Source organism: Streptomyces sp. NPDC051940 (genome assembly GCF_040680895.1).
GTDB lineage: Bacteria > Actinomycetota > Actinomycetes > Streptomycetales > Streptomycetaceae > Streptomyces.
Genome location: NZ_JBFAXR010000003.1, coordinates 1 through 56,719, shown reverse-complemented (window position 1 = coordinate 56,719; position 56,719 = coordinate 1). Strand labels below are relative to the sequence as shown.

Here is a 56,719-nt window from a genome sequence, read left to right as displayed (position 1 = left end):
CCGTCACCCGGCGACCGCGCATCCGCCACCAGGCGAGCCCGAGCCCGACCAGCAGCGCACCGCCCGCGCCGGCGGCCGCGGAGGCGACCAGCAGCGTGGAGTCGTCGTCACTGCCGGAGGCGGCGGTCGCCGCCCCGCCGTCGAGCTGCGTGCTGCTCTTGCCCGCCTGCGTACCGCCCTTGTCGGCGGACGAGGAGGTCGAGGAGCCGCCCCGGACGTCCGAGCCGGAGGTCGGCACCGCCACGTACGGGAACGCCTGGCCGAACTTCAGGTCGTTGGCGTTCACGGCGTCGCCGAGGTCGTTCGGGTTGCCGGTCAGCTCGCCCTCGACGACCTGCAGCTCGATGTCGACGATGTCGTCGGTGAGCCGCCGCCCGTTCGGGAAGCCGGCCTTGTCGCCCTCGAGCACGCCGAGCCGCTTGGGCGAGGCGGTGGGCGGGATGGAGGTGTTGAGCCGCAGCATCTCCGCGGGGCGGACGTTCGGCGGCTTGTTCAGCCCGTCGACACCGGTGAGGAACGCCGCGACCAGGTCGTTGCGCGGGGTGGCCGGCGCCTTGATGCCGTAGATCTTCTCGATCAGCTTCGGCAGCTCGGGGTTGGTGACGTACGGCAGGAACTGGGCGTCGTTCCAGGGCGAGGACGCGTTGAACTTGTCCTTGTCCTTGCGCGGGACGACGACCTCGTTCACCAGCGGGCTGCCCAGGCGCGAGACCTGGGTCCAGCTGCCGGAGGCGTTGCGGCGCTGGGTGGTCGACCAGATGCCGACGATCGGCTGCTGCGAGGAGCGGCGGATGGAGGCGGTGGGCACCTGCAGGGCGACGGTGTTGACGTTGTAGCCCTTCAGCGTGTCGTTGCCGACCTCGGAGAGGTCACCGCCGTACAGCAGGTCGAAGACCCGCAGGTCCAGGAAGAACGGGTCGTCGGCCTGGCCGACGTAGGACTTCCCGCCGCCGCGTACGGTCTTCACGGCCTGGTCGCGCAGCTTCTTGTAGTCCGGCATCGAGGCCTTGCCCACGTTGGACGGGGCTATCGGCAGATCGTCGGCGACCTTCGTCTTGGAGACGACGCGCTGCTTGTCCAGCTTGATCAGGTCGATGTCGTACGTCTGGTTGAAGTTGAGGTCGGGGTCGTCGAGGCTGGTCACCGGTCCCGTGTTGTACAGGAAGGTGTTGCCGTTGCGGACCTTGCTCTTGAACGTCCAGCGGTAGAGCAGGTCGCCCTGCGAGTCGCCGTCGTTGTCGATGTGGATGTCGTACTGCGCGTCCGTGGGGAAGCGGTAGAAGTTGGGACCGCCGGCGGGCTCCTCGAAGGGCACCCAGTTGGCGATCAGCGTGGTCGTGTCGGGCTTGTCGGGGCTGACGAACGCGTACACGTCCGTGTTGTCGTACTCGGGCTGGCCGGCGATCAGCGGCGCCTCGCGGTGGCTGGAGGCGGCCGCGTCCCCGGGCTCGAGCACTGTCACACCGCCGGCGGCGAGCCCCCCGGCCGCCAGGGCGCCGCAGGTCAGTGCGGCAAGGGTCTTGATCCGTGTGGACATCGCGTCCGTCCTTCGCTCGGAAAGCGGCTTGGCACGGGGTCATTCGGGACGGGGGGCGGGGCGGATTGGTGGGCTTCCCGGAAAGTTTCCGGAGCCGCGCCCTCCGCCGTACCGGCCCACTTCCGGAGCCGCGCCCTCCGCCGTACCGGCCCACTTCCGGAGCCGCGCCCTCCGCCGTACCAATCCGATCCCGGCCCTCGCCACGAATGCCTGGTGACGGGACAATGGCCGCCGATGCGGTGGCCGTAGGGGAGGCGGCGTGGTCGAGGACCAGGAGGGGAAGCTGCTGGCGCTGGTCGCCCGCGGCGACCAAGGGGCGTTCGAGGAGCTGTACGGGCTGGTCTCCGGACCGGTGTACGGGCTGGTCCGGCGCGTGCTGCGCGATCCCGCCCAGTCGGAGGAGGTGGCGCAGGAGGTGCTCCTGGAGCTGTGGCGCGGTGCGCCCCGTTTCGACGCGGCGAAGGGCAGCGGTCTGTCCTGGGTGCTGACGCTGGCCCACCGGCGGGCCGTCGACCGTGTCCGTTCCGCGCGCGCCGCACGCGAGCGGGAGGAGCGCGTCGGCCGCCGCGCGGAGGAGCCCGCCTTCGACCAGGTGGTGGAGACCGTGGAGAGCCGGCTGGAGCGCGAGTCGGTACGGCGCTGCCTGGACGCCCTCACCGATCTGCAGCGGCAGTCGGTGACCCTGGCGTACTACGACGGCTTCACCTACCGGGAGGTCGCGAAGCGGCTGTCGCTGCCGCTGGGCACCGTCAAGACCCGGATGCGCGACGGCCTGCTGCGGCTGCGCGCCTGCCTGGACGGGGGTGTCGCGTGAACCCCCTGCGCGGGCGCGCCCACGCGCTCGCCGCCCCGTACGCCCTGTCGGCCCTCTCTCCGCGCGAGGAACGGAAGTTCGAGCGCCATCTCGGACGGTGCCCCGCTTGTACGGCGGAGGTTCGCGCGCTCCGTCAGGACACCGTGCGGCTCGCCCGCGCGGTCGCGCTGCCTGCGCCCGACGCGATGCGCGCGCGGGTGCTCGCCGCGATCCGCACCACGGAGCAGGAGGCGCCCGCCCGTCCGGTGACGGCTCCCCGGGGCCCGTCCGTTCGTCCGGCGCCGGTCCCCCGGCCCGCGTGGGGCGTGCGCCTGGCCGCGGCGGGGGCCGCGTGCGCGCTGGCCGTTGCGGCCGTGTTCGGTGTGCTGTGGACCCGGGCGGCGCAGGACCTGGACGACGAGCGCGCGCAGGCCGCCGCGGTCCGCCAGGTGCTGGCGGCGCCGGACGCCGTCGCCCTCTCCTCGCGGGAGGACGGCGGCGGGCTGAACGCCGTGGTGTCCGAGGACCTCGGCCGCGCGGTGGTGACGCTCACCGGCCTGCCCGAGCCCGGGGCGGGCCGCACGTACCAGCTGTGGGCCATGGACCAGCAGCCGGGCCCCATCCGCCCGGCGGGACTGCTGGATCTCGCGGACCCGTCGGTGGCCTCCCTCGGTGCCTCGGTGCGCACACTCGCGGTAACGGAGGAGCCCGCGGGGGGATCGAAACAACCGACGAGCGCCCCCCTCGTACAACTCGCCCTGGGCGGTGCCTGATTGACGTTTCCGCGTCAACGCCCTTGAATCATGGGTGAATCCGGTACGGGGGATGCGCACGTGACGCCGCGGGACGATAGGGTTACCCTGCCCGGGCCGGGAGCCCTCGTATGGGTGGGGAGTGTCATGGAACAGATAGCAATGCGCAGCAGGGCCCGAGTCCCTGCGATCGACTGCGGTAACACCGCCTCCAGAGCGCGGGTCGACCGCCATCTGGCGATACTGGCCGGCCCCGCCGTGCCTGCGGCGGAGGCGGAGGGCGCGACCCTGCTCATGCAGGAGCTCACCTCGCGGAAGCCGAAGCCGGAGCGCGGCCAGCCGAGCAAGACGGAGCGCCTGTCTCTCTTCGCGCCGCTGCGGCGGCTGCGTCGCACGCTTTTCGGCAACCGTCACCACTGAACGTCCCGGTTCCACAGGACGGACACGCCATACCCGGCATTGGCGTGTCCGTCCGTCTTTTTTCTGTGGCCATAAGTCGATAAAGCGAATTCCCGTGCGGCGGAAGTGCCGTGCGGCTCACGTATTCGCGGACGTCCGCGCGTAACGGCGTACCGCCAGCGGCACGAACACCGCCAGCAGGACGGCGGACCAGCCGAGGGACGCGGCGACCGGATGCGTCATCGGCCAGGCCGCGCCCGCCGCGTCGTCCAGCCCCGGGACCGCGGAGCCGAACAGCTCGCGGGCGGCGGTGTTGAAGGCGCTCAGCGGGTTCCACTCGACGACCGGCCGCAGCCAGCCCGGCAGTCCGGCGGCCGGCACATAGGCGTTGGACAGCAGCTGCAGCATGAACGTCATGCTCGCCAGCTGCCCCGCGGCCTCCTCCTTGCCGACGACCATGCCGAGATGGAAGCCGATCCAGGCGCTGGTGAAGCGCAGGAGCAGCAGCAGCGCGAAGCCCGCGGCGGCCTCGTCGGGGCCGCTCTCGATCCGCCAGCCCACGGCGTACCCCACCGCGACGAGCGGCACCAGGCCCACCGCCGTGATCAGCACGTCGGCGGCGGCCTGCCCCAGCGGCACGGCGGTGCGGCTCATGGGGAGCGTCCGGAAGCGGTCCAGCACCCCGCGCTGTGCGTCGGCCGCGGCCGTCAGCATGCCGGTGACCAGGCCGCCCGCGGCGGCGGTGGCGAGCAGGCCGGGGACGATGTACGTGCGGTAGTCGGCGCCGCCCGGGAGGGCGACCGTGCTGCCGAAGACGTACCCGAAGAAGAGCAGCAGGGTCAGCGGCATCGCCTGCGTGATGACGAACAGGCCGGGGTTGTGCCGGACCCGGTTCAGCTGCCGCCCGGCCATGGCGCGGGTGTCGTACAGCAGGTCGGCGCTCGCGGAGGTCGTGACGGTGCTCATACGGCGGGCTCCTTGGCGGTCAGGGCGAGGAAGACCTCGTCGAGGGTGGGCGGGCGCAGTCCGGCGTCGACGACGGGGATCCCGGCGGCGTCGAGTTCGCGGACGATACGGGGCAGGGTGAGACCGGGGCCGACGGCGACGGCCCCGACGGCGAGGCGCTCCTCGTCCAGCACGGGTTCGCCCCCGGTCAGCGAGGCCAGCACCACGGCGGCGCCGGACAGCGCGGCGGGCTCGGCGACGACGGCCTCCGCCCAGGACCCGATCCGGGACTTCAGCTCGGCGGGCGTGCCGGTGGCCGCGGCGCGGCCGTGGTCGATCAGCACGATGTCGTCGGCCAGCTGGTCGGCCTCCTCCAGATACTGGGTGGTGAGCAGCACGGTCGTCCCCTGGGCGGCCAGCGCGCGCACGCGCTCCCAGATCTGGCCGCGGCTGGCGGGGTCGAGACCGGTGGTCGGCTCGTCGAGGAAGAGGACCTCGGGCCGCCCGATCAGGCTCGCGGCGAGATCGAGCCGCCGCCGCATGCCGCCGGAGTACGTCCGCACGGCCCGCCCCGCGGCGTCCTCGAGCCCGAACTCCTCGATGAGTGCGTCGGCCCGCCGCCGCCCCTCGCTCCCCCGCAGGCGCTGCAGGGTGGCGAAGAGCCGCAGGTTCTCCCTCCCGGACAGGTCCTCGTCCAGCGAGGCCTGCTGCCCGGTCACCCCGATGGCCCGCCGCACGTCCGCCCCCTCCCGGACGACGTCGTACCCGCCCACGCACACGCGCCCCTCATCGGGCGCCAGCAACGTGGTCATGACCCGCACCGCGGTGGTCTTCCCGGCCCCGTTGCTCCCGAGCACCCCGCACACGCTCCCGACGGGAACAGCAAGCTCAAGCCCACGCAGGGCATGCACGTCACCGAAGCGCTTGTGGAGCCCTTCACTAAGTACAGCGTACGTAGTATCCATACCCTCAGGTTAGCACGACGACTACGTACGCCGTACGGTGTGCCATCCGATCACCAGGGCGAGGGGGCCACCCCCAGCCCGTCCGGCACCTGAGGACTGAGGCGCAAAGCGCCGAACCGCGCCGCAGGCGCCGACGGAACCGCACCCGTCAGCACGACCGACACCCACCCAGCCCGTCCGGCGCTTGAGGACTGAGGCGCGAAGCGCCGAACCGCGCCGCAGGCGCCGACGGAACCGCACCCGTCAGCCCGACCGACGCCCACCCAGCCCGTCCGGCGTCTGAGGACTGAGGCGCGCAGCGCCGAATCGCGCCAGCCGGCGCAACGCGACATGAAGCCCGTCCGGCGTCTGAGGACGAGCGCCGCAGGCGCGAAACGCGGCCGCAGGCCGCAACGGGGACCCGGGGGCGAAGCCCCCGCAGCGGAACCGCACCGAGACCCCGCGCCGTACGCCGTACGTAGCATGGGACCCACAGGAGGTGACCCCTTGCCGAAAACAGAACCGGGCGTGATCTGGACACGCCCGAACCGCACGGGCCGAGGCCCCCGCCCCGCCCACACAAGAACCGAAATCGCCGCGACAGCAACCCGCATCGCGGACACCGACGGCCTGGACGCAGTCTCCATGCGACGCCTGGCCGCAGAAATCGGCTGCGGCACGATGTCGCTCTACAACTACATCCCCCGCAAGGAGGACCTCCACGAACTGATGGTCGACGCCGCCAGCGCCGAGTACGACCTGACCACCCCCCTCACAGGCAACTGGCGCGACGACGCCCTGCAGCTGGCGACCCAGAGCCGCGACCTCCTGCGCCGCCACCCCTGGCTGCTACGCCTGGTGGACAGCGCCGCCTACGGCTTCACCCCGCACACGATGCGCTTCATCGACCGCTTCCTGGCGGCCCTCGAGCCGATGCGCATCCCACCCGGCACCAAGATGGAACTGCTGGCGATGGTGAACGCCACGGTCATGGCGTACGTCACCAACGAACACGCCGTGGCGGAACGCGCCCGCTCCCTCCCCTGGACTCCGCAGGAGGAACAGGAGATCCGCACCGCCTACCTGACGGGCGAACTGGCCACCGGCGCCTACCCGCACCTCGCGGCGGCCCTGACGGCCACCGCCGCCGAGACGCTGGACTACGACGCGTTCTTCACCCGCAGCGTCGTCCGCGTGCTGGACGCCTTCGCACTGGAGGAGGCACGGGAACAACCGGCCAGCGCGGCGGACGAACCCACGGCCACCCCGTAACGCCTACTCCACCAACTCCTTGGCCCACCCGTCCTCCCGGAAGGTGTACATCGCCCGCCCCTCCGCACTACTGGTGCGGAAAGGCACCCCCCGGTCGTCGATCGTCACGACCCCCTGCTCCTCGCCACGGCTCCACTCGATCTCGAGCGTCCACGTCGCGTCGTACTGCTGCGTGCTCGCCTCGATGCGCACGGACAGCGGATCGCCCTTGCTGATCTCGTACGGGAGTTTCGCGACGGGGAGGACGTTCTCGCCGTCGAAGCCGTCCTGCGGCCGCGGATCGGGCCGCTCCGCGTCGAGGTTCACGGTGTACGTCGCCTCCGTGAGCGCGCCGCCGCAGCCGTCGGACATGCCGAAGGCGTTCCAGGCCACCGGGTCGGTGCGCCCGGCGATCCGGATGTGGACGTCGCGGATGACGACCGGCTGCCCGTCACGGGACTCGAGCACCGCCTCGACGATGGTCCGGCCGCCGTGCACCGCGTTCTGGGTGCGCGCCCAGGACTCGGCGTACTGCTCGACGGGCGGCGGCGGAACCTCGGCGGGCGTCTTGTCGACGAGGTACGTGTGGGCGCAGCCGGCGTCCCAGATGTGGGAACGCGCCGTCCAGGCGATGGGGTTGGCGGTGGTGCCGCCGCGCGGCTCGACCGTGGCGCGCGGGCTGCCCTTGTCCTCGCCCGGCGGCGAGGCCGAGGTGGAGGCGCCGGAGGGGGACTCCGACGGCGACGGGGCCTTCGAGGACGGAGCGGTCGACTGCGGGCTCTGCGGTGCGGCGATGTTCCCGCCGCCGTGTTCGGGCCGCCCGCCGGGGTTGTCGTCGGAGTTGACGGCGGAGGCCGCGAGCAGCAGGACGAGGGACGCCCCGATGGCGGAGGGAAGCAACAGCGGCCTCCGCGACCGCCACAAGCGCCGGGCCGGGGAGCCGGACGCCTCGACCTCGAGCCTGTCGGCCCCGGCGGCCGGGACCGGCGCGGGCGGCGCCGCCCGCGCGTCCTGCGGCTGCGGTACAGAGGGCAGCCGGCGCAGCGCGTCGGCGCGCAGCCAGCGGCGGTGGAGCTCGACGAGTTCGTCGGGCGTCGCCCCGCACAGCCGGGCGAGGCGCTCCACCGGGGCGTAGTCGGTCGGGACGGCGTCGCCGTTGCAGTAGCGGTGCAGGGTGGAGGTGCTCACGTGCAGCCGGGCCGCGAGTGCCCCGTAGCTGCGTCCGGAGCGGTCCTTGAGTTCGCGGAGTAAGGCCGCGAACTCCTCCCTGCCGGTGCCCGTCACGTGTCCCACCCCTCTTCCGCCGTCCCACCGGAGCATTCCATGGAGGTGACATCCCCGCTGGTGGGATGTGTGATTCCGTTCCACCTTCCCGTATCGACGTCCCCCGCTTGCGGGTGGTTCCTCGGGCTCCGCAGGGTGGAGGCCGGGACGGTACCGGGAAACGGGGACGATCATGTACAGCAACAAGCAGCTCGGTCGCGCGGCGCTCGCCGTGGTGGCCGCCGGTGCCACGGTGGTCGCCGTGGCGTTGACGCGGCAGGACGCCTCCGCCGAGACGCCGGCACCGACCACGGCGGCGTCGCAGAGCAGCGCGCGGCCCGGGGGCGGCGCGTCGAAGAGCGGCACGCAGCCGGGGGGCAACGCGTCGCAGAAGGAGACAACGAGCGGTGCGGCGTCCGCGGGTGGGGAGACGACCGCGACAGCCGAGGCCGACCGTCCGCAGACCGCGGACCCCGTCTTCCTGGAGCCGGGCGAACTCCCCCCGCACCCGGCGTCCGAGTGGTTCGCGCAGCCGGTCGCGGCCGGGCTGCCGGAGTACCCGGTGTTCTGCCTCGACGGCGCCGGACTGCTGCCCCGCCACGGCGCGTCGCACCGCGAGTTCGGCACGGAGTTCGACACGGGCGCGCTGCAGCTCGTCTTCAGGACCGGGGGCGCCGACGCGGCGAAGCGACTGACGGCGAAGCTGTCGGCGTCCCTGCACGAGTGCGCCGAGGACTTCGAGGACCGGATCGAGGGCGGCTGGGCGGAAGGCAGGGCGTTCGGCCCGGTGCCGGCGGAGGACGGCGGCCGGGTGTTCGGTGTGGCGACCTCCGCCCCGGAATCGGAGTACGGCATCTCGCTGTTCGGTGTCGCCCGGGACGGGGCCACGGTCACCGTCGTGAAGTGGAGCCAGATGGGCGGTTTCTCCGACGCGCCGGTCGAAGAGTTCAAGTCCACGACCGCCACGGCGGTCACCAAGCTCTATCCCTGATCGGGGTGGCGCCGGGCCTGGTACGGGGGTCCCGGCCCGGTGCCACCCCCGTACCGAGGGGAGAATGGTCGTATGAGCCTGAGGATCCATGTGGACGGCGCCGCCACGGAGGCGCCGTTCGAACAGGTACGCGCGCAGATCGCCGAGGCCGCGCGTAGCGGTGTGCTGCCCGCGGGGCACAAGCTGCCGACCGTGCGGGGGCTGGCCGAGGAGCTGCGCCTCGCGGCGAACACGGTCGCCAAGGCGTACCGCGCGCTGGAGGTCGACGGCGTCATCGAGACCCGGGGCCGCAACGGGACGTTCATCGCCGCGGCCGGCGACGCGGCGGCCAAGGAGGCGGCCGCGGCCGCGCTGTCCTTCGCCCAGCGGGCACGCCGTCTCGGCCTGGACGAGGCGGCGGCCCTCCGGGCGGCCCGCGAGGCGGTACGGGCGGCGTACGGAGAGGGCTGAGCGCCCGCTGCCGGTGCGCGGCCGGCGGCTTCGGGGCAGCGGTGCCCCACCGAATAACCGCATGCGTCCTCCCCCCTTCCGACGTATGGTGCGGCCCTATGCCGCTGATCATCCGTGACTTCCGCCCCGAGGACGCCGAGACCGTGCTGGCGGTGCGGCGGGCCGCCGTTCCGTTCCTCGTCCAGACACCACAGGCCGTGATCGACCATGCCGCCCACGCCCCGGCCGCGATGCGCCTGCGCCTGCTCGTGGCCGAGCTCGACGGCGAGATCGTGGGCGCCGGCCAGGTCGGCCTGCAGCACGAGACGACCGAGCCCGGGCAGGCGTTCGCCAACCCCCAGGTGCATCCGGACCACCGGAGCCGCGGCGCCGGTACGGCCCTGCTGGCCGAGGCCGAGCGCTATCTGCGGGGGCTGGGAGCCACCCGGGTGCACGCCTGGGTGATGGACGAGGAGGGGCCGCGCGCCTTCGCCGAGCACCGCGGCTACACGAGCTCCCGCTCCTCGCGCATCCTCCGCCTCGACCTGACCGGCACCCCGCTGCCCGAGGTGCCCGCCCTGCCCGCGGGGACCGGACTGCGTCCGCTGGGCGCGTTCCGCGAGGACCCGGACGGGCTGTTCGCCCTGGAGAGCGAGGTCGTGCAGGACGAACCCGGCGACGTGGTGAGCGACGCGCTGCAGTTCGACGCCTGGTTCGACGACACGTTCGTGCACGGAGGCATCGACCAGGAGCTGAGCACGGTCGTGGTCGTGGACGGTGTGCCCGCCGCGCACTCCTACGTCGAGACCGACGGCCGCACCCGGCTCGCCTCCCGGGGCACGGGGACGGCCCGCGCATACCGGGGGCGTGGACTGGCCAGGCTGGCGAAGATCGACTCGCTGGGCCGGGCCCGCGCGGCCGGCTACACCGACGCCTTCACCGGCAACGACGACACCAACGCCCCGATGCTCGCGATCAACAAGCGCCTCGGCTATGAGCCGTTCGCCGGAGAGCGGCGGTACGTGCGCGACCTCTGACCCGCGCACGGGTTCATATGCCCCGCCGTCCCGTCCGCGGCAGCGTCTGCGCCCGGCCGGGCGCCTCGGGGTCGTACGCGATCCCGTCGCCCGGCCGGTGGAGTGCAGCACGAACCTCTCCCCCGCCCGGTACGCCTCCACGCCCGCCCGGCAGTACGCCACCATGTCGTCGGGCAGCGCGTCCAGCGGATACCAGCCCAGCTCCGAGCACTTGTCGGGCTCGGCGTTGACCGGCTCCGACCCGGATGGCAGCTCCGCCTCGAAGAACCAGCCCATCCGGGGCGAGCCCGCCGGCGACCGGTGCTGCATCACCAGCGCCACCCGCAGCTGTTCGGGCCCGAGGACCAGCCCCGTCTCCTCCTCGGCCTCGCGCAGTACCGCCGTACGCACGTCCTCGCCGTCCTCGACATGGCCGGACGGTGCGTGCAGCAGGCCGTCCGCGTAACCCGTGCCGGAGCGGCGCGCGAGCAGTATCTCCGCGCCGCGGCGCAGCAGGAGATGGACGTCGACGACCTCGGTGTGGCGATGCGTTCGGCTGTTCATGGGATCAGGCTGACAGAGGGGTCTGACAACGCGGCACGGACCCGGCAGACCTCTGTGACTCATGTGATCCCCGTGCCGGATGAGCCGTGAGCGGCTGCATTGATCGCTGTGCTTAATGAGCCCTGAGCGGTTCCTTAACCGGGCCATAAGGGCCCACTCCCCCACCTCCAGCCCGCCTAGCGTGCTCGGGACCGACAGGGCAACGGCCGTCGGTGCCGCCGCGTCACGGAGGGTGGCACCGGCGCGCCGGGCCCGTACCACCAGCCGCATGGAGTCCCGTATGACCGCACGCCGTTCCCTCGCCCTCGCCGTCGTCCTGGCCGCCGCTCCCCTGGCCCTGTCCGCCGCCCCCGCCTCGGCACACGGCTCGATGGAAGACCCGGTGAGCCGGGTCTACGGCTGCTACCGGGAGGGCCCGGAGGCGCCGAAGTCGGCCGCCTGCAAGGCCGCCGTGGCGGTCAGCGGACCGCAGGCGTTCTACGACTGGAACGGCGTGAACATCGCCGACGCGGGCGGCCGGTCCCGCGAGATCATCCCCGACGGCGAGCTGTGCAGCGCGGGCCGTGAACAGCATCGCGGGCTCGACCTGCCACGCGCCGACTGGCCGGCGACGGCCGTGGCGCCCGGCCCGCGCACGTTCCGGTTCGCGGGTACGGCGCCGCACCGGGGCACCTTCGAGCTGTTCGTCACGCGTGAGGGCTACGACCCCACCCAGCCCCTGAGGTGGTCGGACCTGTCGCCGGCGCCGATCGCGAAGGTGACCGACCCGCGGATGGAGAACGGCGCGTACGTGCTGCCCGCGACGCTCCCGGAGCGATCGGGCCGCCATCTGGTGTACGCGATCTGGCAGCGCTCGGACAGCACGGAGGCGTTCTACAGCTGCTCGGACGTGACGTTCGGCGGACCCGCGCCCGCCCCGGCCACGGATGCCGCCTCCGCTCCCGCCGCTCCCGCTGCGGAAACCCCCGCGTCCCACTCCCCCACGCCCAACGCCCCCGCCGTACAGGCCGGCTCCTCCCCCGCGACCACCCTCGCGGACACGGGCGGCGGCTCCTCCGTCGCCCCGTACACGATCACCGGTGCGGCGGCCGTGGCGGTGGGCGCCGCGGCCCTGTTCACCTCTCTCCGCCGCAGGAGCACCCCGGGCCGCCACCGCGCATGAGCGCGAAAGGGGCCGGTGCGGCACACACCGCACCGGCCCCCGCTCACCGAGCGTCAGCAGTCGTACAGCGAGTCGGGATGCACCTTCTCGCAGTACCGGATGTGCAGGTGGTTGTCATGGTTCGCGTACTGGGTGGTGAGGCCCTCGGCGATCAGCTGGGGGTCGTTGAAGAAGATCAGCTTCACGTGTCCGGGAGCGGCGGCCCGGATCGCCTGCACCAGCTGCCGGGTGGCCGCCCGGTCGTACGTCGAGGACTGCCACGTGATGCGCCCCGCCGTGCACTGCGCGGAGTCCGTCCGGATGGGCCACACGTCGAAGTCGAGCCCGTCCTGGTGGCTGGCGTGCCCGGGGATCGCCCCGCCGTGCTCGAAGCCGCTGTCGCCGACCGGGAGCTTGCCGTTCCCGGTGCCGGCGAACGACGCCGCGCCGGCTTCCAGCTGACCCACGCCCGACGCCGTGCCCCAGTGCGCGTTCGCGTTGCCGTCGGGGCTCTGCGCGCACATCGTGCCGGTGCCGAAGTTGACGTTCTCGTAGTGCCACAGCAGGTTCTTCCAGGTGGTCGGGCCGACGACCCCGTCGACGCCGATGCCCGCATGGGACTGGAACGACCGCACCGCCGAGTCCGTCGCCGGTCCGAAGGCCCCGTCCACGACCAGTCCCGCGCCCCGCTTGGCGTTGAGCTGGTACTGCAGCGCCTTGACCGCGGAACCGTTGCTGCCGGACTGCACGGTCACCGCGAGCGCACCCCAGGTGGCGGGTCCGACGATGCCGTCCACCGTCAGGCCCTTCGCGGTCTGGACGTTGCGGACGGCGGTCGTCGTCCCGGAGCCGAAGACGCCGTCGGTGGCCACGCTCTGGCCGGCCTGGTTGAGCAGGTGCTGCAGGGCCACCACGTCTGTGCCGCGGTTGCCGCTGCTGGTGGTCGGGAAGAACGCCTGGCTGTACGCGGAGGCCGGGCTGCCCAGACCGAACAGCAGGGCCGCCACGGAGGCGATCAGCGCCCAGGTCCTCAAGGTTCGCTTCATCGAACTCACTTCCCTGACTGGAGGGCCGCCCAGGTGGCCGGTCCGACGATGCCGTCGACGCCGAGTCCGCGCGACGACTGGTAGTCCCGGACGCCCTGTTCGGTGCCCGGGCCGAAGTCTCCGTCGATGGCGATCGTCCGCCCGAGTGCCGCGGTCAGCGCCCGCTGCAGCCGGGTGACGGCCTCACCGGTGGAGCCGTTCTGGATGGTCGGTGTCGAGCCGCGGGACAGCAGCGCCGTCCAGGTCTTCGGCCCGATGACACCGTCGGCGGTCAGGCCCTTCGACGTCTGGAAGTTCTTCGCGGCGGTCGTCGTCCCGGAGCCGAAGATGCCGTCGATGGGACCCGGGTCGAAGCCGGCCGCCTCGAGCAGGCACTGCGCGGCCGAGACGAGGCCGCCGGTGGCGCCGGACTGGATGGTGGAGTACGCGCTGAAGTTGAGGTTGACGGACGTGCAGCCGGCCGGCGGCGTGCCGGTGCCGACGTCCAGGTAGTTGCGGTCGATCGAGATGGTCTGCCCGCCCCACGTCTCGCTCACGTCACCCGCGTACTGGTGCAGCCGCTGGTGGTTGGCCCAGTAGCTGGCCGGCACATAGGTTCCGGCATCGGTGTTGGCGACGTTGTTCCACCAGGCGAACCAGATGTGGTCGACACGCGTGTAGGCGCCGTTGTTGTAGTTGTTCGCCGCGTCCTTGATGCCGGAGGAGGCGCTGGAGTAGACCCCGGAGAGATAGCCGCGGTCGTGCAGTCCCTGCGTCCAGCCGGAGAGGTACGACAGCACGGCCGCCGTACAGGTGCTGCCGGGGGTGTAGTTCTCGATGTCGCTGTAGACGGCGCTGCCCGCCCCGATGCCGAGGTTCTGCGCGGCGGTGACGGACGCCGCCGCCGCGCTCACGCCCTGGCTGCGGGCGGTCGCCGGGTCGGTGGACATCTTGTTGGAGTACGACGTGCAGGGCGCCTGCCGGCCGACGTCGATGGGGATCAGGTGCCAGCCCTTGCCCGTGTTGGTGGTGACCCAGCTCGCGGTCAGGTTGGGCTGCGAGCAGGCGCGGGTGGCGCCGCTGATGTAGACGCCGACCGCCCGGTAGGGCGAACTGGCCAGCCAGGCGTCCATCTTGGTCTGCGACGGGGCGGCGCAGGCGTCGAAGCCCTTGCCGAGGAAGCTGCCGGGCTGCGGTCCCGCGGCGGCGAGGGTGGAGGCGCCGCCGGAGGCGGCGGGCAGCGCGGTGCGCCGGGCGTCGGAGGCCAGGGTGGCGGTGGCCAGCACTCCACGGACGGCGGCCTCCGTCTGCGGGGTGTGGGCGGCGGTCACCAGGACGCCGGCGTCCTCCACCGCGATCTGGATGGTGTCGTTGCTCGAAGCGGCGCCCTTCGCGGTCGCTGCGCCGCGCTCCGCCCGCGCGGTCGCGGGGGTGGTCTTCTTCGCGGAACGGGCGTCGATCGGCTCGACGACGATGCCGGCGGTACGGCCGATCAGGCCGGGCGCGCAGGCACCCTGGTCTCCGGGGCGGCCCAGATAGACGGCGGGCGAGTCGAACCGGACGCAGGCGTCGGGGTTTTCGGCCAGATCCACCACCCGCCAGCCGGCTGGTACCGTCATGCGGTAGCCGTGGTAGGACACGGTGCGGGTGTCGTCTGGCGCCGGTGCCGCGGCGGCGGTGGGCTGGCCGGCCAGGGCCGCCAGACCCGCCAGCGCGGCCGCCCAGGCGGCTGTGCGGCGCAGTGCGGGGGGCAGTCGCATCGAGGGGGCTCCTACTCGTCAGGAGACAGCTGTACGGCCCTGTGTACGGCAGTGGCGCAGCGCGCCGGTTGCGTCCCGGTTGCACGGCTGGTGACGCGGAGCCGACGGGGCTTCTTGACATGTACCGCCACCCGCCTGGATGGTTGCAGCCATGGACCGGGCAGGGTCCGGAGTCCCCCGGCGGCCGCGACCCCAGGCGGTGTGATGCGCTTTCGGATCCTCGGACGGCTGGACGTCTTCGACGGCGAGCGGTGGGTTCAGCTCAGCGCCGCCAAGCAGCGGACGCTGCTCGCCCATCTCCTCGTCAACGCGGGGCGGTTCGTCTCCAGCGACGCACTGATCACCGAGCTGTGGGGCGAACGGATCCCGGACTCGGCCGCCAAGTCCCTGCAGGTGTACGTGCACCGGCTGCGCCGGGGGCTCGGCGCGGCGGGCGAGGGGCTGCGCACCCGGCCCGGGGGTTACGAACTCGACGTGCCGTCCGACGGCACCGACGCCGGCCGCTTCTGCGCCCTCGCGGAGAGCGGCCGCACGGCGCTCGACGAGGGGCGCGCGGAACGGGCCGCCGGTCTGCTCACCCAGGGGCTGGCCCTGTGGCGCGGCCCGGCACTGTGCGACGTACCGGCCGGCCCAGTGATCCGGATGGAGGCGGCGCGGCTGGCGGAGTGCAGGCTGAGCGCCTGGGAGGACCTCGCCGACGCGAAGCTGGCCGCGGGCCGGCATCCGGAACTGGCCGCGGAACTGGGCGCCCTGGTCGCGGAGCATCCGCTGCGCGAGCCGCTGTGGGCGCGGCTGATGCTGGCGCTGCACCGGTCGGGCCGCCGCTCGGACGCGCTGCAGGCGTACGTCCGGGCGCGCCGGGTGCTGGTGACGGAGCTCGGGGTGGAGCCCGGCGAGGAGCTGCAGCGGGTGCACGCGGAGGTGCTGGGCGCCTCCCGGGCGCAGCGCCGGGTGGCGCCGTGCCAGCTGCCGGCCGGGGTACCGGACTTCGTCGGCCGGCGCGAGCCCCTGATCCGGGTGCAGAAGCTGCTGGCGGCCGACACCCGTGTGCCGCGGACGGTCGTCGTCACGGGCGTCGCCGGTGCCGGCAAGTCGGCGTTCGCCGTGCATGCGGCGCATCTGCTGCGCGGCGCGTTCCCCGACGGGCAGTTGCACACCGATCTGCGTGCCGCCGACAATCTGCCCGCCGATCCGTGCGACGCGCTGGCGTCCCTTCTGAAGTCGCTGGGGATGACGGGAGCGGCGATACCTGACGGGCTGCACGAACGCGCCCGCCGCTACCGCACCGAACTCGCCGACCGCCGCACGCTGGTGCTGCTGGACAACGCCGTGGGCGAGCGGCAGGTGCGGCCGCTCCTCCCGGGCACCGGTTCCAGCGCGGTCATCGTCACCAGTCGGGCCGGACTCGCCGGTCTGGAGGGCGCCGTCCGCATCGATCTGGGGCTGCTCGGGGACAGCGAGGCGCTGGAGCTCCTGGCCCGCGCGGTGGGCGACGACCGTCCGCGCCGCGATCCGGTCACCGCCGAGCGGATCGTACGGCAGTGCGGCAACCTGCCGCTCGCGCTGCGCATCGCGGGCGCCCGGCTGGCGACCCGCCGCCATCTGTCACTGCCCCGGCTCGCGGACGCCCTCGACGACGAGAGGCGGCGGCTGGACGAGCTGGTGGCGGGTGATCTGGAGGTACGGGCCAGCGTGTCGCTGAGCTACGAGGCGCTGGCGCCGGACGCCCGACGGGTCCTGCGGCTGCTGGGGCTGCTGGACGCGCCGACAGTGCCGGGCTGGGTGCCGGGCGCGCTGCTGGACCGGCCGCGGCAGGAGGCGGAACGCACCCTCGACGTCCTGGTGGACAACCATCTGGTGGAGGTGGCGGAGACCGGCGGCCCGGACGGCGAGCCGCGTTACCGGCTGCACGACCTGGTGCGGCTGTACGCCCGTGAGCGGGCGTCCGCCGAGGAGTCGGACAAGGGCCGCGAGTCGGCGCTCGGCCGCGTGTACGCCGCGTACCTGGACCTGGCGCGGGCGGCGGAGGCAGGACTCGGGTCCGGGTTCGCCGTGCCGGTGCCGGCGCCGCCCGCGCCGTGGCGGCCCGCGGACCGCGAGCTGGTGCGCTCCGCTCCGCTGGCGTGGCTGGAGGCGGAGCGGACGACGCTCTGCGCGCTGATCAGACAGGCGGCGGCGAACGGTTCGAGGCGGCATGCCGGGGTCGCCTGGCGGCTGGCCGCCTCGCTCGCCGGCTACTTCGAGTCGGCGGCGCACTTCGACGACTGGCGCGACACCCACGAGACGGCGCTCGCCGCGGCGCGCGCCGCCGGGGACACCCTGGGCACGGCGGTGCTGCACCGCAACCTCGGCGAACTGAACACCGTGCAGGACCGCTACGGGGACGCGGTGGCGTCCTTCCGGCAGGCGCTCGGGGCGTACGGCCGGCTGCCGGGCGCGGGCTCCCGCGGCACGGAGCGGATCGGCGGCCCGATGGGCACCGCCCGCCGGGTCGTTGACGCCGCCCCCGGCGAGGCGGCGGCCGCCGCGGGTCTCGGCGTACTGCTGCGGCTGCGGGGCCAGTACGGGCCGGCGACGTCCTGTCTGCGCCGGGCCATCGGCGCCGCGGAGACGACGGGGAACGTGCGCGCGGAGGCGTACGCCCGCTGCGGGCTCGGCAGTCTGCAGCTGGAGCGGGGCGGGCCGGCGACGGCGCGGGCGGAGTTCGAGCGTGCGCTGGCCATTTCGCAGGCGGACGGCCATCTGCACGGAGTCGCCACCGCCGAGCGCTACCTGGGGCTCACCGCCCTCGCGGAGGGGGAGTTGGAGCTCGCGCGCGAGCGGGTGGTCCGCAGCCGGGAGCTGTTCGCCGGCCACGGCGACCGGGTCGGCGAGATCCACGCGCTGCACTGGCTCGGCCACATCACGGACGCGGCGGGCGAACCGGGCGCCGCCGAGCGGATGATCGACGAGTCGCTCACCGCCTACCGCCGCTTCGGCGAGCGCTTCGGCGAGGCACTCGCGCTCCGTTCACGCGCGGATCTGCTGCTGCACACCGGCCGTACGGACGCCGCACTGGAGTCGGTACGGCAGGCGCTGGCCGTCTGGAGCCGGCTGGCGAGCCCGTACTGGACGTCCCGCACCTTCGACCTGCTGGCCGCCGTGCAGTCGTCGACGGGCGATCTGCGCGGCGAGCTGGCCGCCGCCCGGGCGCGGCGGCGGGCGATGGCCCTGCGTACCGCCGCCGGCCTCCCGGCGGGCCTGTGCGCCCCGCGCACGCCCCAGGGACGCTCCCTGGGCGGCCATCTGACGCTGGCCGGGGCACCTCACCACCGGCTGCACCGGATCCCGGCGGGGGTGTAGCCGGCCAGCGCACCGTTCAGGCGTACAGGCCCCGCAGCCGCACCGACAGACAAGTCACGCATCCCTCGAGCTTCTCGAACTCGCTGATGTCGACCGGCACCGGCGTGTAACCGAGGTCCTCCAACAGCCGCGCGCTCTCGGGCGCGCTCTGCGCCATCAGCAGCGCACCGCCGCCCAGATCGACGACATGCGATCCGCTCTCCTCCGGCACCGGCAGGAAGCGCGGGAACAGCGAGGGGTCGTCGACCAGGGGCGGATAACCGATCACCGTTCCGTCGGGCAGTGCCGTGACCGCCGACTTCAGATGCAGCACCTTGGCGACGGGCACCGCCACCACCCGGGCGCCGAGCGGCTCGAACGCGGACCGCAACTGGCGCACGCCCTCGCCGTTCGTACGCCCGCCGCGCCCCACGTACACCGTGTCGCCGATCTTCAGCACGTCGCCGCCGTCGAGGGTGCCCGGGTGGCGCACCCGGTTGACGGAGCAGCCGAGCGCCGTCACGGCCGTCTCGACGGCCGCCGTCTCCGGCTTGCGGCTGTCGGCGCCCGGACGGGAGATCAGGGCGACGTTGCGGAACATCACCACGGTGTCCTCGACGAACACCCCGTCCGGGCAGTCGTCGGCGGGCCCGACCTCCAGCGTCTCCCATCCATGGAGCTGCAGCGCGGCGACGTACGACTCCCACTGGCGCAGGGCCAGTGCCGGGTCGACGGGGCTGCGTTCGATATGGGTGACCAGGCCCTCCGCGAGTCTCGGGGAGGGCCGGCGGACGAGGGCTTTGCGGCTGGTCGCGGTCATGGACGGCATCCAATCACGCTCAGTGGCTGTGGTCGCCGCCGTCCTCGTGCTCCTCCTCCTGCGCGGCGGGCGCCTCCTGTCCGGTGTTCACGGTGAAGGCGGCCGTGCGCACCACGCCGTCGTGCTTGAAGTCCAGGTACAGGCGGTACGCGCCCTCGCTGGGAGCGGTCGCCGAGAAGGAGACACCAGGTCCCGGCTTCGTCGAGCCGTCGCCGGGCTCGCCGTTGGGGTGCACGTGCAGGTAGGCCAGGTCTCCGGTGCGCAGGGCGACGAGATGCCCGTACGCCCCGAGGTAGGGCTGCAGATCGGTGACCGGCTTTCCGTTCTTCTCCACCTTGAACGTCAGCTCCTGGCCGGCGCCGGACGCCAGCCCGCCGTCGAGGGTGACGGTGTAGCCGTCGACGGTCGCGGTGGCCGCCGGCTCGGGCAGTCCGGCCGGGTTGTACGCGCCGCCCACCGCGAGATCCGCGCCCAGGGTGAGGTCCTGCGCCCCCTTCGCGGCGGGCTTGAAGTCGGCGAAGACCCGGTAGTCGCCGGCTGTCGGCAGGTTCACGCCGATGCTCCAGGTGCCGTCGGCGGCGCGGGTCGGGTGCACATGGCGATAGGTCGACAAGTCACGGGAGGCCAGGATGAGATGGAGCTCCTTCTCGTGCTCCACCTCGTACGCGGTGACCGGCCGCCCCTTGGCGTCGAGGATGGCGAACTCCAGCTCGCCGGCCTTGCCCGCCTGCAGTCGGTCCGTCCTCAGGTCGAGGGTGTAGCCGCCTTCGGACACCTGCAGCCCGCCGGCCGCGGCGCCGGCCGCGGCCTCCCCTTCGTGGCCGCCGTGGCCCGCCTGCGCGTCGCCCTCCTCGCTGTGCCCTCCGTGGGCCGACGGCTCCGGGTCCGCGCTCTCCGGACCGACCGCGTTGCCCACCCCGTACGCGCCGCCGAAGACGACGACCAGCCCGCCCGCGAAGATCCCTGCCTTGGCCGCAGTGTTCATGATCCCTCTCCTCTCAACACCTCGAAGGATACCCCCCGGGGGTATAAAGTCAAGCCGGTTCCGCGCTGCGGGCGGAGCAAGGTGGACAACCCGGACGTGGGGGATTTCCGCTCTCCGTATGATGAACTGGTAATCGATCACGTCATCGAGCCTTGGGGGCGTACGTGGAAACGGCCGAGTTCGTCGAGGTCACCAGCGAGAACGAGTTGCGCGCCCTGATGGGCGCCCCCATGCAGCAGGCCGTGGACAAGCAGCGCGCCACCCTGCACGCGCTGGACCGCGAATGGCTCGCCCGGTCCCCGCTCGTCTTCCTGGCCACGTCGGACGCCGACGGCAGGTGCGACGTGTCGCCCAAGGGCGACCCGGCCGGCTTCACCGTCGTGCTCGACGACCACACCATCGCCATCCCGGAGCGGCCGGGCAACCGCCGGATGGACGGCTTCCGGAACATCCTCAGCAACCCGCACGTCGGCCTGATCTACCTGCTCCCCGGCCGCCCCGACACCCTGCGGATCAACGGCCGGGCGCGCATCGTGCGCGAGGCGCCGTTCTTCGACGACATGGTCGTCAAGGGGCACCGGCCGAAGCTCGCGCTGGTCGTGGAGGTCGAGGAGGTCTTCCACCACTGCCCGAAGGCGTTCCTGCGCTCGGGCACCTGGAAGCCGGAGACCTGGGGCACGGGCGACGAACTGCCGAACCGGGCGAAGATCGCGAAGCTTCTGGAGGTCCCGGACCGGGCGCTGGAGGAGCTTGAGGAGTACTACGGGCCGAAGTACGCGGAGCGGCTGTACGGCTGAGGGTCACGGGGTCAGGCCGGACGTTCAGCGGTTCGAGCTGGGCGTTCACCGGTTCGAGCGGGGGCATCCGCGGGGTCAGGCCGGGGCGGCGCCGGTGGCGGCGCCCTCCAGTTCGGCGATGACCTCCCGCAGCCACGCCGTCTCCTCCCGGCCCGAGGCCCGGGCCAGCCGGAGCATGCCGCGCCGGAAGGGGTCCGCGACCTCCTCCATCCGCACGGGCCGGCCCTTGTCGTAGAAGAAGCTCGACGGCTCCTCGAGGAACTCCAGCCTCCGGCGCAGCACCGCGGCCTGCGCGGCGGGATCGTCGAGGTGGCGGAGGAACGCGAGCAGGACGTTGAAGCGCTGCGTGTCGCTGATCTCGGCCGGCGCGGGTGAGGCGAGGCGTTCGCGCAGCGCCTCGCGCCCCTTGTCCATGAGCGACAGGGTGCGGCGCGGTGCGGCGCCGGCCCCGGGCTCGGCGTACTCCGCCACCAGTCCCGCCTTGATCAGGCGGTTGATAGCCGGATAGAGCGAGCCGTCGCTCACCGGGCGGACATGCCCGCTGAGCCCCTTGATCCGCTCCTTGAGCTCATATCCGTGCAGCGGCTCCTCGTAGAGGAAGCCGAGGATCGACAGCTCGAGCACTTGTCCACAACCCCCTTGCGCCGGCCTGGTCCGGCATGCCATCGTACCTCGCATCGAGATACCTCGATTCGATGTACAGCGCTACGAGGTACAGCGAACCGAGGCGGGGGACCAGGAAGGGAGGGGATCCGATGGACACGCATCGCCGCAGGCTGCTCGCCCTGGCGGGACCGGTCTATCTGCAGCTGCTGGCGGGCGTCGTGGCCGGGATCGTCGACGTGCTGTGGGTGACCTCGCTGGGCGCCTCCGCCGTGGCCGCGGTCGCGGCCGCCACGACCGTCGAGGCGGTGCTGCTCGGCGTGATCCTCATGACCGCGCAGGGCACCACGGTCCGGACAGCCGCCGCCATGGGCGCGGGCGACGGGGCGGCGATACGCGGCGCCCTGCGGGGCGGCCTGCTGCTCTTCGCGCTGCTCACACCTGCCGTGGCGGGTGGCGGGTGGCTGCTGCGCGAGCCGCTCGCGGAGCTGCTGCTGGGCGGCAGCGGCGCACGGGCCACCGAGCTGGCCACCGGCTACTTCGCGATAGCGCTGCCGGGGATCGTGGTCTTCTACGGCCAGTGGTTCGTGGACGGCATCCTCAAGGGCACGGGCGACACCCGCACGCCGATGCACCTGGCTCTCCTCGCCAACGCGCTGATCCTGGTGCTCGACCCGCTGCTGATCTTCGGCCGGCTGGGGCTGCCGGAGCTGGGCATCCAGGGCGCCGCCCTGGCCACGGTCCTCGGCCGTGTCCCGCCCCTGCTCCTGGGTCTGCTGGCGCTGCGCCGCAGCACGGCGCTGCGGTCCGTACGCGGCGACCGCGCCGACGGTCCGGCGCGCGCCTCGGTGTACGCCGAGATGCTGCGCACGGTGCGCATCGGACTGCCGATGTCGTCCGACTTCCTGATCCGGATGGCGGGTTCGCTCGGGCTGGTCGTGGTCGTGGCCCGGCTGGGCGTGGTCGAGGCGGCGGGGTACGGCATCGCGCTGAAGGCCATGTACGTGGCCACGATGGGGTTCTACGCCGTACGCCAGGCGGCATCGATCCACACGGCGCACACGCTCGGGGCGGGCCGGGACGAGCGGCGGGCCGTCGGACGCCAGGCGGTGGTCGTGAGCCTGCTCTTCGGACTGGTCTGCGGGCTCGCCCTGCTGGCCGCCGCGCCCTGGGTGATGCGGTTGTTCGGCGCGGAGGCGGACGTGGCGGACGCGGGCGCGCTGATGCTGCGCTGCGTCACTCCGTATCTGCTCGTGCTGGCCTGCTTCATCGCCCTGGGCGGGGTGTTCGAGGGCAGCGGGCGCGCCGGGCCGATGGCCGGCGTGACGGCGGCGGGGACGGTCGTGCTGCTGCCGCTCGCGGCGTGGCTCACGCCCCTGGGGCTGCCGGGGATCTGCGCGGCGATGGCGCTGAGCACGGGGCTGCAGTACGGGGTCGTGGAGTGGCTGTTCCGGCGCGCCCTGCCGCGCGGGCAGGTGGTGACCGGGGCGGTTGAGACGGGGGCGGCTGAGACCGGTTCAGGTGTGGCCGGTTCAGCTGTGGCCACTTCAGCTGTGGCCGGGGGGCGGTACCGATGGATGCGACACATGGATGCGACAAGGAGAAAGACTCATGCGTGACGCTGTGGTGACGGCGGCCGGGGACCGGATCCGCTGGGCGGAGCTGCCCGGGCAGGGCCCCGCGCGGGTGTATCTGCACGGGCTGGGGGCCAGTTCCCCCGCGTACTTCGCGGCCGTGGCCGCCCATCCGCTGCTCGCGGGGCGCCGGTCGCTGCTGGTGGATCTGCTGGGCTTCGGACTGAGCGACCGCCCCACGGACTTCGGTTACACCTTCGAGGCGCACGCCGACGCGGTCGCCGCGGCGCTGGAGTCGGCGGGCGTCGAGCAGGCCGAGGTGGTCGCCCACAGCATGGGCGGGTGCGTCGCCGTGCTGCTGGCGGCGCGGCATCCCCGGCTGGTGTCACGGCTGGTGCTGGTCGACTCCCCGCTGGACCGGGTGATACCCCGGCCGCCGGCGCCCGGGAGGAGCGGGCTGGCCTGGTTCACGGAGGAGGAGTTCCTCGCCGGGGGCTGGCGCGACGTGCGGGCGGCGGTCGGTCCGCACTGGTGGTCGACGATGCGGCTGGCCGGGCTGGAGGCACTGCACCGGTCGGGGATGGAGTTCACCCGGGAGGTGATGGACCAGCTGCGCGGAGTGCTGGTGGGGCTGTCCCTGCCGCGCACGTTCCTGTGGCCGGAGAGGGACGGCACCTTCCCGAGGGCGGAGCAACTGGCCGCGTCCGGCGTACGGATGGTGCCGGTACCGGACTGCGGGCACAACATCATGCTGGACAACCCGGAGGGGTTCGCCCGGGCGGTGGCGGAGGCACTCGCCGGGGACGGCGCTCCGGGCGGGGTGGCGGGTTCCGCCGTTGCGGGAAGGGAGGAGGAGCTGTGCGCGACGCTGTCGTGACGGAGACCGGGGACCGGATCCGCTGGGCCGAGTTGCCCGGCGCGGAGCCCGCCCGGGTCTATCTCGCCGGGCTGGGGGCCAGTGCGGCGCCGTACTGGGCGGGTGCGGCCGCCCATCCGCGGCTGGTGGGCCGGCGGTCGCTGCTCGTCGATCCGCTGGGCTTCGGCATCAGCGACCGGCCGGCCGGCTTCGACTACACGTTGGAGGGCCATGCGGACGCGCTGGCCGCGGCGTTGCGGGCCGCGGGTGTGTCCGGGGCGGAGGTCGTCGGGCACAGCATGGGCGGCGCGCTGGCGATCGTGCTGGCGGCGCGGCATCCGGGGCTCGTGTCCCGGCTGCTGGTCGTCGACGGCAACCTCGACGCCCGGCGGCCCGAGCGCGGGGGCGTGGGGAGCTGGGGGATCGCCTCGTACTCGGAGGAGGAGTTCGTGCGCGGGGGCGGCTGGGAGGAGTTCGCGGAGCTGGCCGGTTCCGAATGGTGGGCGACGCTGCGGCTGTGCGGGCGGGAGGCGGTGTACCGCAGTTCGGTGCATCTGGCTCGGGGCAGCACGCCGGTGATGCGGGAGCTGCTGATGGCACTGCGCATACCCCGCACGTTCCTGTGGCCGCAGGCGGACGGCCCCTTTCCGGGCGCGGAACAACTGGCGGCGTCCGGCGTACGGATGGTGCCGGTACCGGACTGCGGTCACAACATCATGCTCGACGCCCCAGACGCGTTCGCCACGGCCGCGGCGGAGGCCCTGAGCTGAGCTGTCGGCAGCGGTGACTCCACGGGGAGACCGATGCGGTGCAGCACGGGGCTCCGCCCAACCCTCACGTGCGCTCGCCGCGGCCGCGGCGGAGGCTCTGGGGTTGGGCGAGGGCAGCGGCCCACGCGGAGGCCCGACCGGGAGACCGACGCGAGGCGTCGGTGTTCAGCCCAGCCGCGACGCCCCACACGCACTCGCCGCAGCCACGGCGAGGGCCCTGGGCTCGGCCGAGAGAACCGGGTGCGGCGGCCCGCCGGGAGGCCGACACGGTGCGGCACGGTGCGGCACCGGACTCCGCCACAGCCCGGTACGGCGCCAAGGCCCCACCCCGGCACAGCCGTCACGCCCGCTGACGCGGTCTCCGAGCCCTGGGCTCGGCCAAGAGAAGCAGGCACGGCAGCCCGCCGGGAGGCCGACACGGTACGGCACGGTGCGGCACCGGACTCCGCCACAGCCCGGTACGGCGCCAAGACCCCGCCCCGGCGCAGCCGTCACGCCCGCTGACGCGGTCTCCGCGGCTGGCGCGCCTGCCCTCACCTCCGCCAGCGCGGCCCGCGCGCCCACCCCCACCGGCGCAGCCCGCACGGCCAACGCGCCCGCCCCCACTGGCGTGGCCTGCGCGTCCGGCGTAACCCGCATCCGGCGGCCCGCCCCGCACGTGGCGGCTCGGTGCCGCGCCCGGCGCGCCCCGCCCCGGGCGTACCGCAAACGGGAGGGGCCACCGCCCGTGCGGTGGCCCCTCCCCCGGTAACTGTCCCTGTTCCGTGGCCGTCCCTGGTCCTGCGGCCGTCCCTCTTCCCGTAGCCGTCCCTGTGCCCGTGGGCGTTTTCATATCTGCGGGCGTCCTCGCCCCTGCGTCCGGTCAGCCCGCCACCTCCTGCTTCCGGTCCGCCCCGGCGGGCGTGCCGGGTGAGCTCGCGACGCGGCGGTCGCGGCTCTTGCGGTCCATCAGCAGGGCCGTGAGCAGCGCGCCCGCCGCGGCGAGCGCCGCCGCGCCGGTGAACGCGGCGCTGAAGCCGTCCGTCAGGGCCGGGAGGTTGCCCAGTTCGCCCGCGCCCTGCGAGGTGGCCACGGCGGTGAGGGCCGCGAGGCCGAGGGCGGAGCCGACCTGGTAGGTGGTGTTGACGATGCCGGACGCCAGGCCGGCCTGCTCCTGCGGGGCGCCCGCCATCGCGGACATCAGGCCGGGGATGTAGGCCAGGCTCATGCCGAGCGCGGCGACCAGCGAGGCCGGCAGCACGTCGACCGCGAAGCTGCCCGTCGGCTCGACGGCCGACAGCCACAGCAGCCCGGCAGCCAGCACCAACAGCCCCCCGACCAGCAGCTTCTTCGCCCCGAAGCGACCCAGCAGCCGGGCGGTGACGGCGGTCATGAAGACCATCAGCAGCACGGTCATCGGCAGCAGCGCCGCGCCGCTGGCGAAGGCCCCGTAGCCCAGCACCTGCTGGAGGTAGAGGTTGAGGAAGTACCACATCGGGATCCAGGCGGCGCCCAGCAGCGTCATCGCGAGGTTGGCGGGCGCCAGCCCGGGAGCGCGCCAGATGGCGAGCGGCATCAGCGGTGCGCGCAGCGTGCGCTGGAGCACGACGAAGAACGTCAGCAGGGCGACGGCGCCGGCCAGCTGCAGCACGGTGGAGGTCGAACCCCAGCCCGCCTCGGGCGCCCGCACCACGGCGAACACGGCGAGCGCGAGACCCGCGGTGACCGCGGCGGCACCGAGGACGTCCACGCCGCCACGGCGGGAGGGGACATCGGGCAGCACCTTGGTGGCGGCGAGGGTCGCCACTCCGATCGGGATGTAGATGATGAAGACCCAGGGCCAGCTCAGCCATTCGGTGAAGACACCGCCCAGGAAGACACCGGCCGTACCGCCGGCCGGGGCGGCGGCGCCGTACAGGGCGAGCGCCTTGCCCAGCTCCTTCTGGTCGTGGCTGAAGAGGACCATCAGCAGGGTCATGGCCGCCGGGGCGATCAGCGCGCCGCCGACGCCCTGCACGGCGCGGCCGACGACCTCCACCCAGGCGGCGCTCGCCGCGGCGGCGACCACCGAGCCGGCGATCAGCACCACCCAGCCGGCGGTGAACACCCGGCGGGCGCCGAGGAGGTCGGAGAGCCGGCCGCCGAGGAGCAGGAGTCCGCCGAAGGCGACGACGTACGCGTTGAAGACCCACTGCAGATCGCCCTGCGAGAAGCCGAGGTCCCGCTGCATCTCGGGGAGGGCGACGCCGATGATCGAGGTGTCCATGATGACCATGAACTGGGCCGCGGCGAGGACGACCAGAGCCCACCAACGCCGGGGGTTGACGGTTGACATGACGAGATCCCTTCACTTGACCGATACCCCCAGGGGGTATCTGCGAGAGAAGATATAGCATACCCCCAGGGGGTACACAAGCGACGGGAGTGGAGCACGGGCGGAAGGGGGCCGCCGACCCCTGCGGGAAATGCGTTCGCCGCCGCCTCGCCGCGTCCCTACAGTGAGCCGCGTGCAGCAGCCGCCTGACGACGTCAGCACCCACGACCTGGCCCGGACCCTCCGCGAGCGGTGGGGGCTCGCCGTCGCACCCGGCGATCTCGTCCACGCGCCGGTGGGGTTCGGTGACCACCACTGGACGACAGGCGACGGGACGTGGTTCGTCACGGTGGCGGACGTGGCCGCGGCCGGCCGGTTCGCGGCGCTGAGGCAGGCGCTCGGGAGCGCGGCGGCCCTCGCCTCGCGCGGGGGCCTGGAGTTCGTGGTGGCTCCGGCCGCCACCCCCGAGGGGGAGGTCGTGGTCCGGCTCGACGAGCGGTACGCCCTCGCCCTCTATCCGTACGTCGAGGGCGCCCCCGGGCACTTCGGGGAGGCCGTGCCGGAGGCGGAGCGCATCACACTTGCCCGGCTCCTCGCCCGGCTCCACGCCGCCACCCCGAAGGTCACCGCCACCCCGACGGCCGCCACCGCCCCGGAGCCCACGACCCCGAAGGTCACCGCCACGCCCCCGGTGCACGAGCCGGGGCTCCTCGCGCACCGGGCCGCCCTCGACGCGGCCCTCGACGAACTGGACACCCCGTGGCCGGACGGCGGGCCCTTCACCGAGCCGGCCCGCGAACTCCTCGCGTCCCACGGCCCCCAGGCGATCCGGGCAGCGCTGGCCGGGTTCGACGAGGCGGCGGCGCGCATCGCCGCCACCGAGCCGGTGCTCACGCACGGCGAACCGCACCCCGGCAACGTGCTGCGGCTGACCGGCGGACGGCTCACGCTCATCGACTGGGACACCCTCGCGCTCGCCCCGCCCGAGCGTGATCTGTGGCTGGCGGCAGGCTCGTGCGCCCCGGCGATCGACGCGTACCGCGAGACGTCCGGCCGGGAGGTCTCCGCCGAGGCGCTCGCGTTCTACGGACTGCGCTGGCTGCTGGACGACGTGTGCGTGTACGTCGCGCAGTTCCGCGCCCCGCACACGGCCACCGCGGACACGGAGGCGGCTCTGCCGTACCTGCGCCGATCACTGGAAGTGGCGGTGGGGTCCACGGCCCCCGCCACGCAGGGATCCGAGAGGCCCGGCGGGGCCTGAGCGCGGACCCCGCCGGACGCGACCACCCCACCCGACGGGGCCCGGCGGCGGAGCCCCCGGAGTCCGTTCGTCCGGGGAACCCCGCCGGGACGGGGAACCCCGCCGGGACGGGAAACCCGCCGGGAGGCGTCAGAGCACGATCTGGTTCAGCGCCTCGACCAACTGCTCCTCCTCGTAGTCGAGGTGCGCCTCCAGCTCCCCGATCAGCCGGTCGACCTCGGCCAGCACCTCGCCCGGCGGCACCGGGGCCGCGCCGTCCAGGGCCACGGTCTCGCGCAGCCGGACCAGGATGTCGTGCACGACCTCGTGCTCGCGACGCAACCGGGCGATGGTCCCGGCCAGTTCGGGATGGGCGCGCTCGAGGCCGGGGAAGACCCCGTTGTCCTCGCCGGTGTGGTGGAACTCCAGACCCTGGCAGAAGGTCAGGCAGTTGACCCGCAGCTGCAGGATCAGGCCGGGCGCGGAGCCCTCGGCCGCGGCGGCGAGTTCGGCGCGGATCAGCGCCAGCTCCTGCCGCATGCCCTGGTGGATCGCCTTCAGCGACTCCCCCATCGGCCCGGACGGCGGTCCCCCTCCGACCGGCGTGAGGGCGACGACCGGAAGGAGCTCTCCCGCGGCGACCCCGGCCACCGCCGGATCCGCCTCGGCGATCCGCGCGAACAGCCGGTCCCGCTCCTCCCCCGCCAGGAACTCGGCCTTGACGGGAAAGGTGAACACGCCCGCCTCCACCTCCGCCTCGGCGCGGGCGAGCAGATCCCCGTACCAGCCGGACGGCCCCTGAGGAGCGTCCGTGGCGACGACGAGCATCCGGGGCGGGGCGCCCTCCCGATGGTCCGGGTAGTGGACGACGGGCGTGGTGCGGGCGCCGTCCGCGGTCGTCAGCAGGATGACGCGGCGGTTCTCGTAAGGTCCGCCCAGTCGGCCGGAGTTGGCGCGGTAGTCGGCGACGAGGCGGTTGATCTGATCGTTGTCGGGCTGCATGTTCTCCTGGTTTCGAGTGCGTTGACGCAAAGGTGTCGGGGCAGGTGCGTCCGGGCAGACCCGGTGCGCCCGCGTCCGGGCAGGGCTGACCGCACGTCAGCGACTCGCTCCCGGGAAGGCCCGGAGAGCTGGGGAGAGCGCAGACGCGGAGCGGGATCGCGGTGAAGGCGCGCGGGCGCGGCGGGGACTATGCGCGGGCGCGGCCGGGGAAGGTCAGACGGACCTCATGGCAGTGACCATGGTGATCATCCCCTCGGCAGTCGGGTGCCGCGTCCACCCGGAGGCGGCACACGGCACCCGGACATTACAGGCAGCACAACCGCGCCGTGTCAAGCGATCATCCCGGCGGCGCCACCAGCCCCAGCTCGTAGGCGGTGATGACCAGTTGCACCCGGTCGCGGGCGTCCAGCTTGGCCAGCAGCCGGCCCACATGGGCCTTCGCCGTGGCGACGCTGATGTACAGCTCCGCGGCGATCTCCGCGTTCGACAGCCCACGGCCGACCAGCGCGAGGACCTCGCGCTCGCGCTCCGTGACCCCCTCGACACGCCGCGGCGGCCCGGGGGCGGCGGTGGCCGGCCGGGCCGCGAACTCCTCGATCAGCCGCCGGGTGACGCTCGGCGCGATCAGCGCGTCGCCAGCGGCCACGACCTCGACGGCGCCCAGGATCTGGTCCATGTCCATGTCCTTGACGAGGAAGCCGCTCGCCCCCGCCCGCAGCGCGCCGTAGACGTACTCGTCGTCGTCGAAGGTGGTCAGGATGAGGACCCGGGTGTACGGCGAGATCCTGCGGGTCGCCTCGATGCCGTCCATCCCCGGCATCCGGATGTCCATGACCACCACGTCCGGCGTCAGCTCCGCCGTGAGCCGCACGGCCTCCGCGCCGTTCGCCGCCTCGCCCACGACCTCGAGCCGCGGGTGGTCGGCGATCAGCACCCGCAGCCCGTGCCGTACCAGCGGCTGGTCGTCGGTGAGCAGGACCCGGATCACCGGAGCACCGCCGGCACCGGCAGCCGCGCCGCCACCCGGAAGCCGCCCTGTGGCCGCGGCCCCGCCGTGAACTCGCCGTGCAGCAGCGCCGCTCGCTCCCGCATCCCCGTCAGCCCGTAGCCGACCGCCCCCGGCGTCCCGTGGCCGACCGCCCCCGACAGCCCGCGGCCCACAGCCCCCGCCGGCCCCGCGCCGCCGCGCCCCTCGTCGGTGATCTCCACGGTCAGCTCGTCCTCCCGGCAGTCGAGGGTCACCCGGCAGGCGTCGGTGCCCGAGTGGCGGACCACGTTGGTGACCGCCTCCTGGACGATGCGGTACGCGGAGAGTTCGATGTCCGCGGGCAGCGCCCGCCGCTCCCCGCGCCACTCGACGTCCACGCGTACGCCCGCGTCCCGGGTGCGTTCCACCAGCGCGCCCAGATCGGCGAGGCCGGGCGCCGGGCCCAGCGGCGCCGCCGGGTCGGATCTGCGCAGGGCGCCGAGCATCCGGCGCAGTCCGGCCAGGGTGTCGCGGCTGGTGTCCTCGATGACGGTGAGGGCGCTGCGGGCCTCCGCCGGCTGGGTGTCGATGACGCGGCGGCCGACGCCCGCCTGGATGGCGATGACGCCGATGCTGTGCGCCACCATGTCGTGCAGTTCGCGGGCGATGCGCAGCCGTTCGGCGGTGACGGCCTGCTCGGCGGCCGTCGCGCGCAGCGCCGCGGCGTGCTCGCGCCGCTCGCGCACCGAACGGCCGACGGTCCAGGCGGTGAGCATCATGAGCGCCAGGAACGCCACGGTCCCCAGGTAGGACGACGCTCCGTCGCGGTAGTAGCTCGCCGCCCCGGCCTGCAGGCCCAGCGCGAGTACCGCCGCGGCCCCGGCGACCCGCCGGCCGCGGGTGGCGGCGAGCAGCCAGGCCACGAGGTCGGTGAGCACCGCCTGCAGCCCGGCGATCTGCCACGCCTGAGACTGCGCCACCTCCCCGGCGTACAGCACAGGCGGCGTCCCGGCGGCCATCATCGAGTCCGCCGTCACGGTCACCCCGAAGGAGACGGCCGCCAGCACGGCCAGCACGGCGAGCGGGCGGCGGCGCAGCAGCGGAGGCAGCAGCAGTACGGCGAGCAGGAGCGGCGGGAGGAGCCGCATCCCGGTGAGCTGGTCGCCGGTGTTCAGGACGACGACGTACATCAGCGCGGCGTAGGCGGCGGCCCCGCACCAGGCGAGGACCTCGAAGCGGGCACCCGGCCGCCGGGGCGCAGCCTGCGGGGCGTTCATGGGCCGATCATAGGCACGCGGCCCCGACCTGGGCATTGGTCCACGGGCGTACGCCCCGGGGCTGCCCCCGCCGCCCGGATTGCCGCCGCCGGCCCGATGCCCCGCGGCCCCCTCGCCCGGCACCGTGGACGGCGTGATCGAAGCAACCGACCTCACCAAGCGCTACGGCGGGACCACCGCCGTCCGCGCGCTGTCCTTCACCGTCCGCCCCGGCGTCGTCACCGGCTTCCTCGGACCGAACGGCGCGGGCAAGACCACCACCCTGCGCCTGATCCTCGGGCTGAACACCCCCACCTCCGGCACGGTCACCGTCGACGGCCGTCCCTTCGCGGACCGTCCGCGCGGCCTGCGGCACGTCGGCGCCCTCCTCGACGCCCACGACGTCCACGGCGGGCGCACCGCCCGCGCCCATCTGACGGCGCTGGCGGTGAGCAACGGGCTGCCGCGCCGCCGGGTCGCCGAGGTGCTGGCCGAGGTGGGGCTGGCGGAGGCGGCGGGCCGCCGCGTCGGCGGGTTCTCCCTGGGTATGAAGCAGCGCCTCGGCATCGCGGCGGCCCTGCTCGGCGATCCGCCCGTGCTGCTCTTCGACGAGCCGCTGAACGGCCTGGACCCGGAGGGTGTGCGCTGGGTGCGCGGGCTGTTCCGGCGGCTGGCGGACGAGGGCCGCACCGTGCTCGTCTCCAGCCATCTGATGCGGGAGATGGAGCACACCGCCGAGGAGTTGCTCGTCATCGGCCGCGGCGAGCTGATCGCGGCGGAGAGCCTCGTGGACTTCGCGGCCCGCGGGAGGGGGCCGGGCGTGACGGTCCGTACGCCCGAACCCGACGTCCTTTCCGCGCGGCTGAAGGACGAGGGCGCGGTCGTACGGGCGGAGCGCGACGGTTCGTATCTGGTGACCGGGCTCCCCGCCGCCCGGGTCGGGGAACTGGCCTTCGCGCACGGCGTACGGCTGCACGAACTCACCCCGCGCACCGCCTCCCTGGAGGAGGCGTTCATGGAACTGACCGCCGACAGCGTCGAGTACGCCGCAGGAGCACCCCGATGACCCGGATCCCCCACCCCGCCCGTTTCCGCCAGCTCCTGGCCGCCGAGTGGATCAAGCTGTGGTCGCTGCGCTCCACCCGCTGGGTGCTGGGCGCCTGCGTGCTGGTCGTCGTCGGCATCAACGCCAACTCCGCCAAGTCCAACGCGGACCGGCTCGCGCACCAGCCGGAACTGCCGCCGGAGCGGCCCGGGTTCCCGGACCTGCCGCAGTTCCTCTTCGATCCGCTGCACACCGCCTTCGTCGAGCCGGCCTGGCTGATCCTGGTGATCGTCGCGACGTCGGTGGGCGCGATGGCGGTGTTCGGGGAGTACGCCAGCGGGCTGATCCGTACGACGTTCGCGGGCGTCCCGGACCGGACGGCGGTGGTCGCCGCCAAGCTGACGGTGATGACGGTGGTGATGCTCGCCTTCGGCGCGCTCGTCTCGGGCGCCTCCTTCGGCCTCACCCAGATGCTGCTGCGCGACCACGGCGGGCTGTCGCTCGGCGATCCGGGCGCCCTGCGCGCGGTCACCGCGGCCGCGGCGATGGCACCAGTGTGCACGCTGGTCGGCATGGCGCTGGGCGCGCTCGTCCGCAACGCGGCCGGCACGGTGGTCACGTCGGTCGCCCTGCTGCTGGTGGTCCCGGGCCTGTTCGCGGGCGAGCGCTACCGCTGGGTCAAGGAGATCGGCAACGCCATGCCGCTGAGCGCCTGGCAGCGCCTGGTGATGAACCCGGAGCGGATGCGCGACCTGGGCAGATACCCGCTGACGCTCACCGGGGCATGGACGGTGTTCGGCGCCTGGGCGGTGTGCGCGGCGGCGGTCGCGGTGGTCGCGGTCAGGCGGCGGGACGTGTGAGGTACCCGGGCACGGACGACTTTCCGCGGGCCGCACCGCGCGTCGGGGATACCGTAGGCGCCGGGGCTTTCGGATCGTGTGGTGGTGGCCGGGGTGGGGGTACGCGATGGAGACGCCGGAGAACGGCTCGGGGCGGTTGCCGCAGCTGCAGATAGACCAGCTGCTGGCCGAGTTGCAGGCGCGGATCGAGGACGTGCGCGGTACCAGGGACCGGATCCACAGTCTGCTCGAGGCCGTCATGTCGGTCGGCCAGGGGCTGGAGCTGACCCAGGTGCTGCGGCGTATCGTCGAGGCCGCCGCGGTGCTGGTGGACGCGGAGTACGGCGCGCTCGGTGTGATCGGCGACCGGGAGCAGCTGGCGCAGTTCCTGCCCGTGGGCATGTCGGACGAACAGATCGGGGCGATCGGGCCGCTGCCTTCCGGGCACGGCATCCTCGGCGAGCTCATCCGCCATCCCCAGGCCCTGCGGCTGACGGAACTCGCCGACCATCCGGCGTCCTACGGCTTCCCGCCCAACCACCCGCCGATGCATTCGTTCCTCGGCGTTCCGATCCGGGTGCGCAACGAGGTGTTCGGCAACATCTACCTGACCGAGAAGCGCGGCGGGAAGGACTTCGACGTCGAGGACGAGACGGTGCTGTCGACCCTCGCCGTGGCGGCGGGCGTGGCCATCGAGAACGCCCGGGCGTACGAGGAGTCGCGCCGCCGGCAGCGCTGGCTGGAGGCCAACGCGGACGTCGTCTCCCAGCTCCTGTCCGGCGCGGGCCGGATGAGCGTGCTGGAGCTCGTCGTCGATCGCGCGCGACAGATCCTCGAGGCGGACCTCGGCGTCCTCACCCTGCCCGTACCGGGCACCGACGACCTGCGCGTGGCCCTGACCTCGGGGCCCGAGGCCGCCGCGTTCCGCCGCCTGACCCTGCCCTTGCGGGGATCGCTGGCGGGAGTCGCGGCCGACGCGGTGGAGCCGGTGGCCAGCTCCGGCCTGTCCGACGACGACCGGTTCCCCGCGCACCAGGAGCCATGGACGCGGCTGGGCCCCGCGGTGGCGGTGCGGATGGGCACCAGCGAGGGAATCCGGGGGGTGCTGCTGCTCGCCCGGCCCGTGCGATCCGCGCCGTTCGGCGAGGCGGAGCTGGCGCCGCTGCTGACCTTCGCCGGGCAGGCGGCCATCGCCATGGAGCTGGCGGAACGGCGGGACGCCGCCCAGCAACTGGCACTGCTGGAGGACCATGAGCGCATCGCGCGGGACCTGCACGACCTGGCCATCCAGCGCCTGTTCGCCGCCGGCATGACGCTGCAGAGCACCCTGCGGATCGTGACCCAGCCGCAGGCGAGCGAGCGGATGCAGCGCGTGGTGCGGGACCTGGACGACACCATCTCGATCATCCGGTCGACGATCTTCGGGCTGCGGCCCCGCGACGCCGATCCCGGCAGGCCCGGGCTGCGGGCCCGGGCGGCCTCGGCTGTCGAGGAGGCCGCGACGGTGCTGGGGTTCAGTCCCGGACTGCGGATGGAGGGCCTGCTGGACACCGACGTGCCGGCGGACATCGCCGAACACGCCCTCGCCGTGCTGGGCGAGGCCCTGTCGAACACCGCCCGGCACGCCGACGCCCGCACCGTGGACGTTGCGCTGACCGTCCGGGCCGGCACCCTGACCGTCGGCGTCACCGACGACGGGGTGGGGCTGCCCGCGGACGGAGGACGGCGCAGCGGCCTGCGCAACCTTGAGGAACGGGCCCAGCGGTTGGGCGGCACGATAACAGTGGGTCCGGGCTCCGAGGGCGGCACCCGGTTGGTGTGGTCGGTTCCGACCGACGCACACCGTCACTCGGGGTCGTCGAGCACCTCCGACACCGGTCGCCGGGACGTCGGGGGGCCTTCCGGCCCGTAGCCGATCCGGATCAGCATCTGCACATGGCCGCGGCCGCGCCGGGTGTCGTACAACGCGGCCCGCAGGTCCGGCCATTCGACGGCCTGGTGGTACAGCGAGGCGCGCAGCGAGTGGCGGGTGGCGTCGAGCAGCACGTGCTCGAGTGCCTGCCCGGTCCGCAGCCAGTCCGCGCGGGTGTCGTGCGCGGTGGTCAGCACGGCGATCAGCGGGTGGGGTTCGTACGCGGCGGCCTGCAGCACGGCCACGTTCCGGGTCGCGGAGTGGTCGCGGGCGGGGACGCGGTCGGTGGCGTCCTGCAGGCCGAGCGCCGCGGCGGGGATGCCGTCGTCCGCGTTCTCGCGCAGCCAGCGGCGGCTCTCCATCCGCCGCGCGGCGCTGTTCCGGTTGCGCTGCTCGGCCTCGGCGGTGAGCCTGAGGAGCTTTCCGGCCTGCTCCTCCTCGGGGAAGTGCAGGGCCGCACCCTCGGCGTGCGCGGCGTCGCGCAGTTCGGCCAGGATGTGCCCGGGCGGACGCACCGGGGCGAACGGGAAGCGGCTGGAGCGCCGGTGCCACACGCTGTCGTAGAGGTCGGGGCGGTGGCCGCGACCTGGGCGTACGGGCCGGGTGAAGCGCACCGCCGCCAGCAGTGCGGGCTCGGCCGGATCCGGCAGCAGGCGTACCACCGGTTCGTTGCCGAAGTGGGCCGCCGCCACCCGCAGGTTGAACACCCCGGCCCCGACCGAGACGTGCAGCGCGCGACCGGTGGGGTCGAGGTGCACGAGTCCCCGGCCGGGCACCGCCCGGATCTCCAGCGCACCGTTGTCCGTGTTGAGACGGAAGCGCCAGGGCTGGGTGTTGAAGATGGACGGTGCCGCCACGGCGGCGGTGATCACACGCTCCAGCAGCTGGGCGTCGAGGGTGGTGGGTGGCATGTCGGCCTCCTCCTGCTCCACTCCAGCCTGCGCGGTGCCCGGTGTCGCGATCAGAGGCCGTCGGGCCGGGAGGCGCCGCCGGGAGGCCCTACCTGGCGTGCCGTTCGGCCGGCTGCTCCTCGGACTGCGGACCCAGCCGGGTGGCCAGCACCGCGGCCTGGATGCGCCGTTCCACGCCGAGCTTGGCCAGCATGCGTGACACGTGGTTCTTGACGGTCTTCTCGGCCAGGTAGAGCCGCTGGCCGATCTGCCGGTTGGTGAGGCCCTCACCGATGAGTTCCAGGATCTCCACCTCGCGCGGTGTCAGCGCGGCCAGGGCCTCGTCCTGCGGGTCGGGCTCCGGCTGGGGCTCGTGCTGGCTGCGCAGCCGGCTGATCAGGCGCGTCGTGGTCGCCGGGTCGAGCATCGACTCACCCGAGGCCACGGTGCGTACCGCGCTGACGAGGTCCTCGCCCTGGATCCGCTTCAGTACGAAGCCGGCCGCGCCCGCCATGATGGCGTCCAGCAGTGCCTCCTCGTCGTCGAAGGAGGTGAGCATCAGACAGGCCAGTTCCGGCATCTGCGAGCGCAGCTCCCGGCACACGCTGATCCCGTCGCCGTCGGGCAGGCGTACGTCCAGGATCGCCACATGTGGGCGCACGGCGGGGGCACGGACCAGCGCCTGCGCCATCGTGGAGGCGTCGCCGACGACCTCGATGTCCGGCTCCATCTCCAGGAGGTCCTGCACGCCGCGCCGGACGACGTAGTGGTCGTCGAGCAGGAAGACCCGGATCGGCTGCTCGGCGGAGAAGGTACGTGCGTCGGTCATGGACAACTCCTTGCGCCCTGTCGCGCGTCGGTCGGTCGATGGTGGGAGCCTCGCCGCCGCGGCCCCGGCACAGCCAGGGCCGAACGGACCAACGAGACCCTCCGTAAGACCTGTTCGAACCACGCTACTGCGCGCGGCCGTGGACACCCGAAGGAGGTCTGGTTCGCCGGCCCGCGGGGGCTCGCAGCTGTTCGACGCTCATGTTGCCCGGTTGGTGTGCGGGGTGAGGTCCGGCCGGATGTCGACGACGCCTTCGACCGCCCGGATCAGCTGGGTGACCAGCGGCACCAGAGAGCGGTCGCGCATCGCGCCGGGGGTCGTCATCAGCTGGCCGGCGGTGACGGCGCCGGCCTTGGCCAGGTCGCCGAGCCGGTGCATCTGCTCGAAGCGCGTGGGGTCGCTGTCCCGGAACTCCTCCTTGGGCAGCAGGTCGGCCTCGGAGACCACGCCGATCACCCGGCCGTCCGCGGCCAGTACGGGCAGGGCGCTGACCTGCCACTGCTCCAGGGTGCCGACGACGTCCTTGAACGGGGTGTCGCGGCTGATCGCCACGACGGTCCGGGTCATCACATCGCTCACGATGTGCGGTCCGGGGGACATGCGATACCTCCCTGCTCGGTGCGGTCGGCCGGTCCGTGCGGCCTCAGTTGGGCAGGCCACTGCCGTACGGTGCGTACAGGTCGAGGAGCCGGATGCGGGCGGACACCAGGCGGTGTCCGATGACCTCGGCGACCTTCAGCGCGACAGCGTGTCCGAGCGCGGGGTCCGCCCGGCATGTCCGGAGCACCTCGGCGGCGTCGAACTCAAGGGCTCGTACGGGACTCTGGGCCTCGGCTCCCAGGTGCCACACACGCGGCGGGAAGAGCCACGACCAGCCCAGCAGATCGCCCGGACGCAGGGTCTCGACGACGGCGGCCCTGCGGCCCGGAACACGGACGTCGAGGGACACGGCGCCGGTGCGGATGATCCAGAACCGGTCGGCCCGGTGTCCTTCGGAGAAGATCCGGCTACCGGCCTCGAAACTGACCTCGGTGGCCGTCTTCATCAACTGCTCGCGCTCCTCGGGCGTGAGTGCGGCGAGGAGATTCGTGGCGGGGGTGGAAACCATGGCGGTCCTCCTGGGTTAAGGGCGCCCGGCGCGCGGGACGCCGCGCGCGTTCGGTCATGCCGGCGGGGCGTGCGCCGCGAGTTCGTCGGCGATGTCACCCGCCCACGCGTCGATGCTCTTGCGGTCGCGGAAGTCGCCACCGTGGCCGGACGAGACGATGCGCCGGGCGATGAAGCCCGTGGCGGACTCGCCGAGGCAGCCGCCGAAGGTCGTGTGCCCGCGGGCGCCGAGCCTGGTCGCGATGCGCGCGACGCCGGGCACCGGCGGGATCTCGCGGACGCTCGCCGAGGAGTCCAGCGGGCCGCTGCTGAACAGCCAGACGGGCATGTCCCGCAGGGCGGTCCGGTGGCGGCGGGCGTAGCGGGTCGCGTCGCGGTGCCAGCGCCCGGCGTACAGACCGGCGCCGAGCACCACTGCGGCGTAGTCGCGCGGGTCGGGGGCGGTCCCGGCCGGGATCGCGTCGGCGTCGAAGTCGTGTTCGTTCAGTACGTCGGCGATCCATGCGGCGATCTCCGCCGTCGAGCCGTACTTGGTGCCGTACACGACCAGCACCTTCTGGTGTGTCATGGCTGATCATCCCGTCTTCTCGTGCGACCCGACGCCGCGCTGCCGCGCGGCGGGCCGCCGTGGTTCACATCCGGCGCAGCCACTCTTCGGTGATACCCCGGCTGCCGCACTCCGAGGGGCGCACGTGGGTGTCGTCCAGCCGGGCCGTGAGCCTGTCGACCACGGCGACCACGCCGTCGACCTGGCCGGCGAGCCGCAGCGCGATGGGGATCTCCGTGGCCCGCTCGACCTGGCCCTGCAGGGTCACGACGCCCTCGTGGACGGCCACGCGGATCGTCTGCGGCACCAGCCACAGGGTGCGGACCAGCACCTGGTCCTCGATCTCGCGCTTGATCTCGCTGTCCGGCCGCAGGAAGATCCGCAGCAGGTCGCGCCGGGTGACGATGCCGACCAGCCGATCCTCCTCGTCCACCACCGGAAGCCGCTCGATACCGTGCAGCGCCATGGTGCGGGCGGCCGAGGCGATGGTCTCGCCCGCCGGGACGGTGACGGCGGGGGTGGACATCAGCTGTCCGGCGGTACGGGCGTGCGCCTTGTGCCGCTGACCGCGCGACAGGCGCCGCCACCCGGCGAGCCGGGAACGCCATGACTCGTACGGGGCCGCCTCCTGCTCTCCCTGGCCGGCCTGGCGCATCATCAGGTCCGTCTCGGAGATGACACCGATGACCTTCTCGTCGTCGTCCACCACTGGCAGCCCGCTGATGCGGTGCCGGATCAGCTTCTGCGCGACCTCCTTGAACGGGGTGCCGTACTGGACGCGCACGACGTCGATCGTCATCACGTCACCGGTCTTCTGGTGCTTCATGGCGCACGCTCCTCTCGGGTCGGCACAACCGGCTTCGGGTCAGCGCAGCCGGCGCAGATAGGGGTCGTGGTGCCGGCGCGGTGTCAGACGGATCCGCACGTCGAGGGCGGTGATGCCGTCGGCCCGGGCCAGGACCGGGTTGAGGTCGGCCTCGGCCAGCTGGGGCAGGTCGCAGGCGAGCGCCGACAGGCGGTGCAGGAGGTGCTCCAGACCCTCGAGGTCGACCGGTCCCGCACCGCGGTGGCCGAACAGCAGCGGTGCGCTGCGCGGGGTCGTGATCAGGTCGTGTACGTCGCGGTCGGTCAGCGGGGCGAGCCGGGCGGCGTGGTCGGCGAGCAGCTCGGTGCTGGTTCCGCCGAGGCCGAAGAGGACGAGCGGTCCGAAGACGTCGTCCTGGACGACTCCCGCGACGAGCTCGATGCCCCTGCGTGCCATGGGCTGGACGAGCACTCCGCTCAGCACCTCCCCGAACCGGGTGGTCAGATCGCGGTGGGCGGCGCGCACCTGGTCGTGGCCGGCCAGGTCGAGCAGGACGGCTCGCTGTTCGCTCTTGTGCAGCAGGCCCGGCCAGTACGCCTTGAGCGCCACGCGTCCGCCGCCCGCACCGGCGAGCCGCTCGGCGGCCGCGACCGCTTGGTCCGCGGTGTGCACGCAGGCCCAGGGCAGTTGGGGGATGCCGTAGGCGTCGAGCAGCGCGGCGCACTGGGGCGGGTCCAGCCAGCCGCCGTCCGGGTTCGCCGCCAGGAAGGTGTCGACGAGCGTGCGGGCGGCCTCGCGGTCCACTCCGTCGGCCACCGGTACGCTGCCGGGCGGCTGGGCCAGCCACTGGGCGCGGGCGGCGGCGTGCGCCAGGGCCCGGGCGGCGCCCTGCGGATCCGCGTACGCCGGCACATCGCCGCCGGCGGTGTGCAGCAGCCGGACGGACTCGCACTGGTCGAGCAGTACGGCGACGACCGGGCGCGGATGGTCCTCGCTGACACGGCGGGTGAGCGCCCGTACGAGATCGTCGCCGGTCGCCTCGGCCAGCGCCGTGGGCACCAGGGCGACCACCACCGCGTCCACCGCGCCGTGCCGGGCCAGCCGCTCCACGCAGGCGCGCAGCGCCGTGCCGCTGACGGCGGCCGTCACGTCGACCGGGTTGGCCGCGCTCGCCCCGGACGGGAGGATGCCGAGGAGTTCGCCGATCAGGTCCGCCGGGAGCTCCGGCACCGTCAGTCCGGCTTCCGCGCAGGCGTCGGCGGCGAGCACGCCCGCGCCGCCGGCGTTGGACACCACCGCGATCCGGGTGCCGGCCGGCAGGGGCTGGGCGTGCATCAGGGCCGCGGTGTCGAGCAGTTCGCCGACCGTACGGGTGGCGGTGATCCCGGCCTGGGTGAACAGGGCCTGCCGGGTCACCGTCGGGGTCGCGGCGGCGGCCGTGTGCGAGGCGGCGGCCCGGCGGCCGGCCTCGGAGCGGCCCGCGTCCACGGTCAGCACCGGCATCTTCCGGGCCACGCGGCGGGCGGTGCGGGAGAACGCCCGCGGATTGCCGAAGGACTCCAGGTGCAGCAGCGCCAGGTCGGTGGTGCCGTCCGACTCCCACCACTGCAGGAGGTCGTTGCCGCTCACGTCCACCTTGTCGCCCAGGGAGACGAACGACGACACGCCGATCCCCAGCCGGCTCAGTCCGCCGAGCAGCGCGATGCCGACCCCGCCGGACTGCACCGCGACGCCCGCGGTGCCGGGCAGCGGCCGGTGGGCCGCGAAGGTGGCGTCCATCCGGACCGTCTCCGCGGTGTTGGCGATGCCCAGGCAGTTGGAGCCGACCACGCGCATGTCGTAGCGCCGGCACGCGGCGAGCAGCGCGGCGCTGTGCTCGGCGTCGAGCCCCGAGGTGAGCACGACCAGCGCGCGGACGCCCGCCTTGCCGCACTCCTCGGCCGTCTCGGGGACCGCGGCGGCGGGCAGGGCGAGCACGGCGAGTTCGGGGACCTCGGGCAGGGCGGTCACCGACGGGTGGCAGGGGACGTGCTCGACCATCTGCGCGTTCGGGTTCACCGCCATCAGCCGGCCGGTGAAGCCCGCCCTGCGCAGGTTCTTCAGTACGGCACGGCCGACGGAGCCCGGGCTTCGCCCGGCGCCGACCACCGCCAGGGAGCGGGGTGCCAGCAGGGGGCGCATGCTGGCCGTGGCGGCCCTGCGGCCGCGCTCGTCGACGGCGGTGAGGTAGTCCTCATCGGGCGTGAGCGATACGGCGCAGTGCACCTCGGTGCCCTCGAAGCGGCGGGTGGTGTGCAGTCCGAAGTCGGCGAAGACCTTGAGCATCTCGTGGTTCTCGGCGAGCGCGTCCGCGGTGAAGCCGGCGACGCCGTCGAGTCGCGCGGCGTGCACCAGGTGTTCCAGCAGCAGGGTGCCGACGCCGCGGTGGTGGAAGTCGTCGCCGACGGCCAGGGAGATCTCCGCCAGCACCGGATGTGTTCCACCGGTGTCCAGGCGCTCGTACTCGGCGACGCCGATCAACGTGCCCGCGTGATGCGCGAGCAGGGCGCCGTATCCCGGGCGCTCGCCACGGCAGACCCTCTCGGCCGCCTGCCGGCCCGAGCGGCGGCTCGGCACGAAGAACCGCAGCCGCAGGTTCTCGGCCGCCATCTCGTCGTAGAACCGCAGCAGGTCACCGAGGTCCTCGGGTCGCGCCGGACGGATCTGAGCGGTCAGGCCGTCGGCCAGCAGCGCGTGAACGGGTTCCAGTGGGTGCACGGACCGGGTCATCGCGATCCCCTGTCGGTAGTGGGCTCACCCCGAGCATCCGGCGGCGCGGCCCGCTGACCCAGGGCCGGCGGGCAGCCGCCTCGGGGGTCGTTGGACCCCGGATCGGCGCGTGTGCGCAGGGCCGTCCGGCGCGGTGGGGTCGAAGGACCCTACGGCCGCGGGTCGTCCGGCCGGGCGCAGGCAACCGCCCGCCTCTGCGTGCCGGCACCCGTACGAACCAGCATCGAAGGCGAGGGAGAAGGGCCGCATCCGAGTCGGGGAGCTCCGCCATGACGACCACCGCAACCGCACACCACACCGACGCCTGGCGCGGGTTCACCGGGCGGGACTGGCGCGAGAGGATCGACGTGCGCGCCTTCATCGCCGCCAACCGCACGCCCTACGAGGGCGACGGCACGTTCCTCGTCGGTCCGACCCGGCGCACCCGCGCCGTATGGGAGAAGGTCGCCGCGCTCTTCCCCGAGGAGCGGCGCAACGGGATCCTCGACGTCGACACCGCCACACCGTCCACGATCACCTCGCACGCGCCCGGCTACATCGACCGCGACCGCGAACTGATCGTCGGCCTGCAGACCGACGCCCCGCTGAAGCGGGCGATCATGCCGGGCGGAGGACTGCGCATGGTGCGGGCCTCGCTCGCGGCGTACGGCCGCACGACCGACCCGTGGGTGGCGAAGGTCTTCAGCACCTACCGCAAGACCCACAACGACGGTGTGTTCGACGCCTACACCCCTGAGATGCGCCGGGCTCGCAAGGCCGGGATCATCACCGGACTGCCCGACGCCTACGGCCGCGGCCGGATCATCGGCGACTACCGACGCGTCGCGCTGTACGGCACCGCCCGCCTCACCGAGGCCAAACAGCACGAACGGGCCCGCCTGGACGCGGAGCCGTCGACAGCCGATGCCATCCGCGACCGCGAGGAACTGGCCGAGCAGATCCGGGCGCTGGGCGAACTGGAGCGGATGGCCGCCTCGTACGGCTGCGACGTCACCCGCCCCGCCGCCTCCGCACACGAGGCCGTGCAGTGGCTCTACCTCGGCTTCCTGGCCGCGGTGAAGGAGCAGAACGGCGCCGCCATGTCGCTGGGCCGGGTCTCGACCTTCCTCGACGTCTATCTGCAGCGCGACCTGGCCGCGGGAGTGATCGACGAGTCCCGGGCCCAGGAGCTGGTCGACGACCTGGTCATCAAGCTGCGCATCGTGCGCTTCCTGCGCACGCCGGAGTACGACGAGCTGTTCTCGGGCGATCCGACCTGGGTGACGGAGTCCATCGGCGGAATGGGCGCCGACGGCCGCACGCTGGTCACCCGCACCTCGTACCGCTTCCTGCGCACCCTGTACAACCTCGGCCCCGCCCCCGAGCCCAACCTCACGGTGCTGTGGTCGCCGCGGCTGCCGGAAGCCTTCAAGCGCTACTGCGCGCAGGTGACCATCGACACCAGCTCCATCCAGTACGAGTCGGACGACCTGATGCGGCCCGTCACCGGCGACGACACCGCGATCGCCTGCTGCGTCTCCGCGATGACGGTCGGCCGGCAGATGCAGTTCTTCGGCGCCCGGGTGAACCTCGCCAAGGCCCTGCTGTACGCCATCAACGGCGGCCGCGACGAGATGACCGGGGAGCAGGTCGCCCCCGTCACGCCACCGTTGACCGGCGAGTTCCTCGACCACACCGAACTGGCCGCCGCCTACGACCGCACCCTTGACTGGCTGGCCGCGACGTACGTCGGCGCGCTCAACGTCATCCACTACATGCACGACAAGTACGCCTACGAGCGCCTGGAGATGGCGCTCCACGACCACCCCGTCAGGCGGACCATGGCCTGCGGCATCGCCGGCCTGTCCGTGGCCGCCGACAGCCTCTCCGCCGCCAGGTACGCCCGGGTGAGGGTCATCCGCGACGACTCCGGACTGGCCGTGGACTACGAGGTCGAGGGCGACTACCCGGCGTACGGCAACAACGACGACCGCGCCGACGCCATCGCCGCCGGCCTGGTGCGGTCGTTCATGGCCAAGCTGCGCCGCCACCCCGCCCACCGGGACGCGGAGCACACCCAGTCCGTGCTGACCATCACCTCCAACGTGGTCTACGGCAGGCACACCGGCAACACCCCCGACGGCCGCCGCGCCGGCGAGCCCTTCGCGCCCGGGGCCAACCCGATGAACGGCCGCGACCGGCACGGCATGGCGGCCTCGGCGCTGTCCGTCGCCAAGCTCCCGTACGAGTGCGCCCGCGACGGCATCTCGCTGACCTCGACCATCACCCCGGAAGGGCTGGGGCACGACCCGGCCGAGCGGGCCGGGTACCTCGTCGGGCTGCTGGACGCCTATACGGCGGCAGGCGGCTTCCACATGAACGTCAACGTCCTGGACCGGGCGACCCTCGAGGACGCCATGGAGCACCCCGAGAACCACCCGGACCTGACCATCCGCGTCTCCGGTTACGCGGTGAACTTCGTCCGCCTCACCCGTGAGCAGCAGTGCGACGTGATCAGCCGCACCTTCCACGGCGCCCGGTGATGACCACCGGGCGCGTGCACTCCTGGGACCTGTCCACCGGCGTCGACGGCCCGGGCACACGGTTCGTGCTGTTCCTGAGCGGCTGTCCGCTGCGCTGCCTGTACTGCGCCAACCCGGACACCTGGCACATGCGCGACGGCTCCCCCACCACCGCCGACGAGGTGACGGCCCGGATCGAAGCACACCGGACCTTCCTCACCGCCGCCGGCGGCGGGGTGACCCTCAGCGGCGGCGAGCCGCTGCTCCAGCCCGCGTTCACCGCCGAGGTCCTGCACCGCTGCCGGCAACTGGGCCTGCACACCGCGCTGGACACCTCCGGCCATCTCGGTGCCCGCGCGGACGACGCCCTGCTGGCGGACACGGACCTGGTCCTGCTGGACATCAAGGCCTTCGACGCGCCCGTCCACCGGAGACTGACCGGCGCGGCGCCGGCACCCACGCTCGCCTTCGCCCGCCGGCTGGCACGGCTGGGCACACCGGTGTGGATCCGCTACGTGCTGGTTCCCGGCCACACCGACGACCTCGCCGCCGTCGACGGCCTGGGCGCCTTCCTGGCCGGACTGGGCAACGTCGAGCGCGTCGACGTCCTGCCGTTCCACAAACTCGGCGCCGCCAAGTACCAGGCCCTGGGCGTCGACTTCCCGCTGCGCGACACCCCGGCCCCCGACGCGGCACTCACCGCACGGGTAGTGGCACGCCTGCACGCCCACGGCCTGCACGCGCTGTGAGGCCGGAGTACCGCGGCACGGGGCGACCGACCGGCCCTCCCCGGCACCCTCGGGCGCCGCTGGTCGGACGTCGGAACAGGGTCCTTCGACCCTGCGGCGCGGGCCCCCGGACCTCTGCGGAAACCCCTTGCTCCAGCGCGACATTGGAGACACAGAGAGAACGTCGGACCAGGCCCGGCAGGGCTCCAGAAGGGATGAACACCATGGCCGTCCAGCAGCACCCGCAGCGGCACCCGGGGTTCCGGTTCCCCACGCTTCGCAAGCAGCAGGCAGCCGCCAAGGCTGCCGCTTCCACCGACACCGCCGCCACCTCCACCTCCGCCACGGCGTACGTCTTCGCCGGAGTCCGCCTGATCACCGGATTCGTCTTCCTGTGGGCGTTCCTCGACAAGACCTTCGGCTTCAGCTACGCCACGCCGACCAGCCGCGCCTGGATCGAGGGCGGCTCGCCCACCAAGGGCTTCCTCAGCGGTGTCGCCGTCGGCCCGATGGAGTCCACCCTGCACGGCTGGGCGGGCGACCCGTGGGCCGACTGGCTGTTCATGCTCGGCCTGCTCGGCATCGGCCTGGCGCTCATCGCCGGCGTCGCCCTGCGATTCGCCGCCGTCGCGACCACCGTGATGATGGCGCTGATGTGGATCGCCGAATGGCCGCCCGCCCAGCACCTGTCCGACGGTTCGCCCAGCATGTCGACCAACCCGGTCGTCGACTACCACGTCGTCTACGCCGTCGTGGTGATCGCGCTCGCGGTCGCGTCGGCCGGCGACACCTGGGGACTCGGCAAGGCCTGGGCGAAGCTCCCCTTCGTCCGCGACCACGCCTCGCTGCGCTGACCACCGCCCGCCCTTCGCCCTCCCGGAGCGCCGTCGGCAGCTCCGGGAGCGGCACGACCCCCAAGGACAGGACATGACCGTCCGCATCGGCATCAACGGCTTCGGCCGGATCGGCCGCAACTACCTCCGCAGCGTCCTGGACCGCACCGGCCAGGACACCACGGCCGTCGAGGTCGTCGCCGTCAACGACATCGCCCCCGTCGCCACCCTGGCGCACCTGCTGGAGTACGACTCCACCTACGGCCGCCTGCAGCGCACCGTCACCCACGACGCCGATTCCCTCACCGTCGACGGGCACCGGATCGCGGTGACCGCGGAACGCGATCCCGCCGCGCTGCCCTGGGCGGAGCACGACGTGGACATCGTCGTCGAGTCCACCGGGCGCTTCCGCGCCCGCGACGACGCCGCCCTGCACCTGAAGGCCGGCGCGCGCAAGGTGCTCATCTCCGCCCCCGGCAAGGGCGCGGACGCCACCGTCGTGATGGGCGTCAACGAAACCGCCTACGACCCGGACATCCACCACGTCGTGTCCAACGCGTCCTGCACCACCAACTGCGTGGTGCCCATGGCCCATGTGCTGCACGAGCGCTTCGGCATCGTGAAGGGCCTGATGACCACGATCCACGGCTACACCAACGACCAGGCCCTGCTGGACGGCCCGCACAAGGACCTGCGCCGCGCCCGCTCCGCCGCGGTCAGCATCATCCCCACGTCCACCGGCGCGGCCCGCGCCACCGGCCTGGTCATCCCGGAGCTGGCCGGGGCGCTGGACGGCATCGCGGTCCGGGTGCCGGTCGAGGACGGCTCGCTGACCGACCTGGCCCTGGTGCTCGACACCCCGGCCACCGCCGAGGAGATCAACGCCGCCTTCACCGAGGCCGCCGACGGTCCGCTGCGCGGCATCCTGCGGGTGTCCACCGCACCGATCGTCTCGCGCGACGTGGTCGGCGATCCGGCGTCCTGCGTCGTGGACGCGGGCCTGACCCAGGCGCACGGCGAACTGGTCAAGGTCTTCGGCTGGTACGACAACGAGTGGGCGTACAGCAACCGGCTGCTCGACCTCACCGAGTACGTGGCGGCACGCCTGTGACGGCGCCGCCAACCCATCGACCGCCCAAGGAGGCACTGATGCCCGGCACATCCGAAACCCCCGTGCTGCAGGGCCGGGTCGTCGTCGGCTACGACGGCTCCCCGCACGCCGAACGCGCCCTGACTCGCGCGATCGACGAGGCCGTACGCCGCGAGACCGGCCTGGAGATCATCCTCGGTGCGCCCTGGATGCCGTTCGCACCGCCCGCCGCAGCCGCACCGGCACCGGTCGTGGAGCAGCGCGACTTGTACCGCGCCACGAAGGAGCTGGCGGACGAGGCCGCCGACCGCGCCCGCAAGGCAGCGCCCGGCCTGGTCGTCGTGGCGACGGTGACCGGGGATCCCGCTGCCGAGGCCCTGGTGCGCGCCGGCGAGACCGCGGGCCTGACGGTGGTCGGCACCCGCGGACACGGCGGCTTCACCGGGCTGCTGCTCGGCTCGGTCAGCCTCCGCGTGGCGGCCCACACGCACAGCCCGCTGCTGGTGGTGCGCGGCGACCCGGAGGTCGAGGACGAGGTCCGCGACACCGTGGTGGCCGGTGTGCAGGGCGACGCGGACCGCCCCGCCGTGCGCTACGCGTTCGAGGAGGCCCAGCGCCGCGACGCGCGGCTGCGCGTGCTGCACGCCTGGACCTACCCGGCGCCGCTGGGCGGAATGCCGACGGTGGACGCCGACGGGGCCCGCGAGCAGGTCGCCGAGCAGCGCAGGTTCGCCGAGGCCGTCCCGCGCTACGCCGCCTCCCAGCTGCACGACGCGTATCCGCTCGTCCGCGTGGAGACCGACCACGAACTGGGTTCGGCCGCGGGCATGCTCGTCCACGCCAGCAGGACCGCCGACCTGGTCGTCCTGGGCGCGCACCGCCCGCGCCACCGGTTCGGGATGCGACTGGGCCCGGTCACGCATGCGGTGCTGCACCACGCGCACTGCCCCGTGCTGCTCGTCCCGGTGGAGTGAGGGCGGCGTCCCGTTCCTGTTCGCCGCCGGACCAGCAGATCCGAATCCGAAGAATGGAGCCCACCGTGCAAGCAGCCGTCGTCCGAGCCTTCGGCGAACCGCTCGTGCTCGAGGACCGCCCCGACCCCGAACCCGGTCCCGGACAGATCCGGATCCGCGTGGAGGCCTCGGGTCTGTGCCACACCGACATCCACGCCGCCCACGGCGACTGGCCCGTCAAACCGCAACCGCCGTTCGTCCCGGGCCACGAGGGCGTCGGCATCGTCGACAAGCTCGGCCCCGGGACCGCCGGCATCTCACTGGGGCAGCGGGTCGCCGTACCGTGGCTGGGCCGGGCCTGCGGCAGCTGCGAGCACTGCCTGTCGGGCTGGGAGACCCTGTGCGAGCAGCAGGTCAACACCGGCTACTCCACCGACGGCGGCCACGCCCAGAAGTCCCTCGCCTGGGCGCGGTTCGCGCAGCCGGTGCCGGACGGCATCGACCCGCGCGAGGCGGCGCCGCTGACCTGCGCGGGCGTGACGACGTACAAGGCGGTGAAGGTCGCAGGCGTACGCCCCGCACAGTTGGTGGCGGTCTCCGGTATCGGCGGCCTGGGCCACCTCGCCGTGCAGTACGCGAAGATCGCCGGCGCGACCGTCGCCGCCGTCGACGTCACCGACGACAAGCTCGCGCTCGCCCGGGAGCTCGGCGCCGACCTGCTCATCGACGCCCGCAAGGACGACGTGGCGGCGGTCCTGAAGGCGCACGGCGGTGCGCACGCCGCCATCGCGCTCGCGGTCGACGAGTCCGCGTTCGCCGCCGCCTACGCCGGACTGCGCCGCGGCGGCAAGCTCGTCATGGTGGCGCTGCCCGCGGGCGGCACCGTCCAGCTGCCGATCTTCGACACCGTGCTGAACGGCACCAGCGTCATCGGCTCCATCGTCGGCACCCGCCAGGACCTCGCCGAGGTCTTCCAGCTGCACGCCGCGGGCCGCACCCGGGTGATCTACGAGACCCGGCCGCTGTCGTCGGTCAACGAATCCATCGCCGACGTCCTGCGCGGCGAGATCACCGCCCGCGTCGTCCTCGAACCCTAGAACCCGCACACCGCGACCGCGAGGAAGGCCCGCCATGCCGACGTACGTGTACGACTTCACCGAGGGCGACCGGCAGATGGCCGGGCTGCTGGGCGGCAAGGGCGCCGGTCTGGCGGAGATGACCCGCCTCGGCCTGCCGGTGCCTCCCGGCTTCACCGTCACCACCGAAGCCTGCCGGGCCTTCCTCGCCACCGGCACCGAACCGCCCGGGCTGGGCCGTGAACTGGCACGGCGTCTGGCGGCGCTGGAGCACCGCATGGGCCGCTCGCTCGGCGATCCGGAGGACCCGCTGCTGCTGGCGGTGCGCTCCGGGGCGAAGTTCTCCATGCCCGGGATGATGGACACCGTCCTGGACATCGGCCTGAACGACGAGACGGTGCCGGGCCTGGCCAAGGCCTCCGGGCGCGAGCACTTCGCCTGGGACTCCTACCGCCGGCTCATCCAGATGTTCGGCACCACGGTGCTCGGCATCGACGGCGGCCTCTTCACCGCCGCCGCGGCCCGCCGCCCGGACCGCGGAGAACTGCCTGAGCTGGTACAGGACTTCAAGGCGATCGTCGAACAGGTCACCGGGGCGGAGTTCCCCCAGGACCCCCTCGACCAGCTGACCAGGGCGATCCGTGCCGTGTTCACCTCCTGGAACGGCGAACGCGCCCGCGTCTACCGCCGCCGCGAGCACATCCCCGACGATCTGGGTACCGCCGTGAACGTCCAGGCCATGGTGTTCGGCAACCTCGGCCCCGACTCCGGCAGCGGCGTGGCCTTCACCCGCGACCCCGCCACCGGCCGGCCCGGGCTCTACGGTGACTATCTGCCCGACGCCCAGGGCGAGGACGTGGTCGCGGGCATCCGCAGCACGCTGGCGCTGAGCGCGCTGCACGACCTCGACCCCGGTTCGTACGACGCCCTGCGGACCCACGCGCGCCGCCTCGAGGCGCACTACCGCGATCTGTGCGACCTGGAGTTCACCGTCGAACGCGGCAGGCTGTGGATGCTGCAGACCAGGGTCGGCAAGCGCTCGGCGCCAGCGGCCTTCCGCATCGCCGCCCAGCTGGCGGACGAGGGCCTGATCACCGGCGACGAAGCGGTGACCCGCGTCACCGGCGCGCAGCTGTCCGAGCTGATGTTCCCGCGGTTCGACGAACGCGCGGACGGCACCCTGCTGGGCCAGGGCGTTCCGGCCTCGCCCGGCGCCGCGGTCGGCGCCGCGGTCTTCGACTCCGCCGAGGCCGTACGCCGTGCGGCCGCCGGCGAGAAGACCGTCCTGGTCCGCCGCGAGACCGCCCCCGACGACCTGCCCGGGATGCTCGCCGCCGAGGCCGTACTCACCAGCCGGGGCGGTAAGACCAGCCACGCCGCCGTCGTCGCCCGCGGCATGGGCAAGGTGTGCGTGTGCGGAGCGGAGGACCTGGACGTCGACACCACCGGGCGGCGCTTCACCACCCGCGACGGCACCGTGGTCACCGAGGGCACGGTGATCTCGGTGGACGGCACCGCCGGCACGGTCCACCTGGGCGCGCTGCCGATGGTCGAGTCGCCGGTGACGCACTACTTCGACTCCGGCGAGATCACCACCACGCTCGCCGTGGCGGTCGACCTGATCATGCGCCGGGCCGACACCGTGCGCCGCCTCGGTGTCCGCGCCAACGCCGACACCGCGGAAGACGCCGCACGCGCCCTGCGCTTCGGCGCGGAGGGCATCGGCCTGGTCCGCACCGAGCACATGTTCCTCGGCGAACGCCGCCCCCTGGTCGAGGCGATGATCCTGGCCACCGCCGACGCCGACCGCCGCGCGGCGCTGGACGCACTGCTTCCCCTGCAGCGAGCGGACTTCACCGGCATCCTCACCGCGATGGGCGACCGGCCGGTCGTCATCCGCCTGATCGACCCGCCGTTGCACGAGTTCCTGCCCGACCGCACCGAACTGGCCGTCCGTATCGCCCGGGCACAGGCCGAAGGCCGCGCGGTGCCGCCCCGCGACACGGCGCTGCTGGCGGCCGTGGAGCGGATGCACGAGCAGAACCCGATGCTGGGCCTGCGCGGCGTGCGCCTCGCGCTCGCGGTCCCGGGCCTGGTCGCCATGCAGGTCCGCGCCGTCGCCGAAGCGGTCGTCGAGCTCAGGCGGGCGGGTCGCGACCCGCGGGCGGAGATCATGATCCCGCTGGTCGCCACGGCGCAGGAGCTGCGCGTCGTACGGGCCGAGGTCCGGCACGTCCTCGCCCGGGTGACCCAGGAGACGGGTGTCCCGGTCGACTGCCCGATCGGCACGATGATCGAACTCCCGCGGGCCGCGCTCACCGCCGGCGGCATCGCCGAAGAGGCGGAGTTCTTCTCCTTCGGCACCAACGACCTCACCCAGACGACGTGGGGCATCTCCCGGGACGACGCGGAGGCGGGGTTCTTCCCGGCCTACCTGGCTCAGGGGATCCTGCCGGCCTCCCCGTTCGAGTCCGTGGACGCGGCCGGGGTGGGCCGGTTGATCCGCATCGCCGCCGCCGAGGGCAGGGCGAGCCGCCCCGACCTCGAGCTGGGCGTCTGCGGCGAGCACGGCGGCGACCCCGATTCCATCCACTTCTTCCACGAAGCCGGCCTCGACTACGTCTCCTGCTCGCCCTACCGCATCCCGGTCGCGCGGCTGGAGGCCGGCCGGGCCGCGGTGCTCGCCGCTCGGTCCCGGTCCTGAGCCGGAGAGATCCAGGGGTTGCTATGCCGCACCCACGTCCATGGCGGCCGCCGGGTGAACCGCCTCCGGTCCGAAGCGGCTGCGGGCGCGGTCCGCGGCGGCTTCGAGGCTGCGGGCCTTGGCGTCGGACGGGTCGAAGGTCAGCTGGTGGGTGGCGAGTTCCGCGGCGGTCAGGTCCTCGGCGCGCAGGGCGAGGGCCCGGACGCGGGCGCGCTGCAGGCCGAGGCGGTCGTGCAGATCGCGGGCCAGGGCGGTCAGCGCCTGGGTGTGGGCGGTGGGTTCGGGGAGTCTGCGGGTGCGGGTGGTCGTGGAGCGGTCGGCGTAGCGGACCGTGAGGGTCAGGGCGCGGGCGACCTGCTGCTCGGCGCGCAGTCGCAGGCCGATGCGGTCGGTGAGGGTGAGCAGGGCGGCGCGTTGGCGGTCGCGGTCCAGTTCGTCGTGGCCGAAGCGGTGCTCGGCGGTCAGCGAGCGCGCCGGGGCGGCCGGGGTGACCGGGGTGGGGTCGATGCCGCGGGCCGCGTCGTGCAGCCGGCGGCCGGCCGAGGCGCCGAGGATGCGCTGCAGGGTGCCGAGGGGGGCGTCGGCGATCCGGGCGACGCTGTCCAGCCCGTAGCTGCACAGGGTGCGGGCGGTCTTCGGCCCCACGCCGTGCAGGGCGGCGGCCGGTTTGCGGGCGAGGAACGCGGCGACGGCGTCCACGTCGTCGGGCAGGACGCGTACCGCCGAGGGCGGGCCGTCGGCGGCGACCATCCGGGCCAGCATCGGGTTCGAGGCGACGCCGACCGTGGAGCGTACGCCGTACAGCCCGCCGGTGCGCGCCCGGATCCGCTCGGCCAGCGCCGGCGCGTCCACCCCGAAGTAGCGCAGGCTGCCGCCGACGTCGGCCAGCGCGGCGTCGGGCGGCAGCGCCTGTACGACGGGCGTGTACTCGGCGAGCAGGGCGAGGAGACGCGTGTACAGCTCCTCGCCGATGCCGCCGCCGTCACCGAAGTGGATGTACAGCACGCTCATCCCGCGCTCCCTTCGTACGGGCCGCTCATCCCGACTTCGTACGGGCCGCTCATCCCGCGCTCCCCGGGCTCTGGTGCCACAGCTTGCGGCTGTTCTTCACGGACTCGCCCGGTGGCTGCAGATCCGCCCACGGGTGCAGCTCGTAACCGGTCTCCAGCTGGATGCCGCGGCCCTGCGCCGTCGCCCCGCTCGGCGCGGGGCCCAGCTCCGTCAGCCGCTCGGTGACCGCGGGCAGTCCGCCCGTACGCCGCAGCTCGGCCAACTCCGCGAGGTCCCAGGCGGCGGAGCCGACGACGGACAGCGCCTTGCCGTTGCCGCCGCCGCGACGCTGGACGACACCCCGTACGAGCAGCAGCCAGGAGTGGAAGACGGTGTGCGCGCAGGCGTCGTGGCTGTCCTCGAAGAACGCGCAGTCCACCAGCCCGCTCGTATCGTCGAGCGTGGTGAAGATGACCCGCTTGCCGGAGCGGATCGGCGGCGTCTGGGTGGCGCCCTTGGCCCCGGCGACCAGCACGATCCGCCCGTGTTCGGCGTCGCGCAGCTGCTTCGCCGAGAGCACCCCGAGCTCCTCCAGCAGCTCCCTGTGGTCGGCCATCAGGTGCCGGGAGGCGTCCATGCCGAGTACGCCCAGCTCGGCGCCGAGCCGCTCGGCGTCGTTGAGGTCGGGCAGCATCGCCGGGGCGGCCGTGTCCACGGCCTCCTCGCCCGAACCCAGCGTCAACTGCCCCTGGGACGCCTTGCTCCGGCCGCGCTGCAGCTCGGCGATGTGCAGGAGCAGATCGCGGCGGTTCTTGCCGAACCGGTCCAACGCGCCGACCTGGGCGAGGCGTTCGGCGATCGGGCGGGACGGGCGGGCACGGGAGACGAAGTCCTGGAGCGAGACGTACGGGCGTCCCGCGACGATCCGCTCCGCCTCCGCATCGCTCATCCCGTGCACGTCGCACAGGGCGAGCCTGATGCCGTACACGGGGGGAACATCCCGGTCATCAGACACCAGTTCGATTCTATAGTCGGAGTCCGACACGTTGACGTCCAGCGGCAGCACCGGCACCCCCCACCGCCGCGCGTCCGCGAGCAGCAGCCGCTTCGGGTACATCCCCGGGTCGTGGGTGAACAGCCCGGCGTAGAAGGCCGCCGGGTGGTACGTCTTCAGCCAGGCGGACTGGTACGACGGCACGGCGAAGGCCACCGCGTGCGCCTTGCAGAAGCCGTACGCGCCGAACGCCTCGACGATCTCCCAGGTGCGCGCGATCACCTCCGGTTCGTAACCGCGCCGGCGCGCCTGCTCCTCGAACCACGCCTTCACCCGCGGCACCTGGTCGCCGCTGGACAGGGCGCGGCGGGCGTAGTCGCCGAAGGCGAACCCGCAGCCGGTCATCACGTCGAAGATCTTGATGAGCTGCTCGTGGAAGACCACGACCCCGTACGTCTCGCGCAGGGCCGGCTCCAGGTCCGGGTGCGGATAGCGCGGCGCCTGCCGCCCGTGCCGGGCCTTGATGAACGGGTCGACCATGTTGGCGGCGACCGGCCCGGGCCGGAAGAGGGAGATGTCGACGACCAGATCGTGGAAGGTCTCCGGCTGCAGCCGGGCGATCAGGTCCCGCTGGCCGGGCGACTCGGTCTGGAACAGGCCGAGGGTCTGGGACGACTTGATGAGCTGGTACGTCCTCGGGTCGTCGGTCGGCAGCCCGTCCATGTCGAGGTGCTCGCCGGTGGTCCGCTCGACCTCCGCCACGGCGTGCGCGATCGCCGACTGCATCCGCACGCCCAGGACGTCGAGCTTGAGCAGCCCCATGTCCTCGACGTCCTCCTTGTCGAACTGGGACATCGGGAAGCCCTCGCCGCTCGTCGGTACGACGGGGGTGCGGCGCAGCAGGCTGTTGTCGGAGAGCAGCACGCCGCAGGGGTGCATGGCGATGCCGCGCGGCAGCGCGTCCAGGGCCTCGACCAGGTCCCACATCTGCGGGCCGTACGCCTCGGGGTCGATGCCGCGCAGCTCGGGGAGTTCGGTGAGGGCGGCGCGGGCGTCGCGGGCGCGGATGTGCGGAAACGATTTTGCGAGCCGGTCGACCACGTCCGGATCCAGCCCGAGGGCGAGGCCGACGTCGCGTACGGCGTGGCGCACCCGGTAGGTCTCGGGCATGGAGACGGTCGCCACCCGCTCGGGGCCGAAGCGGTCGAGGATGGTGCGGTAGACCTCCAGCCGGCGGGCGGACTCCACGTCGATGTCGATGTCGGGCAGCTCGGTGCGCTGCTCCGACAGGAAGCGCTCCATCAGCAGGTCGTGCTCCACCGGGTCGGCGGTCGCGATGCCGAGGAGATGGTTGACCAGGGAGCCCGCGCCGGAGCCCCGCGCCGCGACCCGGATGCCGAGTGCGCGGGTGTCCTCGACGACCTGGGCCACGGTGAGGAAGTACGAGGCGAAGCCCTTCTTCTCGATGAGCCGCAGCTCGTCCTCCAGCCGGTGCCACCGCCTCGTGTCGTCGTAGCGCCTGAGGACCATCGCCGCGTCGCACTTGGACCGCAGCACCCGCTCCGGGGTACGGCGATGGGCGCCCACCAGCCCCGGCTCGGGGAAGTGGACGTGCCCCAGGCGCAGATCGTCCTCCGGGTCCACCACGCACGCGTCGGCGGTCCGCACGGTGACCTCCAGCAGCCGGCGGGCGGTGCCGCGGTCGTAGCCGGCGGCCTCCGCGATCCGCTCGGCGGTCTGCGCCATCTCGGCGGCGGGCTTGAGCCAGCCCTCGCCGCTGTCGCGTTCGCCGCGCGGGTCGATGGGGACCAGGCGGCGGGCCGAGTCCAGCACGTCGGCGACCGGGCCCATGCCGGGGTCGGCGTAGCGCACGGCGTTGGTCAGCACCGGCGCCACGCCCTGGTCGGCGGCGAAGCCGAGGGTACGGGCGGCCAGCCGCAGCGAACCCGGGCCGGTGCCGCCGCGGCCGTGGCTGACGACCTCCAGCCGCAGCGCGTCGCCGTACCGCTCCCGCCAGGGCGCGAGCAGCCGGGCGGCGCGGTCCGGGCGGCCGGCGGCCAGCGCCCGGCCGACGTCGGAGCCGGGGCCGAGCAGTACGACGACACCCTCGCCGCCGAGCGCGTCCCAGGGCAGCAGCGGCCTGGCGCCGGGCGTACGGGCGCCGCCTCCGGCGCGCATGCCGGAGACCCCGGCGGGCAGTGCGCCGACCCCGGCCGGCGTGCTGTTCGCGGCGGCGTGCGCGACGGTGACCAGGCGGCACAGCTCGGCCCAGCCGCGCGCGCCGTCCTGGGCGAGGAAGAGCACGCGCTGCGCCGACTCGTCGACGAACGCGCCGCCGCGCACGGGGGTGCGCCGGCGCTCGGTACGGCTCGCCGTCTCCGGCTGCTCGTCCACGGCCAGGTCCACGCCGAACAGCGGCCGCACACCGGCCGCGCCGGCGGCCTTGGCGAAGCGCACGGCGCCGCCCAGGGTGTCCCGGTCGGTCAGCGCCACGGCGTCCATCCCGCGCTCCGCGGCCCGCCCGGCGAGCGCGTGCGGGTGGCTGGCGCCGTACCGCGTCGAGAACCCGGAAACGGCACGCAGATGCGTAAATCCCCGCATCCGCACCGCCTCGCCGACACTGACCCCGCACCTCCGTTTCCGGTGCTTCACCTGGCGTTTCGTGAAGCTTGGGGACCACGATAAACCAGAATCGCACGTCTGTGCGATTCGCCGCGCCGGGGGTTGCTCTGGGGGGTGGGGTGGGCCGTGCTGCGGGAGGGGGCGTGGGACGACGCCTTCAAGCCCGTACGGAACGCCGGTACGGGCAGCTG

General features: G+C 73.4%; 46 protein-coding genes and 1 pseudogene (1 of these 47 cut by a window edge). 24 read left to right on the top strand and 23 right to left on the bottom strand.

The features are described from left to right. Positions 1 to 1,537: the 5' portion of a DUF4331 domain-containing protein gene (locus tag AB0M28_RS02290; RefSeq protein ID WP_365396314.1), read on the bottom strand. Its footprint begins 8 nt before the window's first position; the window shows 1,537 of its 1,545 coding nt (coding positions 1-1,537); its start codon is at positions 1,535 to 1,537; its stop codon lies off the left edge, out of view. A 259-nt stretch (positions 1,538 to 1,796) separates the two neighbouring features. Here AB0M28_RS02290 and sigK point away from each other — a divergent pair, with 259 nt between their 5' ends. From sigK to AB0M28_RS02275, 3 genes are all read left to right on the top strand, one after another. Continuing rightward, positions 1,797 to 2,351 carry an ECF RNA polymerase sigma factor SigK gene (gene sigK / locus AB0M28_RS02285; protein WP_365396311.1) on the top strand — a complete coding sequence of 185 codons (555 nt, stop codon included), beginning with the start codon at positions 1,797 to 1,799 and terminating at the stop codon, positions 2,349 to 2,351. Continuing rightward, entirely contained in the window at positions 2,348 to 3,103 is a 756-nt protein-coding gene (locus tag AB0M28_RS02280) for an anti-sigma factor (protein ID WP_365396308.1), read from the top strand. The genes sigK and AB0M28_RS02280 overlap by 4 nt, the downstream gene beginning before the upstream one ends. Positions 3,104 to 3,229: 126 nt before the next feature. Then, the gene (locus tag AB0M28_RS02275) at positions 3,230 to 3,502 is read left to right on the top strand and encodes a hypothetical protein (protein WP_365396305.1); all 273 of its coding nucleotides are present in this window, start codon (positions 3,230 to 3,232) and stop codon (positions 3,500 to 3,502) included. 117 nt (positions 3,503 to 3,619) lie between these two features. Here AB0M28_RS02275 and AB0M28_RS02270 read toward each other — a convergent pair whose 3' ends face one another. Next, positions 3,620 to 4,447, bottom strand: coding sequence for an ABC transporter permease (locus AB0M28_RS02270; protein WP_365396303.1), 828 nt, complete (start codon positions 4,445 to 4,447; stop codon positions 3,620 to 3,622). Then, positions 4,444 to 5,391 (bottom strand): ATP-binding cassette domain-containing protein, encoded by a 948-nt coding sequence (locus AB0M28_RS02265; protein WP_365396301.1) that lies wholly within the window; start codon positions 5,389 to 5,391, stop codon positions 4,444 to 4,446. The genes AB0M28_RS02270 and AB0M28_RS02265 overlap by 4 nt, the downstream gene beginning before the upstream one ends. 462 nt (positions 5,392 to 5,853) lie before the next feature. Here AB0M28_RS02265 and AB0M28_RS02260 point away from each other — a divergent pair, with 462 nt between their 5' ends. Beyond that, the gene (locus AB0M28_RS02260; protein WP_365396299.1) at positions 5,854 to 6,642 is read left to right on the top strand and encodes a TetR/AcrR family transcriptional regulator; all 789 of its coding nucleotides are present in this window, start codon (positions 5,854 to 5,856) and stop codon (positions 6,640 to 6,642) included. A gap of 3 nt (positions 6,643 to 6,645) precedes the next feature. Here AB0M28_RS02260 and AB0M28_RS02255 read toward each other — a convergent pair whose 3' ends face one another. Continuing rightward, positions 6,646 to 7,905 (bottom strand): helix-turn-helix transcriptional regulator, encoded by a 1,260-nt coding sequence (locus AB0M28_RS02255; protein WP_365396296.1) that lies wholly within the window; start codon positions 7,903 to 7,905, stop codon positions 6,646 to 6,648. 172 nt (positions 7,906 to 8,077) lie between these two features. Here AB0M28_RS02255 and AB0M28_RS02250 point away from each other — a divergent pair, with 172 nt between their 5' ends. The 3 genes from AB0M28_RS02250 (at position 8,078) to AB0M28_RS02240 (ending at position 10,341) form a co-directional block, all read left to right on the top strand. After that, on the top strand, positions 8,078 to 8,875 hold the full coding sequence (locus AB0M28_RS02250) for a hypothetical protein (RefSeq protein ID WP_365396293.1): 798 nt from the start codon (positions 8,078 to 8,080) through the stop codon (positions 8,873 to 8,875). A 72-nt stretch (positions 8,876 to 8,947) separates the two neighbouring features. Continuing rightward, positions 8,948 to 9,325 carry a GntR family transcriptional regulator gene (locus AB0M28_RS02245; RefSeq protein WP_365396290.1) on the top strand — a complete coding sequence of 126 codons (378 nt, stop codon included), beginning with the start codon at positions 8,948 to 8,950 and terminating at the stop codon, positions 9,323 to 9,325. 98 nt (positions 9,326 to 9,423) lie between these two features. Beyond that, positions 9,424 to 10,341 carry a GNAT family N-acetyltransferase gene (locus AB0M28_RS02240; RefSeq protein ID WP_365396287.1) on the top strand — a complete coding sequence of 306 codons (918 nt, stop codon included), beginning with the start codon at positions 9,424 to 9,426 and terminating at the stop codon, positions 10,339 to 10,341. A 13-nt stretch (positions 10,342 to 10,354) separates the two neighbouring features. Here AB0M28_RS02240 and AB0M28_RS02235 read toward each other — a convergent pair. Next, a pseudogene (locus tag AB0M28_RS02235) lies at positions 10,355 to 10,869 on the bottom strand (NUDIX domain-containing protein); the annotation flags it as partial. 295 nt (positions 10,870 to 11,164) lie between these two features. Here AB0M28_RS02235 and AB0M28_RS02230 point away from each other — a divergent pair. Next, entirely contained in the window at positions 11,165 to 12,046 is an 882-nt protein-coding gene (locus AB0M28_RS02230) for a lytic polysaccharide monooxygenase (protein ID WP_365396284.1), read from the top strand. Between the two features lie 53 nt (positions 12,047 to 12,099). Here the strand turns inward: AB0M28_RS02230 and AB0M28_RS02225 are convergent, their stop codons facing one another. Together AB0M28_RS02225 and AB0M28_RS02220 are read right to left on the bottom strand one after the other, a co-directional pair. Further along, complete coding sequence (locus tag AB0M28_RS02225) at positions 12,100 to 13,071, bottom strand: penicillin-insensitive murein endopeptidase (protein ID WP_365396281.1); 972 nt, start codon at positions 13,069 to 13,071, stop codon at positions 12,100 to 12,102. Positions 13,072 to 13,076: 5 nt separating this feature from the next. Next, a complete protein-coding gene (locus AB0M28_RS02220; RefSeq protein ID WP_365396278.1) occupies positions 13,077 to 14,810 on the bottom strand; it encodes a glycoside hydrolase domain-containing protein in 1,734 nt (577 codons plus the stop codon). Positions 14,811 to 15,014: 204 nt separating this feature from the next. Between AB0M28_RS02220 and AB0M28_RS02215 the strand changes: the two genes are divergently transcribed. Further along, a complete protein-coding gene (locus AB0M28_RS02215; protein ID WP_365396275.1) occupies positions 15,015 to 18,152 on the top strand; it encodes a BTAD domain-containing putative transcriptional regulator in 3,138 nt (1,045 codons plus the stop codon). A gap of 16 nt (positions 18,153 to 18,168) precedes the next feature. On the opposite strand, the gene ddaH is transcribed toward AB0M28_RS02215, so the two are convergent. Then, complete coding sequence (gene ddaH, locus AB0M28_RS02210) at positions 18,169 to 18,951, bottom strand: dimethylargininase (protein WP_365396272.1); 783 nt, start codon at positions 18,949 to 18,951, stop codon at positions 18,169 to 18,171. Between the two features lie 19 nt (positions 18,952 to 18,970). Continuing rightward, positions 18,971 to 19,936 carry a hypothetical protein gene (locus AB0M28_RS02205; protein WP_365396269.1) on the bottom strand — a complete coding sequence of 322 codons (966 nt, stop codon included), beginning with the start codon at positions 19,934 to 19,936 and terminating at the stop codon, positions 18,971 to 18,973. 164 nt (positions 19,937 to 20,100) lie between these two features. Here AB0M28_RS02205 and AB0M28_RS02200 point away from each other — a divergent pair, with 164 nt between their 5' ends. After that, the gene (locus AB0M28_RS02200) at positions 20,101 to 20,733 is read left to right on the top strand and encodes a pyridoxamine 5'-phosphate oxidase family protein (RefSeq protein ID WP_365396266.1); all 633 of its coding nucleotides are present in this window, start codon (positions 20,101 to 20,103) and stop codon (positions 20,731 to 20,733) included. 75 nt (positions 20,734 to 20,808) lie between these two features. Here the strand turns inward: AB0M28_RS02200 and AB0M28_RS02195 are convergent, their stop codons facing one another. Further along, positions 20,809 to 21,357 (bottom strand): PadR family transcriptional regulator, encoded by a 549-nt coding sequence (locus AB0M28_RS02195; protein WP_365396263.1) that lies wholly within the window; start codon positions 21,355 to 21,357, stop codon positions 20,809 to 20,811. Positions 21,358 to 21,488: 131 nt separating this feature from the next. Between AB0M28_RS02195 and AB0M28_RS02190 the strand changes: the two genes are divergently transcribed. From AB0M28_RS02190 to AB0M28_RS02180, 3 genes are read left to right on the top strand one after another with little or no spacing between them, the layout of a single operon-like run. Then, entirely contained in the window at positions 21,489 to 22,955 is a 1,467-nt protein-coding gene (locus AB0M28_RS02190; protein ID WP_365396260.1) for an MATE family efflux transporter, read from the top strand. Beyond that, on the top strand, positions 22,948 to 23,787 hold the full coding sequence (locus AB0M28_RS02185) for an alpha/beta hydrolase (RefSeq protein WP_365396257.1): 840 nt from the start codon (positions 22,948 to 22,950) through the stop codon (positions 23,785 to 23,787). The genes AB0M28_RS02190 and AB0M28_RS02185 overlap by 8 nt, the downstream gene beginning before the upstream one ends. Continuing rightward, on the top strand, positions 23,769 to 24,536 hold the full coding sequence (locus AB0M28_RS02180; RefSeq protein ID WP_365396255.1) for an alpha/beta hydrolase: 768 nt from the start codon (positions 23,769 to 23,771) through the stop codon (positions 24,534 to 24,536). Before AB0M28_RS02185 ends, AB0M28_RS02180 begins: the two co-directional genes overlap by 19 nt. An 862-nt stretch (positions 24,537 to 25,398) precedes the next feature. Here the strand turns inward: AB0M28_RS02180 and AB0M28_RS02175 are convergent. Next, positions 25,399 to 26,850: an MFS transporter gene (locus tag AB0M28_RS02175; RefSeq protein ID WP_365396252.1), complete on the bottom strand. Its 1,452-nt coding sequence runs from the start codon at positions 26,848 to 26,850 to the stop codon at positions 25,399 to 25,401. Between the two features lie 172 nt (positions 26,851 to 27,022). On the opposite strand from AB0M28_RS02175, the gene AB0M28_RS02170 reads away from it, so the two are divergent. Then, positions 27,023 to 28,090 (top strand): phosphotransferase, encoded by a 1,068-nt coding sequence (locus AB0M28_RS02170; protein WP_365396249.1) that lies wholly within the window; start codon positions 27,023 to 27,025, stop codon positions 28,088 to 28,090. A 129-nt stretch (positions 28,091 to 28,219) separates the two neighbouring features. Here the strand turns inward: AB0M28_RS02170 and AB0M28_RS02165 are convergent, their stop codons facing one another. The 3 genes from AB0M28_RS02165 to AB0M28_RS02155 all read right to left on the bottom strand — a co-directional run bounded on the left by AB0M28_RS02165 (position 28,220) and on the right by AB0M28_RS02155 (position 31,315). Next, positions 28,220 to 29,071: a nitroreductase/quinone reductase family protein gene (locus tag AB0M28_RS02165; protein WP_365396246.1), complete on the bottom strand. Its 852-nt coding sequence runs from the start codon at positions 29,069 to 29,071 to the stop codon at positions 28,220 to 28,222. 337 nt (positions 29,072 to 29,408) lie between these two features. Next, positions 29,409 to 30,059: a response regulator transcription factor gene (locus tag AB0M28_RS02160; RefSeq protein WP_365396243.1), complete on the bottom strand. Its 651-nt coding sequence runs from the start codon at positions 30,057 to 30,059 to the stop codon at positions 29,409 to 29,411. After that, positions 30,056 to 31,315, bottom strand: coding sequence for a sensor histidine kinase (locus tag AB0M28_RS02155; protein ID WP_365396240.1), 1,260 nt, complete (start codon positions 31,313 to 31,315; stop codon positions 30,056 to 30,058). The genes AB0M28_RS02160 and AB0M28_RS02155 overlap by 4 nt, the downstream gene beginning before the upstream one ends. A 133-nt stretch (positions 31,316 to 31,448) precedes the next feature. Here AB0M28_RS02155 and AB0M28_RS02150 point away from each other — a divergent pair, with 133 nt between their 5' ends. The 3 genes from AB0M28_RS02150 to AB0M28_RS02140 all read left to right on the top strand — a co-directional run bounded on the left by AB0M28_RS02150 (position 31,449) and on the right by AB0M28_RS02140 (position 35,090). Beyond that, positions 31,449 to 32,360, top strand: coding sequence for an ATP-binding cassette domain-containing protein (locus AB0M28_RS02150; RefSeq protein WP_365396237.1), 912 nt, complete (start codon positions 31,449 to 31,451; stop codon positions 32,358 to 32,360). Beyond that, the gene (locus tag AB0M28_RS02145) at positions 32,357 to 33,199 is read left to right on the top strand and encodes an ABC transporter permease (RefSeq protein ID WP_365396234.1); all 843 of its coding nucleotides are present in this window, start codon (positions 32,357 to 32,359) and stop codon (positions 33,197 to 33,199) included. Before AB0M28_RS02150 ends, AB0M28_RS02145 begins: the two co-directional genes overlap by 4 nt. Positions 33,200 to 33,305: 106 nt before the next feature. Next, positions 33,306 to 35,090: a GAF domain-containing protein gene (locus AB0M28_RS02140; protein ID WP_365396231.1), complete on the top strand. Its 1,785-nt coding sequence runs from the start codon at positions 33,306 to 33,308 to the stop codon at positions 35,088 to 35,090. On the opposite strand, the gene AB0M28_RS02135 is transcribed toward AB0M28_RS02140, so the two are convergent. The 7 genes from AB0M28_RS02135 to AB0M28_RS02105 form a co-directional block, all read right to left on the bottom strand. Continuing rightward, positions 35,024 to 36,001 (bottom strand): hypothetical protein, encoded by a 978-nt coding sequence (locus tag AB0M28_RS02135; protein ID WP_365396229.1) that lies wholly within the window; start codon positions 35,999 to 36,001, stop codon positions 35,024 to 35,026. The genes AB0M28_RS02140 and AB0M28_RS02135 overlap by 67 nt on opposite strands. A gap of 88 nt (positions 36,002 to 36,089) precedes the next feature. Beyond that, entirely contained in the window at positions 36,090 to 36,809 is a 720-nt protein-coding gene (locus AB0M28_RS02130) for a response regulator transcription factor (protein ID WP_365396227.1), read from the bottom strand. 198 nt (positions 36,810 to 37,007) lie between these two features. Further along, positions 37,008 to 37,409, bottom strand: a complete 402-nt coding sequence (locus tag AB0M28_RS02125) for a CBS domain-containing protein (RefSeq protein ID WP_365396224.1) — start codon at positions 37,407 to 37,409, stop codon at positions 37,008 to 37,010. 43 nt (positions 37,410 to 37,452) lie between these two features. Next, positions 37,453 to 37,917, bottom strand: coding sequence for a cyclic nucleotide-binding domain-containing protein (locus AB0M28_RS02120; protein ID WP_365396221.1), 465 nt, complete (start codon positions 37,915 to 37,917; stop codon positions 37,453 to 37,455). 54 nt (positions 37,918 to 37,971) lie between these two features. After that, positions 37,972 to 38,484, bottom strand: a complete 513-nt coding sequence (locus AB0M28_RS02115) for a flavodoxin domain-containing protein (protein ID WP_365396218.1) — start codon at positions 38,482 to 38,484, stop codon at positions 37,972 to 37,974. A gap of 64 nt (positions 38,485 to 38,548) precedes the next feature. Further along, on the bottom strand, positions 38,549 to 39,289 hold the full coding sequence (locus AB0M28_RS02110) for a CBS domain-containing protein (RefSeq protein WP_365396215.1): 741 nt from the start codon (positions 39,287 to 39,289) through the stop codon (positions 38,549 to 38,551). A gap of 39 nt (positions 39,290 to 39,328) precedes the next feature. Continuing rightward, positions 39,329 to 42,037 (bottom strand): bifunctional GNAT family N-acetyltransferase/acetate--CoA ligase family protein, encoded by a 2,709-nt coding sequence (locus tag AB0M28_RS02105; RefSeq protein WP_365396212.1) that lies wholly within the window; start codon positions 42,035 to 42,037, stop codon positions 39,329 to 39,331. Positions 42,038 to 42,306: 269 nt separating this feature from the next. Here AB0M28_RS02105 and pflB point away from each other — a divergent pair, with 269 nt between their 5' ends. From pflB to ppdK, 7 genes are all read left to right on the top strand, one after another. Beyond that, positions 42,307 to 44,559: a formate C-acetyltransferase gene (gene pflB / locus AB0M28_RS02100; protein ID WP_365396209.1), complete on the top strand. Its 2,253-nt coding sequence runs from the start codon at positions 42,307 to 42,309 to the stop codon at positions 44,557 to 44,559. After that, a complete protein-coding gene (gene pflA / locus AB0M28_RS02095) occupies positions 44,559 to 45,287 on the top strand; it encodes a pyruvate formate-lyase-activating protein (RefSeq protein ID WP_365396206.1) in 729 nt (242 codons plus the stop codon). Before pflB ends, pflA begins: the two co-directional genes overlap by 1 nt. 203 nt (positions 45,288 to 45,490) lie before the next feature. Beyond that, entirely contained in the window at positions 45,491 to 46,120 is a 630-nt protein-coding gene (locus AB0M28_RS02090; RefSeq protein WP_365396204.1) for a hypothetical protein, read from the top strand. Between the two features lie 73 nt (positions 46,121 to 46,193). Further along, positions 46,194 to 47,210: a type I glyceraldehyde-3-phosphate dehydrogenase gene (gap, locus tag AB0M28_RS02085; protein ID WP_365396201.1), complete on the top strand. Its 1,017-nt coding sequence runs from the start codon at positions 46,194 to 46,196 to the stop codon at positions 47,208 to 47,210. A 38-nt stretch (positions 47,211 to 47,248) separates the two neighbouring features. Next, positions 47,249 to 48,163 (top strand): universal stress protein, encoded by a 915-nt coding sequence (locus tag AB0M28_RS02080; RefSeq protein WP_365396199.1) that lies wholly within the window; start codon positions 47,249 to 47,251, stop codon positions 48,161 to 48,163. A 65-nt stretch (positions 48,164 to 48,228) separates the two neighbouring features. After that, a complete protein-coding gene (locus tag AB0M28_RS02075) occupies positions 48,229 to 49,239 on the top strand; it encodes a zinc-dependent alcohol dehydrogenase (RefSeq protein ID WP_365396196.1) in 1,011 nt (336 codons plus the stop codon). 34 nt (positions 49,240 to 49,273) lie between these two features. Beyond that, the gene (gene ppdK, locus AB0M28_RS02070) at positions 49,274 to 51,922 is read left to right on the top strand and encodes a pyruvate, phosphate dikinase (protein ID WP_365396193.1); all 2,649 of its coding nucleotides are present in this window, start codon (positions 49,274 to 49,276) and stop codon (positions 51,920 to 51,922) included. 21 nt (positions 51,923 to 51,943) lie between these two features. On the opposite strand, the gene AB0M28_RS02065 is transcribed toward ppdK, so the two are convergent. Continuing rightward, on the bottom strand, positions 51,944 to 52,933 hold the full coding sequence (locus tag AB0M28_RS02065; protein ID WP_365396190.1) for a helix-hairpin-helix domain-containing protein: 990 nt from the start codon (positions 52,931 to 52,933) through the stop codon (positions 51,944 to 51,946). Between the two features lie 49 nt (positions 52,934 to 52,982). After that, positions 52,983 to 56,507, bottom strand: a complete 3,525-nt coding sequence (locus AB0M28_RS02060; RefSeq protein ID WP_365396187.1) for a DNA polymerase III subunit alpha — start codon at positions 56,505 to 56,507, stop codon at positions 52,983 to 52,985. Between the last annotated feature and the right edge of the window lie 212 nt (positions 56,508 to 56,719).

Excerpts from the sequence above, each read along its gene's own strand:
- AB0M28_RS02275 (WP_365396305.1), top strand. The coding sequence starts at position 3,230 with ATGGAACAGATAGCAATGCGCAGCAGGGCCCGAGTCCCTGCGATCGAC.
- AB0M28_RS02270 (WP_365396303.1), bottom strand. The coding sequence starts at position 4,447 with ATGAGCACCGTCACGACCTCCGCGAGCGCCGACCTGCTGTACGACACC.
- AB0M28_RS02265 (WP_365396301.1), bottom strand. The coding sequence starts at position 5,391 with ATGGATACTACGTACGCTGTACTTAGTGAAGGGCTCCACAAGCGCTTC.
- AB0M28_RS02260 (WP_365396299.1), top strand. The coding sequence starts at position 5,854 with ATGGGACCCACAGGAGGTGACCCCTTGCCGAAAACAGAACCGGGCGTG.
- AB0M28_RS02250 (WP_365396293.1), top strand. The coding sequence starts at position 8,078 with ATGTACAGCAACAAGCAGCTCGGTCGCGCGGCGCTCGCCGTGGTGGCC.
- AB0M28_RS02245 (WP_365396290.1), top strand. The coding sequence starts at position 8,948 with ATGAGCCTGAGGATCCATGTGGACGGCGCCGCCACGGAGGCGCCGTTC.
- AB0M28_RS02240 (WP_365396287.1), top strand. The coding sequence starts at position 9,424 with ATGCCGCTGATCATCCGTGACTTCCGCCCCGAGGACGCCGAGACCGTG.
- AB0M28_RS02230 (WP_365396284.1), top strand. The coding sequence starts at position 11,165 with ATGACCGCACGCCGTTCCCTCGCCCTCGCCGTCGTCCTGGCCGCCGCT.
- AB0M28_RS02225 (WP_365396281.1), bottom strand. The coding sequence starts at position 13,071 with ATGAAGCGAACCTTGAGGACCTGGGCGCTGATCGCCTCCGTGGCGGCC.
- AB0M28_RS02220 (WP_365396278.1), bottom strand. The coding sequence starts at position 14,810 with ATGCGACTGCCCCCCGCACTGCGCCGCACAGCCGCCTGGGCGGCCGCG.
- AB0M28_RS02215 (WP_365396275.1), top strand. The coding sequence starts at position 15,015 with ATGCGCTTTCGGATCCTCGGACGGCTGGACGTCTTCGACGGCGAGCGG.
- ddaH (WP_365396272.1), bottom strand. The coding sequence starts at position 18,951 with ATGACCGCGACCAGCCGCAAAGCCCTCGTCCGCCGGCCCTCCCCGAGA.
- AB0M28_RS02205 (WP_365396269.1), bottom strand. The coding sequence starts at position 19,936 with ATGAACACTGCGGCCAAGGCAGGGATCTTCGCGGGCGGGCTGGTCGTC.
- AB0M28_RS02190 (WP_365396260.1), top strand. The coding sequence starts at position 21,489 with ATGGACACGCATCGCCGCAGGCTGCTCGCCCTGGCGGGACCGGTCTAT.
- AB0M28_RS02185 (WP_365396257.1), top strand. The coding sequence starts at position 22,948 with ATGCGTGACGCTGTGGTGACGGCGGCCGGGGACCGGATCCGCTGGGCG.
- AB0M28_RS02175 (WP_365396252.1), bottom strand. The coding sequence starts at position 26,850 with ATGTCAACCGTCAACCCCCGGCGTTGGTGGGCTCTGGTCGTCCTCGCC.
- AB0M28_RS02165 (WP_365396246.1), bottom strand. The coding sequence starts at position 29,071 with ATGCAGCCCGACAACGATCAGATCAACCGCCTCGTCGCCGACTACCGC.
- AB0M28_RS02155 (WP_365396240.1), bottom strand. The coding sequence starts at position 31,315 with ATGAACGCCCCGCAGGCTGCGCCCCGGCGGCCGGGTGCCCGCTTCGAG.
- AB0M28_RS02145 (WP_365396234.1), top strand. The coding sequence starts at position 32,357 with ATGACCCGGATCCCCCACCCCGCCCGTTTCCGCCAGCTCCTGGCCGCC.
- AB0M28_RS02140 (WP_365396231.1), top strand. The coding sequence starts at position 33,306 with ATGGAGACGCCGGAGAACGGCTCGGGGCGGTTGCCGCAGCTGCAGATA.
- AB0M28_RS02135 (WP_365396229.1), bottom strand. The coding sequence starts at position 36,001 with ATGCCACCCACCACCCTCGACGCCCAGCTGCTGGAGCGTGTGATCACC.
- AB0M28_RS02130 (WP_365396227.1), bottom strand. The coding sequence starts at position 36,809 with ATGACCGACGCACGTACCTTCTCCGCCGAGCAGCCGATCCGGGTCTTC.
- AB0M28_RS02125 (WP_365396224.1), bottom strand. The coding sequence starts at position 37,409 with ATGTCCCCCGGACCGCACATCGTGAGCGATGTGATGACCCGGACCGTC.
- AB0M28_RS02120 (WP_365396221.1), bottom strand. The coding sequence starts at position 37,917 with ATGGTTTCCACCCCCGCCACGAATCTCCTCGCCGCACTCACGCCCGAG.
- AB0M28_RS02115 (WP_365396218.1), bottom strand. The coding sequence starts at position 38,484 with ATGACACACCAGAAGGTGCTGGTCGTGTACGGCACCAAGTACGGCTCG.
- AB0M28_RS02110 (WP_365396215.1), bottom strand. The coding sequence starts at position 39,289 with ATGAAGCACCAGAAGACCGGTGACGTGATGACGATCGACGTCGTGCGC.
- AB0M28_RS02105 (WP_365396212.1), bottom strand. The coding sequence starts at position 42,037 with ATGACCCGGTCCGTGCACCCACTGGAACCCGTTCACGCGCTGCTGGCC.
- pflB (WP_365396209.1), top strand. The coding sequence starts at position 42,307 with ATGACGACCACCGCAACCGCACACCACACCGACGCCTGGCGCGGGTTC.
- pflA (WP_365396206.1), top strand. The coding sequence starts at position 44,559 with ATGACCACCGGGCGCGTGCACTCCTGGGACCTGTCCACCGGCGTCGAC.
- AB0M28_RS02090 (WP_365396204.1), top strand. The coding sequence starts at position 45,491 with ATGGCCGTCCAGCAGCACCCGCAGCGGCACCCGGGGTTCCGGTTCCCC.
- gap (WP_365396201.1), top strand. The coding sequence starts at position 46,194 with ATGACCGTCCGCATCGGCATCAACGGCTTCGGCCGGATCGGCCGCAAC.
- AB0M28_RS02080 (WP_365396199.1), top strand. The coding sequence starts at position 47,249 with ATGCCCGGCACATCCGAAACCCCCGTGCTGCAGGGCCGGGTCGTCGTC.
- ppdK (WP_365396193.1), top strand. The coding sequence starts at position 49,274 with ATGCCGACGTACGTGTACGACTTCACCGAGGGCGACCGGCAGATGGCC.
- AB0M28_RS02065 (WP_365396190.1), bottom strand. The coding sequence starts at position 52,933 with ATGAGCGTGCTGTACATCCACTTCGGTGACGGCGGCGGCATCGGCGAG.
- AB0M28_RS02060 (WP_365396187.1), bottom strand. The coding sequence starts at position 56,507 with ATGCGGGGATTTACGCATCTGCGTGCCGTTTCCGGGTTCTCGACGCGG.